General features: G+C 70.4%; 38 protein-coding genes and 1 tRNA gene. 25 read left to right on the top strand and 14 right to left on the bottom strand.

The genetic code is table 11. The annotated features are described in order from the left end of the window. Both groEL and groES read right to left on the bottom strand, forming a co-directional pair. Nucleotides 1–779: chaperonin GroEL (groEL, locus tag VED21_RS32105; protein ID WP_324889822.1), on the bottom strand; the 779-nt coding region annotated here is incomplete at its 3' end. Nucleotides 780–837: 58 nt separating this feature from the next. Next, on the bottom strand, nucleotides 838–1,128 hold the full coding sequence (gene groES / locus VED21_RS32110; RefSeq protein ID WP_324889824.1) for a co-chaperone GroES: 291 nt from the start codon (nucleotides 1,126–1,128) through the stop codon (nucleotides 838–840). Nucleotides 1,129–1,416: 288 nt separating this feature from the next. Here groES and VED21_RS32115 point away from each other — a divergent pair, with 288 nt between their 5' ends. The 3 genes from VED21_RS32115 to VED21_RS32125 all read left to right on the top strand — a co-directional run bounded on the left by VED21_RS32115 (nucleotide 1,417) and on the right by VED21_RS32125 (nucleotide 2,564). Further along, nucleotides 1,417–1,680 carry an usg protein gene (locus VED21_RS32115; protein WP_324889826.1) on the top strand — a complete coding sequence of 88 codons (264 nt, stop codon included), beginning with the start codon at nucleotides 1,417–1,419 and terminating at the stop codon, nucleotides 1,678–1,680. Nucleotides 1,681–1,803: 123 nt separating this feature from the next. Continuing rightward, complete coding sequence (locus VED21_RS32120) at nucleotides 1,804–1,938, top strand: hypothetical protein (RefSeq protein ID WP_324889828.1); 135 nt, start codon at nucleotides 1,804–1,806, stop codon at nucleotides 1,936–1,938. Nucleotides 1,939–2,069: 131 nt separating this feature from the next. Continuing rightward, nucleotides 2,070–2,564, top strand: coding sequence for a lysozyme (locus VED21_RS32125; RefSeq protein ID WP_324889830.1), 495 nt, complete (start codon nucleotides 2,070–2,072; stop codon nucleotides 2,562–2,564). 9 nt (nucleotides 2,565–2,573) lie between these two features. On the opposite strand, the gene VED21_RS32130 is transcribed toward VED21_RS32125, so the two are convergent. Continuing rightward, a complete protein-coding gene (locus VED21_RS32130; RefSeq protein WP_324889832.1) occupies nucleotides 2,574–6,038 on the bottom strand; it encodes an FAD-dependent oxidoreductase in 3,465 nt (1,154 codons plus the stop codon). A gap of 160 nt (nucleotides 6,039–6,198) precedes the next feature. Here VED21_RS32130 and VED21_RS32135 point away from each other — a divergent pair, with 160 nt between their 5' ends. Continuing rightward, nucleotides 6,199–7,284 carry a COX15/CtaA family protein gene (locus VED21_RS32135; RefSeq protein WP_324889891.1) on the top strand — a complete coding sequence of 362 codons (1,086 nt, stop codon included), beginning with the start codon at nucleotides 6,199–6,201 and terminating at the stop codon, nucleotides 7,282–7,284. Between the two features lie 33 nt (nucleotides 7,285–7,317). After that, nucleotides 7,318–7,509 (top strand): hypothetical protein, encoded by a 192-nt coding sequence (locus VED21_RS32140; protein ID WP_324889834.1) that lies wholly within the window; start codon nucleotides 7,318–7,320, stop codon nucleotides 7,507–7,509. 146 nt (nucleotides 7,510–7,655) lie between these two features. On the opposite strand, the gene VED21_RS32145 is transcribed toward VED21_RS32140, so the two are convergent. Together VED21_RS32145 and VED21_RS32150 are read right to left on the bottom strand one after the other, a co-directional pair. Further along, nucleotides 7,656–8,468 (bottom strand): endonuclease/exonuclease/phosphatase family protein, encoded by an 813-nt coding sequence (locus VED21_RS32145; RefSeq protein ID WP_324889836.1) that lies wholly within the window; start codon nucleotides 8,466–8,468, stop codon nucleotides 7,656–7,658. A 22-nt stretch (nucleotides 8,469–8,490) separates the two neighbouring features. After that, a complete protein-coding gene (locus VED21_RS32150) occupies nucleotides 8,491–10,644 on the bottom strand; it encodes a VTT domain-containing protein (RefSeq protein WP_324889838.1) in 2,154 nt (717 codons plus the stop codon). A 270-nt stretch (nucleotides 10,645–10,914) separates the two neighbouring features. On the opposite strand from VED21_RS32150, the gene VED21_RS32155 reads away from it, so the two are divergent. From VED21_RS32155 to VED21_RS32175, 5 genes are all read left to right on the top strand, one after another. Further along, the gene (locus VED21_RS32155) at nucleotides 10,915–11,625 is read left to right on the top strand and encodes an ABC transporter permease subunit (RefSeq protein WP_324889840.1); all 711 of its coding nucleotides are present in this window, start codon (nucleotides 10,915–10,917) and stop codon (nucleotides 11,623–11,625) included. A gap of 15 nt (nucleotides 11,626–11,640) precedes the next feature. Next, complete coding sequence (locus VED21_RS32160) at nucleotides 11,641–12,426, top strand: ABC transporter permease subunit (RefSeq protein WP_324889842.1); 786 nt, start codon at nucleotides 11,641–11,643, stop codon at nucleotides 12,424–12,426. After that, nucleotides 12,423–14,060 (top strand): oligopeptide/dipeptide ABC transporter ATP-binding protein, encoded by a 1,638-nt coding sequence (locus tag VED21_RS32165; RefSeq protein WP_324889844.1) that lies wholly within the window; start codon nucleotides 12,423–12,425, stop codon nucleotides 14,058–14,060. The genes VED21_RS32160 and VED21_RS32165 overlap by 4 nt, the downstream gene beginning before the upstream one ends. Nucleotides 14,061–14,444: 384 nt before the next feature. After that, the gene (locus VED21_RS32170; protein ID WP_324889846.1) at nucleotides 14,445–16,313 is read left to right on the top strand and encodes a sensor histidine kinase; all 1,869 of its coding nucleotides are present in this window, start codon (nucleotides 14,445–14,447) and stop codon (nucleotides 16,311–16,313) included. 62 nt (nucleotides 16,314–16,375) lie between these two features. After that, nucleotides 16,376–16,720, top strand: coding sequence for an endonuclease domain-containing protein (locus VED21_RS32175; RefSeq protein WP_324889848.1), 345 nt, complete (start codon nucleotides 16,376–16,378; stop codon nucleotides 16,718–16,720). A gap of 135 nt (nucleotides 16,721–16,855) precedes the next feature. Here VED21_RS32175 and VED21_RS32180 read toward each other — a convergent pair whose 3' ends face one another. Continuing rightward, complete coding sequence (locus VED21_RS32180; protein WP_324889850.1) at nucleotides 16,856–17,419, bottom strand: DJ-1/PfpI family protein; 564 nt, start codon at nucleotides 17,417–17,419, stop codon at nucleotides 16,856–16,858. A gap of 540 nt (nucleotides 17,420–17,959) precedes the next feature. Continuing rightward, nucleotides 17,960–19,237: an isocitrate lyase gene (aceA, locus tag VED21_RS32185; protein ID WP_324889852.1), complete on the bottom strand. Its 1,278-nt coding sequence runs from the start codon at nucleotides 19,235–19,237 to the stop codon at nucleotides 17,960–17,962. 244 nt (nucleotides 19,238–19,481) lie between these two features. Between aceA and VED21_RS32190 the strand changes: the two genes are divergently transcribed. The 5 genes from VED21_RS32190 to VED21_RS32210 all read left to right on the top strand — a co-directional run bounded on the left by VED21_RS32190 (nucleotide 19,482) and on the right by VED21_RS32210 (nucleotide 24,680). Beyond that, a complete protein-coding gene (locus VED21_RS32190) occupies nucleotides 19,482–20,930 on the top strand; it encodes a helix-turn-helix domain-containing protein (protein WP_324889854.1) in 1,449 nt (482 codons plus the stop codon). A gap of 137 nt (nucleotides 20,931–21,067) precedes the next feature. After that, complete coding sequence (locus tag VED21_RS32195; RefSeq protein ID WP_324889856.1) at nucleotides 21,068–21,841, top strand: ferredoxin--NADP reductase; 774 nt, start codon at nucleotides 21,068–21,070, stop codon at nucleotides 21,839–21,841. 176 nt (nucleotides 21,842–22,017) lie between these two features. Continuing rightward, nucleotides 22,018–23,811 carry a glycosyl hydrolase family 17 protein gene (locus tag VED21_RS32200; protein WP_324889857.1) on the top strand — a complete coding sequence of 598 codons (1,794 nt, stop codon included), beginning with the start codon at nucleotides 22,018–22,020 and terminating at the stop codon, nucleotides 23,809–23,811. Further along, the gene (locus tag VED21_RS32205) at nucleotides 23,808–24,113 is read left to right on the top strand and encodes a hypothetical protein (RefSeq protein ID WP_324889859.1); all 306 of its coding nucleotides are present in this window, start codon (nucleotides 23,808–23,810) and stop codon (nucleotides 24,111–24,113) included. Before VED21_RS32200 ends, VED21_RS32205 begins: the two co-directional genes overlap by 4 nt. A 12-nt stretch (nucleotides 24,114–24,125) precedes the next feature. Then, entirely contained in the window at nucleotides 24,126–24,680 is a 555-nt protein-coding gene (locus VED21_RS32210; protein WP_324889861.1) for a hypothetical protein, read from the top strand. Nucleotides 24,681–24,684: 4 nt separating this feature from the next. On the opposite strand, the gene VED21_RS32215 is transcribed toward VED21_RS32210, so the two are convergent. Next, nucleotides 24,685–25,413 (bottom strand): orotate phosphoribosyltransferase, encoded by a 729-nt coding sequence (locus tag VED21_RS32215; RefSeq protein ID WP_324889863.1) that lies wholly within the window; start codon nucleotides 25,411–25,413, stop codon nucleotides 24,685–24,687. A 181-nt stretch (nucleotides 25,414–25,594) separates the two neighbouring features. Here VED21_RS32215 and VED21_RS32220 point away from each other — a divergent pair, with 181 nt between their 5' ends. Beyond that, nucleotides 25,595–27,187 (top strand): DUF3369 domain-containing protein, encoded by a 1,593-nt coding sequence (locus VED21_RS32220; protein ID WP_324889892.1) that lies wholly within the window; start codon nucleotides 25,595–25,597, stop codon nucleotides 27,185–27,187. Between the two features lie 43 nt (nucleotides 27,188–27,230). Here the strand turns inward: VED21_RS32220 and VED21_RS32225 are convergent, their stop codons facing one another. Both VED21_RS32225 and VED21_RS32230 read right to left on the bottom strand, forming a co-directional pair. After that, nucleotides 27,231–29,597: a mechanosensitive ion channel domain-containing protein gene (locus tag VED21_RS32225; protein ID WP_324889865.1), complete on the bottom strand. Its 2,367-nt coding sequence runs from the start codon at nucleotides 29,595–29,597 to the stop codon at nucleotides 27,231–27,233. 159 nt (nucleotides 29,598–29,756) lie between these two features. Next, the gene (locus VED21_RS32230) at nucleotides 29,757–30,416 is read right to left on the bottom strand and encodes an FMN-binding negative transcriptional regulator (protein ID WP_324889866.1); all 660 of its coding nucleotides are present in this window, start codon (nucleotides 30,414–30,416) and stop codon (nucleotides 29,757–29,759) included. An 86-nt stretch (nucleotides 30,417–30,502) separates the two neighbouring features. Between VED21_RS32230 and VED21_RS32235 the strand changes: the two genes are divergently transcribed. The 5 genes from VED21_RS32235 to VED21_RS32255 all read left to right on the top strand — a co-directional run bounded on the left by VED21_RS32235 (nucleotide 30,503) and on the right by VED21_RS32255 (nucleotide 34,839). Then, nucleotides 30,503–31,183, top strand: coding sequence for a sulfite oxidase-like oxidoreductase (locus tag VED21_RS32235; protein WP_324889868.1), 681 nt, complete (start codon nucleotides 30,503–30,505; stop codon nucleotides 31,181–31,183). Between the two features lie 234 nt (nucleotides 31,184–31,417). Further along, on the top strand, nucleotides 31,418–33,139 hold the full coding sequence (locus tag VED21_RS32240) for a 2-oxoacid:acceptor oxidoreductase subunit alpha (protein WP_324889870.1): 1,722 nt from the start codon (nucleotides 31,418–31,420) through the stop codon (nucleotides 33,137–33,139). A gap of 19 nt (nucleotides 33,140–33,158) precedes the next feature. Beyond that, nucleotides 33,159–34,001 carry a 2-oxoacid:ferredoxin oxidoreductase subunit beta gene (locus VED21_RS32245; RefSeq protein ID WP_324889872.1) on the top strand — a complete coding sequence of 281 codons (843 nt, stop codon included), beginning with the start codon at nucleotides 33,159–33,161 and terminating at the stop codon, nucleotides 33,999–34,001. Beyond that, nucleotides 33,998–34,531, top strand: coding sequence for a ferritin family protein (locus VED21_RS32250; protein WP_324889874.1), 534 nt, complete (start codon nucleotides 33,998–34,000; stop codon nucleotides 34,529–34,531). Before VED21_RS32245 ends, VED21_RS32250 begins: the two co-directional genes overlap by 4 nt. 89 nt (nucleotides 34,532–34,620) lie before the next feature. Next, entirely contained in the window at nucleotides 34,621–34,839 is a 219-nt protein-coding gene (locus VED21_RS32255; RefSeq protein WP_324889875.1) for a DUF1289 domain-containing protein, read from the top strand. On the opposite strand, the gene VED21_RS32260 is transcribed toward VED21_RS32255, so the two are convergent. Both VED21_RS32260 and VED21_RS32265 read right to left on the bottom strand, forming a co-directional pair. Then, complete coding sequence (locus tag VED21_RS32260; RefSeq protein ID WP_324889877.1) at nucleotides 34,823–35,029, bottom strand: hypothetical protein; 207 nt, start codon at nucleotides 35,027–35,029, stop codon at nucleotides 34,823–34,825. The two genes, VED21_RS32255 and VED21_RS32260, sit on opposite strands and share 17 nt — an antisense overlap. 219 nt (nucleotides 35,030–35,248) lie before the next feature. Further along, the gene (locus tag VED21_RS32265; protein WP_324889879.1) at nucleotides 35,249–35,695 is read right to left on the bottom strand and encodes a PA2169 family four-helix-bundle protein; all 447 of its coding nucleotides are present in this window, start codon (nucleotides 35,693–35,695) and stop codon (nucleotides 35,249–35,251) included. Nucleotides 35,696–35,883: 188 nt separating this feature from the next. On the opposite strand from VED21_RS32265, the gene VED21_RS32270 reads away from it, so the two are divergent. Together VED21_RS32270 and VED21_RS32275 are read left to right on the top strand one after the other, a co-directional pair. Continuing rightward, nucleotides 35,884–36,396 (top strand): ferritin-like domain-containing protein, encoded by a 513-nt coding sequence (locus VED21_RS32270; RefSeq protein WP_324889881.1) that lies wholly within the window; start codon nucleotides 35,884–35,886, stop codon nucleotides 36,394–36,396. 357 nt (nucleotides 36,397–36,753) lie between these two features. Beyond that, on the top strand, nucleotides 36,754–38,784 hold the full coding sequence (locus VED21_RS32275; RefSeq protein ID WP_324889883.1) for a protoglobin domain-containing protein: 2,031 nt from the start codon (nucleotides 36,754–36,756) through the stop codon (nucleotides 38,782–38,784). A 7-nt stretch (nucleotides 38,785–38,791) separates the two neighbouring features. Here VED21_RS32275 and VED21_RS32280 read toward each other — a convergent pair whose 3' ends face one another. Next, nucleotides 38,792–39,352, bottom strand: coding sequence for a YgjV family protein (locus tag VED21_RS32280; RefSeq protein ID WP_324889885.1), 561 nt, complete (start codon nucleotides 39,350–39,352; stop codon nucleotides 38,792–38,794). A 206-nt stretch (nucleotides 39,353–39,558) separates the two neighbouring features. Then, a tRNA-Arg gene (locus VED21_RS32285) sits at nucleotides 39,559–39,635 on the bottom strand. Nucleotides 39,636–39,809: 174 nt separating this feature from the next. Between VED21_RS32285 and gpt the strand changes: the two genes are divergently transcribed. Both gpt and VED21_RS32295 read left to right on the top strand, forming a co-directional pair. Continuing rightward, complete coding sequence (gene gpt, locus VED21_RS32290) at nucleotides 39,810–40,298, top strand: xanthine phosphoribosyltransferase (RefSeq protein ID WP_324889887.1); 489 nt, start codon at nucleotides 39,810–39,812, stop codon at nucleotides 40,296–40,298. 136 nt (nucleotides 40,299–40,434) lie between these two features. Further along, nucleotides 40,435–42,039, top strand: coding sequence for a hypothetical protein (locus VED21_RS32295; RefSeq protein WP_324889889.1), 1,605 nt, complete (start codon nucleotides 40,435–40,437; stop codon nucleotides 42,037–42,039). Nucleotides 42,040–42,188 lie beyond the last annotated feature (149 nt).

Consider the following 42,188-nt stretch of genomic DNA (forward strand, 5'->3'; position numbering starts at 1 on the left):
GCCAGGGCCTCGCCCTCGACGTCCTCGGCGATGATCAGCAGCGGGCGCGACGACTGCACGACCGACTCGAGAACCGGCAGCAGGGCCTGGAGACCCGACAGCTTCTTCTCGTGGAGCAGGATGAACGGGTTGTCCAGCTCGCAGGTCATCTTGTCGGCGTTGGTGATGAAGTACGGCGACAGGTAACCGCGGTCGAACTGCATGCCCTCGACGACGTCCAGCTCGGTCTCGAGGCTCTTCGACTCCTCGACCGTGATGACGCCCTCGTTGCCGACCTTGCCCATGGCTTCGGCGATCTTCTGACCGATCTCGAGCTCGCCGTTGGCGGAGATGGTGCCGACCTGGGCGATCTCGGCGTTCGTGGTGACCTTCTTGGCGCGGGCCTTGATGTCGGCCACGACGGTCTCGACCGCCAGGTCGATGCCGCGCTTCAGGTCCATCGGGTTCAGGCCGGCGGCCACCGACTTCACGCCCTCGCGGACGATCGCCTGGGCGAGAACGGTCGCCGTGGTGGTGCCGTCGCCGGCCAGGTCGTTCGTCTTCGACGCGACCTCACGCACCATCTGGGCGCCCATGTTCTCGAACTTGTCGGCCAGCTCGATCTCCTTGGCGACGGTCACGCCGTCCTTGGTGATCCGCGGGGCGCCGAACGACTTCTCGATGACGACGTTGCGGCCCTTCGGACCCAGGGTGACCTTCACCGCATCGGCCAGGATGTCCACGCCGCGCAGCATCTTCTCGCGGGCGGAGGCGGAGAACTTGACTTCCTTGGCAGCCATGTCTCGATTCCTTTAATTCTCTATGGTCTTCGTGACGTCAAAAGGCGGCAGAGAGCAATCAGCCCTCGATGACGCCCATGATGTCGCTCTCCTTCATGATCAGGAAATCCTGACCGTCGATCTTGACCTCGGTGCCCGACCACTTGCCGAACAGGACGCGGTCGCCGGCCTTGACGTCGAGCGCGACGATCTTGCCGCTCTCGTCACGGGCACCGGCGCCGACGGCGATGATCTCGCCCTCCTGGGGCTTCTCCTTCGCGGTGTCGGGGATGATGATCCCGCCCTTGGTCTTGGTGTCGGACTCCAGACGCTTGACGACGACCCGGTCGTGCAGCGGACGGAACTTCATGATGCGTGCCTCCTGAGATCTAAGGCTCATTAAGGAATGCGGTTGCGGGAGCGGCGCTGTTAGCACTCACCCCCGGTGAGTGCCAGACAGCTAATCGAGTGGCGCGCGGGATTCAAGAGGGTCGTTTTTGGATTTGTGCGAAATCCTGGCAGCACTCGCCGCAACATGCTGCTAACGAATTGATTTGGAACGGAATTTCCCGTTGCGCGTTGTTCAGGGGAACGGCACGCTGGCGGACGATGGCACAACCGGGAACGCCGCCAGGATCCACCACGACGGAGGTTCCGCATGACCGGACTGGCCCTTCAGCTGCGCGATTACCGCCTGACCACCGCCGAGATCCTGTACCACCTGCCGGACCATCCGGCGCTGCTGCAAAGCTATGTCTGGCAGGACCTCGACCTTGCGCCCGAATACCCCGTGCTGCGCCGGTTCCTGACTTTCTGGGAGAAGAACCTGGAGGGCAAGCTGCACTCCGTGAAGCTGGCCACCACGCGCCTGATCACCCCCGGCGAGCTGCGGCACGTGAACGCGGAGTTCCGCTGGCAGTAGGGATACGGGTCGATCCGGAGTGATTTTCGCGGGGCTGTGACCGCCGTCACAGCCCGCCCCCTCGTGTTCGTATAAAATTTTAGGCAATTGCTTGAGACCGCGACCGCGAGGAGGTTTGCCGTGATGTGCGAGTATGAGAAGGAGCATGACCCCTGGTTCAGCCGGGCCGTGCTGGAGTTCGCCACCATCGCCGGGTTGTTCGCCATGCTGTTCGGCCTGTTCTTCCTGCTGAAGGCGCTGGAGGAACTGCCGCGGTGACGGCTTGGCCGAGTTCCATACTCAGACATGCGTCACATTTTGTCGCACATTTTAAATTTCAGCAGCGCGTGCGATGGACTAGGCTCGGGGCATCATTCGTGTCCCATTCTCGCTTAGGGAGCCCTTACGCCATGCCGACCTCCACCGCCACCAAGCCGGTCTGCCAGGCCGCCGTCGACCTGGTGAAGCACTTCGAAGGCCTGTACCTGAACGCCTACCGCTGCCCGGCCGGCGTGGCGACCATCGGCTACGGCCACACCGCCGGCGTGCAGATGGGCCAGACCATCACGCAGGCGCAGGCCGACGAGTTCCTCCAGCAGGACCTGACGTCGGCCGCCGCGTCGGTGGACCGGCTGACGACCGTGCCGCTGAACGACGACCAGCGCGGCGCGCTGGCCAGCTTCGTGTTCAACCTGGGGGCGGGCAGCCTGCAGTCCTCGACCCTGCTGAAGAAGCTGAACGCCAAGGATTACGAAGGTGCGGCCGGCGAGTTCGGCAAGTGGGTGTACTGCACCGTGGGCGGCGAGAAGAAGCAGTTGCCCGGCCTCGTCGCCCGCCGCGCCGCCGAAGCCGCCCTGTTCCAGAGCGACACCGTCCAGCCGCAGGCCGGCGTGACGGAAGGCTGACGGACGGCGTTACGGCCTGCGCGCCCCCATGGCGCGCAGGCAGCGGTCGATCCATTGCGCGGTCAGCTTTTCCTGCACGGCGTTCTGGGCGAGGCGCTGGCCCAGGCCGGGGAAGTCGACGCGGTCGAGGTCCTGGTCCTGGTTGAAGCAGGAGAAGACCACGCTCTCCTCGCCCGTCACGGGATCGACGTGGCGCTGCAGGCACTGGGCGCAGATCTCCTTCATCATGCATTGCATGGGCGAGTTGATGGAGCCGATGGCCGTGTGCCCGGGCTTCAGGTACGGCTTCAGCACGCCGTGCCGCGCCGCACCCACCGCCGCCATCATGCGGTCGGAGCCGATGGCGATCAGGCGGTCGACCTCCGGCAGCGGGATGTCGGCGGGGCCGAGCGTGCCGGTGGCGTAGGCGTGCATGGCCTGCACGATGTTGCCGACGAAGGTCCGGTCGCCCGGCCGCGTGGGCGCGAAGCCCGGCGCCTCGTCGCAGCACCAGACCACGCGGTCGGCCGCGGCCTCGATCTGTTCGGTCTTGTAACGATCCTCGATCCGCTTGTAGCCGGCGAAGTAGACGACGCGGCAGCCCCTGGCCCGCGCCGCCTGCCCGATGGAGAACAGCACGGCGTTGCCCAAGCCCCCGCCGACCAGCGCCAGCGTGCCGCCGTTGGGGATCTCGGTCGGCGTGCCGGTCGGGCCCATGACGACGACCGGGTCGCCGGTCTTCAGCACGGCGCACAGGTCGGACGAGCCGCCCATCTCCAGCACGATCAGCGACAGGAGGCCCTTGGCCTTGTCCACCCAGGCGCCGGTCAGCGCCAGCCCTTCCATCGCCAGCGTGGTGTTGCAGGAGCGGTAGGCGAGCGTCTCGTAGTTTTGCAGGCGGTAGAACTGACCGGGTTCGAAACGGCGCGCGGCGGCCGGGGCCTTCACCACCACCTCCACGATGGTGGGGGTGAGGCGGGTGACGCTGTGCACGCAGGGGCGCAGGATGGCGTTCAGCTCCTGCGCCAGCTGCGCCGCCGGCACCGGGGTGGGCGGGCGCTTGGCCAGCGCCCGGCTGACCACCGGATAGCCGCGCTTGGCCCCGCCCATGGCCTTCACCACGTTGCCGGAGAAGGACGGGTGCAGGTCACCGAAGAAGGACACCCAGCGGCCGTCCGGTGACCGGCTCATCAGCACGCGCGCGGCGGCGGGCTTGGCGATGCGTTCGGGGGTGACGGGGGCGCCGTCCTCGTCCAGCGCGCGGAAGGTGCGGCCGTCCAGCTCCACCCAGTCCGGCTCCTCGCGCGCCAGCACGGTGTTGGGCTGGGTCCCGGCGGCGACCAGGATGGTGCGCGCGGGCAGCGCGGCGTCCGTCCCGTCGGCGCGGGTCAGGCGCAGGGCCGTTGCGGAACCGGAATGGTCGATGTCGACGGCCGTCGGGGTGACGGATTCGACGAAGCGGATGCCCTCCTCCAGGCCCTTCGCCACCTCCTCGTGGTTCAGGGTGTAGCTGGGGGCGTCGATCAGGCGGCGGCGGTAGGCGATGGTGGCGCCGCCCCAGCCGTCCAGCAACGCGCCGATCCGCGGCGGCCGGTTCTCCGCCACGGCGGCGGCGCGTTCGGCGCGGATGGCGCGGGCGTGGGTAAGGAACTCGTCGGCGGTGGCGGCCTCCTCGGCCGTCCAGCGGGCGCGCACGGCGTCCTCCCCGCGTTCGGCCGCCAGGGTTTCGTACCGGGTCAGGAACTTTTCGACCTGGACGGGGTAGTAGGCCAGCGCCTCGGTCGCCGTGTCGATGGCGGTGAGGCCGCCGCCGATGACGACGATGGGCAGGCGCACCTGCAGGTTGGCGACGGACTCCGTCTTGGCCGCACCGGTCAGCTGCAGCGCCATCAGGAAATCCGACGCCTGCCGCACGCCGCGCGCCAAGCCGTTCTTCATCGGCACCACGGTGGGCTTGCCGGCCCCCATGCACAGCGCCACGTGGTCGAAGCCCAGCGCGAAGGCGTCGTCCAGGGTGAGCGTGCCGCCGAAGCGCACGCCGCCGACGATGGTTATGCGCCGGCGCCGCTCCAGCAGCAGCCGCACCACCTTCAGGAAGTTCTTGTTCCAGCGCACGGTGATGCCGTACTCGGCCACGCCGCCGAAGCCGGCCATGACGCGCTCGTCCAGCCGGTCGAACAGGTCGCGCACGTCGCGCACCGGGCGGAACCCCACCCGCTTGCCGCTGGGCAGCACGCCGGACAGGTCGGCCGGCAGCGGCTCGATCTTCAGCCCGTCGATGCCGACCACCGCGTGCCCGTCGTTCATCAAATGGTGCGCCAGCGTGAAGCCGGCCGGCCCCAGCCCGACGACCAGCACCTTGTACCCGCTGTCCGCCTTCATCACCGGGCGGCGCAGGTCGAGCGGGTTCCAGCGGGTGAGCAGGCCGTAGACCTCGAACCCCCAGGGCAGCTCCAGCACGTCCTTCAGCGTGCGTGTTTCCGCCTGCGGAATGTCTACGGGCTCCTGCTTCTGGTAGATGCACGACTTCATGCAGTCGTTGCAGATGCGGTGCCCGGTGGCGGCGCACAGCGGGTTGTCCACCGCCACCATGGCCAGCGCGCCGATGGGCACGCCCTGCGCCTTCAGCGCGTGCATCTCCGAGATCTTCTCGTCGAGTGGGCAGCCGTGCAGCGTCACGCCGAAGACGCTCTTCGCATAGCCGCCGGCCTTCTTGTCGGGGAGGCCGTGGGAGCAGCTGTCCTTGCCCTGCTCGTGGCACCAGATGCAGTAGTTCGCCTCGTCCAGCGCGCCTTCCAGGTCGGTGCCGGGGTCGGTCAGGTGGAAGCCCTGGCGGGCGCGCCGCTTTCCTTCCGGCAGCGCAATGGCCGGCAGGCCGTGCAGGTCGACCGTGTCGGCGGGAACGAGGTGGAAGGGGTCGGTCCGGTGCGGCAACTGGAACAGCACGCCGGAGCCGTGGCGGGCGCGGCCGGCGGCGCTGAACAACGCCCAGGCGGCGTAGCGGGCGGCGCCCTCCAGCCGGTCGGCGTGGTCCGATTCGGCGTCCATCCAGGCCAGCACCTGCCGGGCGAAGCCGATCTCGCTCAGCGGTTCGCCCAGCCAGTCCTCCATCAGCGCGGTCAGTTCGGCACCGTCCAGGGCGGCCGCCTGCTCCACCGGCACCGTCTTGGCGGCGCGGCGCTGGACGAACAGGCGCTTGGCGGCGTAGAGCGGCGCCAGCTCGTGGTGGCGGGCGCGCAGCTCGTTCAACTCGTTCCGGATACCGAACAGTTCGCCCAGGAAGTCGTCCAGGTGCGGGGCCAGCGTGATCAGCAGCGCGCTCTCGGCGGCGCGGTCCAGCGCGTCCGGCGCCGTGCGGGCGGCGGTCAGGCGGTCGGCCAGTACAGCGTCGGCCGCCGCCAGATGCTCCAGAAAAGCGCGGTCGAGCGCCAGAAGGCCGTCGCGCTCGTAAAGGTCAGCAAAGCCGAGGCCGAAGCCCAGAACCAGGTCCGCCATGCCGCAACCGTCCGCTGCCGGGGGTGCCGATCATTTCACGCCAACACGCCCGCCGATGCACGAGGTTTCTTCACGCGCCAAGTGTTTGACGTGTGGGGGAGGCACGCACCATATCTTTCGCCAACAAAGAGAAACAGGCGAGGGGCCCCCTTTGACCACCGTGACTTACGACGCGCCCGCGCGCGTCGCCCCCGACACGCGGCCGGTCGCCGTCTGGCTGCTGGCGTGCTGTGCCATGGTCCTGGCGATGGCGGTGATCGGCGCCATCACGCGGCTGACCGAATCCGGGCTGTCGATGGTGGAATGGAAGCCGCTGATCGGCTTCATCCCGCCGCTGGGCGAGGCGGAGTGGCAGCGCGTCTTCGACCTGTACAAACAGACGCCGGAATACCGCATCTTCAACGCCGGCATGGACCTGGACGGCTTCCGCCGGATCTTCTGGTGGGAGTGGTTCCACCGCCTGTGGGGCCGGCTGATCGGCGTGGCCTTCCTGCTGCCGTTCCTGTGGTTCCTGGCGCGCGGCATGATCCCGCGCACGCTGGCGCCGAAGCTGGCGGGGCTGTTCGTGCTGGGCGGGCTGCAGGGCGCCATCGGCTGGTTCATGGTGATGAGCGGCCTGTCGGACGCGCCGAACGTCAGCCATTACCGGCTGGCGCTGCACCTGGGGGCGGCGATCCTGATCTACGCGCTGATGCTGCGCGTGGCGCTGGGCCTGCTGGACCCGCTGCCGCTGGCCGGCTGGCGGCCGGAGGCGGCACCCTTGCGCCGGCACGCGCGCTGGGCGCTGGCGGCGGTGGCGGCGACCATCGCCTGGGGCGCCTTCGTGGCGGGCATCCGCGCCGGATACGCCTACAACACCTTCCCGGACATGGCGGGGCACTGGATCCCGCCGGAGATCGGCACGCTGACGCCCTGGTGGCTGAACGCGTTCGAGAACACAGCGGCGGTGCAGTTGATCCACCGCGTGCTGGCGCTGGTCACCACCGCGGTCGTGCTGGCGCTGGTCGGGCGGGTGCACATGGCCCGCCTGCCGGGACAGGCGCGCCGGGTGGCGTCGCTGCTGGGGGTGATGATCCTGGCGCAGGTCGCGCTGGGTATCGCCACGCTGCTGACGGTGGTGTGGATCCCGGTGGCGGCGGCGCACCAGGCCGGGGCCATCCTGGTGGTGACGCTGCTGGTTTGGCTGCTGCACGCGCTACGGCCGGTGGCATATCGGGCGGGAACCGGGGCGGCGGCGCGCGGTTGAGTCGTTCCGGACCGACAACTGTATGGCGCCGCCATGTCCGTCGATGATTTCACGCCGCCGGGTGACCCGCGCCGCCCGGAAGACCACGGCCCCCGGACCGATGCCTCCACCGCCACCGGCCACATCGTCACCGGCAAGGCCGGCGAGTCGGAACGCGCCTGGGTGTGGGGTGCCGCCGTGATGGCGATCCTGGTGCTGGGCGTGATCTTCGTGACGACGGGGTAAGGGCGCTCGCCGCGCCGACTCGTGCCCCCACCCGGCCTGCGCTTCGCTCGGCCACCCTCCCCCGCTCTCAGCGGATCCAGAGGATCCGCTTGTCGCGTCAGCCGGATCGAAGATCCGGCGAGAGCTGCGCAGGGGAGGGTATTTTATTACGGCACTGCAACGACCGCGCGCAGGGGTAGGTGATCCGAGGCGCGGCGGGTCACCGTGGTGCGCACGGCCTCGAAGGCGCAGAGCTTCAGGCCGCCGCGGACGTAGAGTCGGTCCAGGCGCAGGGTCGGCAGGCGGGCGTGGAAGCTGCGCGGGCTGGCCCAGTCGTCGAACGCCTCGGCCAGGCGGCGCAGGCGCGGCGAGGTCGGCGTCCATTCGTTGAAGTCGCCCATGAACACCGTGGGCAGGTCCGGCCGCTCGTCCACCACCGCCAGGATGCGGGCGATCTGGTTGGCGCGCTCCCACGGGTCGAGGCCGAGGTGGGCGGCGATGACGCGCACGGGGTTCCCATTCACCGCCAGCACCGCCTCGATCCCGCCGCGCGGCTCGCGCCGGCCGACGCAGAGGTCGAGCGGGCGCACGGAGAGCACCGGCAGGCGGGTGAGCAGCGCGTTGCCGTAATGCGCGCGGGCGTGATGCTTGGTGGGGGCGGCGTAGGGGGTGAGGCCGGTGGCCTTGCCGAGGTATTCGAACTGGTCCAGCCCGACCTCGCCCCGGTGGTGCCAGCCGACCTCCTGAAGGCCGATCACGTCCACGTCCAGGCTGCGGATCACTTCGGCGATGCGGTCGGGGGCGAAGCGGGCGTCCAGGCCGACGCAGGAATGGATGTTCCAGCTGGCGATGCCCAACGCGGCCATGCCTTCCGGCACGGGCGCGCGGCGCACGTCGGGCGGCCGGCCGCGGCGGCGCGCGCGGCGCGCCTTGAGCGCCGACGCGAACCGCTCGATGCGCTCTCGACTGAATCGGATCACGGTCGCACGTCCCCCTGATTTGTCACTTTTCCGAGGCCCGGACCAGCAGCCGGTTGGCCGCCCACCCCAGCCCGATCGCCACGGCCGCCACCCCGGCCAGCAGCGCCACGTCCGTCCCCGTCGGGCTTTCCAGCGTGCGCGCCAGTTGGTGGCCCAGCAGGCTGAACGCCAGGATTCCCGGCGCCATGCCGACGACGGTGCCGACGATATAGTCCGTGAACCGCAGGCGCGAAGCCCCGGCCACGAGATTGATTACGGTGAAGGGGGCGGCGGGGACAACCCGCATCGTGGCGACCGCGACGATTCCCTTCTCCGCCAGCCGGCTGCCGACCTTGGCCAGCGTGCGGCCGCCGACGTGCTCCAGATGCTTGCGCCCCAGCTTGCGTCCGACCCAGAACAGCACGCTGGCCGAGGCCAGCGACCCGGCCATGGCGGTGAGAAACCCCTCCACCGGGCCCAGCAGGATGGCGGTGGCGGCGATCAGCACCACCACCGGGAACACCACGAACCCGGCCAGCACATAGAGCCCCACCAGCAGCACCGGGCCGAAGGCCATGGCGCGCACCTGCTGCACCATCGCCAGCACGCGGTCCAGCCGCGCCCATTCGGCCAGCCCCGGAATGCGCCACAGCGCGAACACCCCGCCCAGCACCAGCAGCGCCGCCAGCGCCACCATCCAGGCGCGGCGCCGCGGGATGAGGGAGGGCAGGACGCGCCCCACCAGCTCCGTCGCAGGGACCGGGCGTTCGGGATCGAACAGGCGCGCCTCCACCAGCGTGGCGGCGAGCGCGCTCGGTTCCGGCGTTTCCAGGTCGATCAGCGTGCGCCCGCCGGGCCGGCGCAGCCCGTCGATGGCGCGGATGAGGGAGCCGGTGCGCGCCACCTCCTGCGCCACCACGGCGGGGGAGGTCGCCAGATGCTCCGCCAGCAGGTCATTGCGCACGCCTTCCACCGTGGCGCGGGCCTGAGCGGCCTGGGGGTCGCCGGGGCGCACCTCGATCGCCAGGTCGCATTCGGTGTCCAACCCCATGGAACGGTTGTTGAGGTTGGCGGAGCCGACGCGCAGCAGCCAGTCGTCCACCACCATCACCTTGGCGTGCACGGTGATGCAGGTGCCGCCGTCGGTGAGCGCCGCGTACAGGCGGAAGCGGCCGTGCCGGTCGGCGGCGCGCAGCTTCTGCGCCAGATGGGCGCGGGCGCCCAGCATCACCTCGTTCTCCAGCCAGCTGGTGGTGCGCACGGGGTTGACCAGCACCACCTCCGGCCCGTCCGGCTCGGCTAGGCGGGCGGCCAGCGCGTCGGCGATGGCGTGGGCGGCGAAGTACTGGCTTTCCAGGTAGATGCAGCGCCGGGCGGCGGCGATCGCCTCCAGGTACAGCGCCTCCACCTCCCGCACCTCGTCGCGGCCGCCGCAGGCGGGATCGGTGCGGGCGATGGCGACGTCGCGGTCGCGGAACAGCGGCTCCAGCCCGTCCGGCCAAGGGTCGTAACCGGGGGGCGCCGGCAGGATCGTCTGGCCGGTGGCGCGATGCCAGCGCTCGCGGAATAGGTCGCCCAGCGCGCGGGCGGCGTCGCCGTCCACCGCCATCATGACGTCGTGGAAGGGTTCGTACGGCTTGCCGTCGGGCTGGCGGCGCACCGGCTCCCACCGGGCGTGGGCGCGGGTGTCCCAGCGATTGGCGGTCAGGTCGATGCCGCCGCAGAAGGCCATCGCGTCGTCGACCACCAGCAACTTCTGGTGGTGGCACGCCCCGGTCGGATGGTCGCTGTCCAGCCGGTAGTCGAGGCGCGGGTGGGTGAACCAGCGGCGCACCGCCAGCGGCCGCTGCCAGCGCGTGAGGTCGAAGATCTCGGCGTAGTCCCACTTCAGCACGCGGATGTGCAGGTCGGGCCGCGTCGCCGCCAGCCAGTTCAGGAAGTGGCCGAGCCGGTCGGGCCGGCCGGGATGCTGGCGCTGCGGCGTGAGGCGCACGCGCGTGTCGAGATCCCAGGCGGTGAGCAGGATGGAGCGCCTGGCCCGCCGCATCGCCGCCTTGGCGTAGGTGAAGTAATCGGCGGCGTCGATGGCGAGGCCGACGCGCTGCGCCCGCTCGATCCGCCAGCAGGTGCGGCCGGGGACGAGCAAGGGGGCGGCGCACGGTGCGGCCTGCGGCTCACGGATGGGCATGTCGTTCATGGCGATGGGCTGCCGTCACCTGTGTTTGCCGGATCCCCTGGCTGTGTCAACACGCGCGGCGGCCACGTCTCCCCGGCTTCGGCGGCGGTACTGCCTTGGCACCGCGTTGCTTTCCCGTTGCCGATGTAAGGGATTCGCGCTTACCGTCGCACAAAACCGATCCGCAGCAGGACGAACGGCCAGCTTGTCCATGTCTTCCCGGTCCATGCTTTCCCGGCCCATGCCTTCCCGCCTGCGCCGCCCGGCCGGCGCGCCCTCTTGCGATACGCCATGCTGAGTTTCGCCGCACGGCGCCTGATCGGCGCGCTGCCGGGGCTGGCCCTGCTCGCCGCGCTGGCGGTGCTGGCGGCGGGGGACGGGGCCGCGCGCGCGCTGGCGGCGCTGCCGGTGACGCTGGGGCTGGTGGCGGGGGCGCTGGCGCTGGGCCTGCTGGCGGGGGTGCCGCTGGGGCTGGCGGCCGGGCGCTTCCGGCGCGGGCCGCTGGGCGCGCCGGGGGCGGCGCTGGCCGCGCTGGGGCCGGCGGTGCCGGCCTTCCTGGCGGTGGCGGTGGCCTTCGCCGTCGGGCGGGGCGGATCGCCGGGGCTGCTGCTGGCCGCACTGGCCGTGGCGCCGGCGGCGGACGGGGCGCGCATCGCGCGGGCCGCGCTGGCGGCGGCGCTGGAGGGCGGGTTCGTGCTGGCGGCGCGCGGGCGCGGCGTGCCGGCCGGGCGGGTGCTGCGCCGGCACGCGCTGCCGGCGGCGCTGGCCCCGGTGGCGGGGGCGCTGGGCGGCATGGCCGCCGCGCTGACGGCCGGCGCGGTGCTGGGCGAGGGGCTGTTCGACCTGCCCGGCACCGGGGCGCTGTTCCTGGAAGAGGCGCGGGCCGGGGCCGCGGGGCCGGCGGTCGCGGCGGCGGCGGCGCTGGGGGGCATGGTGCTGGCGCTGCATGTGGCCGGGCGGATCGTCGGCGGCTGGCTCGACCCGCGTGAGCGGGCGGCGTGAGGCATGGGACAGGATATGGACGCAGGCCGCTTCGACCCGGTGATGGAGACGCCCGCGCAGGCGGCGCGGCGGCGCTTCGCCGCGCACCGGCCGGCGGTGCACGGGGTGGGGGCGCTGGCCGTGCTCGCCCTGCTGGGGTTCGTGGAATCGATGCTGGCCGGCCCGTCCGGCGACCCGGTCGTGCGCGCGCTGGACGCCGGGCACACGACGCTGGCGATGGCGCTGGTCGGCGGCACGCTGGCGGCGCTGGTGGGGGCCGGCTGGGGCGCCCTGGCCGTTGCGGCGGGGGGACGGCTGGAGCGCCGGCTGACGCAGGCGGCACGGGGGCTGGCGGCGCTGCCGCTGGCGCTGCTGCCGGTGCTGGCGGGCGGGCTGCTGGGGCGCGGGGTCGACCTGCTGATCCTCGCCGTCGCGGCGGCGGCGGTGCCGGCGGCGGCGCTGGCCGCGCGCGCCACGCTGCGCGCCCGTGCCCGGCGCGAATACGCCATGGCGGCGCGCGCCGCCGGGCTGACGCCGGCCATGGTGCTGTGGCGGCACACCATTCCCACCGTCGCCGGGCCGCTGCTGGCGGCGGTGTGGCCGGTGCTGGCGCGCGCGCTGGCGGTGGAGAGCTTCGCCGGCGCCGTCGGCCTGGGCGCGCCGGCACCGGTGGATACGTGGGGGACGCTGATCGGCGAGGCGCTGGCGGCGCAGGCCCCCATGGGGCTGCTGGCCCCGGCGCTGCTGCTGGCGGCGGCGCTGGCGGCGCTGAACGCGGTGGGCGACGGCGTGGCCGCCGCCTTCCCGGAGGAGCGGCCGTGAGCGCGCCCGAACCGCTGTTGCAGGCCGAGGGGCTGGCGATCCACTCCGCCGCCGCCATCATCGTGCGCGACGCCCACATCGCCGTGCGCCCGGCCGAGGTGCTGGCCATCACCGGGGCGGACGGGGCGGGCAAGAGCCTGCTGCTGCGGGCACTGGCCGGGCTGATGCCGGACGGCGTGCGGATGGAGGGCGGCGTGCGGCGGCCCGAGGGGCGCGTCGTGCTGCTGCCGCAGGGCGGGCCGCTGACGCCGCACCAGACGTTGGCCGCGCAGTTCGCCGAGGTGACCGGGACCAAGGTAACCGGGGCGCGCGAGGCCGTGCGGTGGCTGGAGCGGCTGCACGTATCGCAGGCGGCGCGGCGGCTGGAGCTGTACCCGCACCAGCTGTCCGACGGGGTGCGCTGGCGCGCGGCGCTGGCGCTGGCGCTGGCGGCGGAGCCGAAGGTGCTGCTGGCCGACGCGCCGGCCGCCGGGCTGGACCCCACGGTGCGCGCCCGGCTGCTGGCGCAGCTGGCCGACTGGGCGCGGGAGACGGGGGCGGCGCTGGTCCTGGCCGGGCACACGCGCGACGGCGTGGCCGGCCCGGCCGACCGGTTGCTGGTGCTGGAGAACGGCCGCCTCAACCCGCCGCCCGAGGCGGCCGAGCCGGTCGCCGCCGGGCCGGCGCCGGGCGGGGCGCCGGTGCTGTCGGTGCGCGACCTGCGCGTGACCTTCCCGCTGGGCGGCGGGCTGTTCGGCGCCCGTGCGTCGACGCTGGTGGCGGTGGACGGCGTCAGCTTCGACGTGGCGGCGGGGGAGACGGTGGCCCTGCTGGGCGAGAGCGGCAGCGGCAAGTCGGTGCTGGCGCGCGCCATCCTGCGCCTGCTGCCGGGCGCCACGGGCCGCGTGCTGTGGCTGGGCCGCGACCTGCTGTCCATGGGGGAGGAGGAGCTGCGCCACCGGCGCCACGCGCTGCAGGCGCTGTTCCCGCACCCGCGCGCCACCTTCGACCCGCGCCACACCATCGGCGCCCAGGTGGCCGAGGCGCTGGCGGCGCTGGCGCCCGAGGTGGAGGAGGACAAGCGCCGCGCCCGCGTGGCCGAGGCCCTGGCCGACGCCGGCCTGCCGGCCGCCGCCGCCGATCGTTGCCCGGCCGGACTGACCGACGGGGAGGCGGCGCGCGCCGGCTTCGCCCGCGCGCTGGCCCCGGCGCCGCGCCTGCTGGTGTGCGACGAGCCGCTGGCGACGCTGGACGCCACCGACCGCGAGGAGCTGCTGGCCCATCTGCTGCACCACCAGCGCGCCGACGGCCTGTCCATCGTCTTCGCCACCGAGGACGCCGACGCCGCCTGCCGCATCGGCCACCGCGTGCTGGTCCTGCTGGCCGGCCGCGTGGTGGAGGAGGCGCCGGCCGGGGTGCTGGCGCACGACGCCCGGCATCCTTACACGCGCGGGCTGCTGGCGGCGGCGGAGGGCGGCCGTCCCGCGCTGGAGGGCGACCCGCCGCCGGCCCTGCGCGTGCCCACCGGCTGCCCGGCGCGGCTGCGCTGCCCGCGCGCGCGGGACCACTGCGCCCAGGAGGTGCCGCACCTGGAAACCGTCCGCCCCGGCCACCGCGTCGCCTGCCACTACTGGGACGCGGCCAACGAGGACTGAATATTTCCGGACGGCATTTCCGCCGGCAATGGTCGGCATGCACATGGCAATATTTTTGCCACAGATGCACACAGACCAGCACAGATGCGGCGATAATTTTCCATCGCCAAATTCTCGCGCCACTGCTGCCGAATACCGCGACAGCAATCCGCGTTTATCTGTGCCCATCTATGGCGGGATTCGCTTGCCCATTGCCGGATTGCTCAGGAAGCGGCGGCAACTCTGCTTCCAATACCTCAAGCGAACTTTAACGCAGCGTTTCCAAGGGGGCTCGCGCGGGGGTTTAATCCGCATCGGCGCTGTGGTAATTTTTGGTGAAGACAGCTTTTACCGCCGCCGCCGACGATGAGTGTGGTCCAGACCGTGGATGCCGGCCTTGCCCTGATGGACCGCTTGTCGGTGCCCTTGTGGCTGGCCGGGGCCGACGGGATCGTGGTCTGGCTGAACCGCGCCGCGCGCGACCTGATGGACCTCCCCCCCGACGCGCCCGCCGCCACCGTGCGCGCCAGCGTGCCGCCCGAGGCGCTGACCGCGCTGCTGGTCGCCGAGACGCCGCCGGCCGCGCGCGTGACCTTCCAGGTGGGGGAGCGGACGCTGACCGTCGACGGGCGGCTGAGCGGCATGCCGGAGGCGCCGCACCTCGTGCTGGTCGAGGCGCCGGACGAGAGCGCCGCGGGGCGCGAGGCGCTGCGCCTGACCGAGCAGATGGTGGCGCTGTCCTACGCCTATCCCGACATGCGGTTCGAGCTGCAGCGCGACGGCACCATCCTGGACTTCGCCACCGCCAGCCCGTCGGAGCTGAACGTGCCGGCCGGGCGCTTCCTGATGAACCGGGTGCAGGACGTGCTGCCGGATCCGGCCGGCGCCCGCATTGCCGCGGCCTTGGCCCGCGTCGCCGCGGGCGAGGCGGTGGCGTCAGCCGACTTCACCCTGCCCGGCCCGCACGGCGAGCGCAGCTTCGAGGCGCGGCTGGTGGCGCTGGCCGAAGGGGCGATGGCCGAGGGGGCGACGGCCGAGGGGGCGACGGCCGAGGGGGCGATGGCCGGCGGGCGCATCCTGTGCAGCATCCGCAACGTCACCGAACGCACCCGCGCCGAGCAGGCGGCGCTGCGCGCCCACGACCTGCTGGCCGACGCGGTGGAGAACGTGCCGGGCGGCTTCGTGCTGTTCGATCCCGACGACCGGCTGGTGGTGTGCAACAGCCGCTTCCGCGAGATCTACGCCAAGGCCGCCGACATCATCGCCCCCGGCGTGACCTTCGAGGAGATCGTGCGCACCGGTGCGGCGCGCGGCCAGTACGTGGTGCCGCCGGAGCGGCTGGACGCCTGGATCGCGGACTATCTGGAGCGGCACCGCACGCCCGGCCCGCCGTTCGAGCAGCGGCTGGCCGACGGCCGCTGGATCCGGGTGGAGGAGCGGAGGACCCGCGACGGATCGACCGTGGGCGTGCGCACGGACATCACCGACCTGAAGGAGCGCGAGGCCGAGCTGAAGGCCGCCCGCGACGAGGCGCAGCGCGCCAACCGCAGCAAGTCCGACTACGTCCACCACCTGAGCCACGAACTGCGCACGCCGCTGAACGCCGTCATGGGCTTCGCGCAGATCATCGCCGGCGAGATCATGGGGCCGCTGGGCAACGAGCGCTACCGCAGCTATGCCCAGGAGATCGGCGCGGCCGGCATCTACATGCTGGATCTGGTCAGCAACCTGCTCGACCTCGCCCGCGTCGAGGCCGGGCGCATGCCGCTCAACGAGGAGGCCTGCGACCTCAGCCTGCTGGTGGACGCCACCTTCGCCATGGTGTACCCGCGCGCCGTCACCGCCGGGGTGACCCTGGTGAACGAGGCGGCGCGGGACGGCGTGCCGGCCGTGCAGGGCGACCCGACGCTGATCCGCCAGATGCTGACCAACCTGATCGGCAACGCCGTCAAGTTCGCCCGCCCGCCGCTGGGCCGCGTGGTCGTGCGCGCGCGGCGCCTGGATGGCGGCGAACTGGTGCTGAGCGTGGAGGACAACGGCATCGGCATGACGGCGGAGCAGCTGCCGCGCGCGCTGGACGCCTTCGGCCAGGTGCACGAGCGCAGCCTGTCGGCCGAGCGCGGCTCCGGCCTGGGGCTGCCGCTGACACGCGCGCTGATCGAGCTGCACGGCGGCCGTTTGGAGATCGACAGCGCCGCCGGCATCGGCACCACCGTGCGGCTGGTGTTCCCGGAATGGCGCGTCTGCGTCCACGCGGACGGCGCGGGGATTTGAGGGGGCCGTATAGTCCCTCTCCCCTGGCGGGAGAGGGGTTGGGGAGAGGGGGCCAAACCGGAATGTCCCTGGGATACGCAAAAGCCCAACGGCAGAACGCCACGGACGCCGAGCGGCGATTGTGGAGCGCCTTACGGGGGCATCGCCTTGCCGGCCTGAAGTTCAAACGCCAGCAGCCGGTCGACCGCTACATCGTCGATTTCATCTGCTTCGAGCACCGGCTGATCGTCGAAGTGGACGGCGGCCAGCATGGCCCGCACACCGACGCCGAACGCACCGCATACCTGGAGGCGCAGGGTTTCCGCGTGCTGCGCTTCTGGAACCCGGAAGTGCTGACGCGGCTTGACGACGTCCTGGCGACCATCGTGGCTGCGGTGGACGATCCGGGTTTCAGGAGAGAGCCGTAGAGTTCGGAAGTTTTTCCCCTCTCCCCAACCCCTCTCCCGCAAGGGGAGAGGGGCTAAAAAAATAAGGGGCTATAAAATAAAAAGGGGCGACCGCGCGGGTGCGCGGCCGCCCTTTACGCAGGAAAGCGGGGTGGATCAGGCCGCCTTCTTGACCGTCGCGGCGTCGCCGAAGACCTTCAGGACCTGCTCGACGAAGGCCGGCAGCTCGTCAAGGCCGCGCGCGGTGATGGTCAGGCCGTCGATCACCAGCGTGTCTTCGGTCATCACGCCGCCGGCGGCTTCCAGCTCTTCCTTGAAGGCTTCGATGGAGGCCAGCTTGCGGCCCTTCAGCTTGCCGGGGATGGCCAGCAGCTGCAGGCCGCCATCGATCGCGGCGATCGGCTTGCCGGCGTCCAGGAAGTGGCCGACGATGCGGCGGGTGTGGGCGTTCTGCTGCAGCTTGGCGACGCTGCGCTCGCCGCCCGGCAGCACCAGCATGTCGAAGTCGGCGCCGAGCACGTCGCCCAGCTGCTGGTCGACCGGGAAGTAGTGGCCCCAGCTGCGGCCGTGCCAGCCGTTCACCAGGCCCTGTTCGGTGGAAATCGTGCGCAGCGTCGCACCGGCCTTGAGGAGGGGGCGCTGCAGCTCGGTCATCTCGGTTTCCTCGAAGCCGTTGGCGACGAGGATGGCAATGGACTTTCCTGCGAGGGGCTGATCCATACGGTAGGGTCCTTTCTTGGTTCAATCGATGGTGGACGGCGCGCCGCCCGGTGGCAGCTCGCGTCCGACGACCGGGCACACCCCGCCCGCCGCCCGTACCCGATTGCGGAACACGGCACGGCGACCGCCGCCCGGCGCGCAAGGCGTGGGAACCACGGAGGTGCGCGCGGGAGCAGCGAGGAGACCCGCTACCGGTCCTGTCATGCGGGGCCGGTGCAGGGGCGATGGCGCCCCGGTCGTATTGTTTTGAGCATGGCACACAAGTGGCCTCAACAGGCCCTCGAGTCAATGGTTGTTTCCGCGCCGCAGCGAAGCGGTCACAGCCCTGTCACGGGGGTCGTTTCCCAGCCGGAAAGCTTGTGCTTGAGCCATATGACCGGGCTGGAGAGCCGGCCCGGGGCGCCGCCGCGCAAGGCCGCCATGCCGCGCGCGCAACGCTTGGAAGGAGCGGGGTAGAACCGACGCCCCACGCTGTACCACAAAAAAAGCGGCCGGGGTTGCCCCCGGCCGCAGTCTGTAAGCGTCAGCCTGAATGGACGATCAATGGAACTGATCGGCCTCGGTCGAGTCCTTGTACGCGGTGGTCGAGGACTGACCGCCCGACACGGCGGTGGCAACGGCGTCGAAGTAGCCGGTGCCGACCTCGCGCTGGTGCTTGGTCGCGGTGTAGCCGAGAGCTTCCGCCGCGAATTCGGCCTGCTGGAGCTCGGAGTAGGCGGCCATGCCGCGCTCCGCGTAGCCCTTGGCCAGCATGAAGGCCGAGTAGTTCAGCGAGTGGAAGCCGGCCAGCGTGACGAACTGGAACTTGTAGCCCATGGCGCCCAGCTCGCGCTGGTACTTCGCGATGGTCGCGTCGTCCAGGTTGGCCTTCCAGTTGAAGGACGGCGAGCAGTTGTAGGCGAGCAGCTTGCCCGGGAACTCCTTCTGGATCGCCTCGGCGAACTTGCGGGCGTCGTCCAGGTTCGGCTTGGAGGTCTCCCACCACAGCAGGTCGGAGTACGGCGCGTAGGACAGGCCGCGGGCGATGCAGTGCTCGACGCCCACGCCGGTCTTCAGGCGGTAGAAGCCCTCCGTGGTGCGGCCGGCGTCGAAGTCGATGAACGGATGGTCACGCTCATCGATGTCCGAGGTGATGAGCTGCGCCGACTCGGCGTCGGTGCGGGCGATCACCAGGGTCGAGGTGCCGCAGACGTCGGCGCCCATGCGGGCGGCGTTCAGCGTGCGGATGTGCTGCTGCGTCGGGATCAGAACCTTGCCGCCCAGGTGGCCGCACTTCTTCTCGGACGCCAGCTGGTCTTCCCAGTGCACGCCGGCCGCACCGGCCTTGATCATGGCTTTCATCAGCTCGAAGGCGTTCAGCGGGCCGCCGAAGCCGGCCTCGGCGTCGGCGATGATCGGCGCGAACCAGTAGGTGTCGCCCTTGCCTTCCTGGGTCTGGATCTCGTCGGCGCGCTTGAAGGCGTTGTTGATGCGCTCAACCACCGCCGGGACCGAGTTGGCCGGGTACAGGCTCTGGTCCGGGTACATCTGGCCGGCCAGGTTGGCGTCGCCGGCGACCTGCCAGCCCGACAGGTAGATGGCCTTCAGGCCGGCCTTCACCGCCTGCATGGCCTGGTTGCCGGTCAAAGCACCCAGGGTGTTGATGTACGGCTCGGTGTTCAGCAGCTCCCACAGGCGCTGGGCGCCCAGCTCGGCGAGCGTGTACTCGATCTTGATCGAACCGCTGAGACGCTTGACGTCCTCCATGGTGTAGTCGCGCTTGATGCCTTCATAGCGCTTGGCGCGGAGGGCGGCCTTGGTCTTCTCGTCGAGAGCCATCGTGGGTATCCTTCTATCCTCGAATGTGCGACCGGAAGTCTTGTAAAGCCTGAACCGGTCCGTCGGGGTCGCGCTTCGCAGCGCAGCACTTGCACCGACAATTATGACCAATGCCGCGGATTGGCAATAACCGCTTGTCTGTAAAGTGGTAAGCTTGTAAACCGCAGCGCAGCATATCATGTAAAACTGTAAACCTTGTAACAGTCCGGGTGCCGGACGAAGCGGTGCGGGCGGGACGGGCGCCATGGAAAAGAAGGCGATGCTGGGGCCGAAGGTGCGGCGGCTGCGCCGCGAGCACGGCCTGACCCAGTCGCAGATGGCCGACCAGCTGGGCATCTCGCCCAGCTACCTGAACCTGATCGAACACAACCAGCGACCCGTCACGGTGCCGCTGCTGCTGAAGCTGGGGCAGAGCTTCGGCGTCGACCTGCAGTCCTTCGCCGAGGACGAGGAGAGCCGGCTGGTGGCCGGCCTGCGCGAGGTGTTCGCCGACCCGCTGTTCGACAGCTCCGGCATCAAGAACCAGGACCTGAAGGAGCTGGTCGCCGTCGCCCCGGTGCTGGGACAGGCGGTGGTGACGCTGTACCGGGCGTTCCGCGAGCAGCGCGACGACATGCAGAACCTGGCCGAGAAGCTGGCCGACCAGGACAAGCTGCAGCTGGCGCACAGCGCCTCCTTCCCGCTGGAGGAGGTGCGCGACTTCTTCCACGCCCAGCACAACCACTTCCCCGAACTGGAAGCCGCCGCCGAGGCGCTGTGCCAGGAGGCGAACCCGGAACGCGGCGACCTGTACCGCGGGCTGGTGGACTGGCTGGCGGCGCAGCAGGGCGTGCGCGTCAAGATCATGCCGGGCGACGTCATGGGATACGCCGTGCGCCGCTTCGACCGGCACGGGCGGCGCGTCCTGATCTCCGAGATGCTGGCGCCCAGCGGGCGCAACTTCCAGCTGGCCGGGCAGATCGCCCTGCTGCTGCACCGCGACCTGATCAACCGCATCGTCGACGCCGGCAACCTGTCGGGCGACGAGGCGCGGCGGCTGGCCCGCATCGGGTTGACCAACTACTTCGCCGGCGCGGTGCTGATGCCCTACAACCGCTTCCTGGAGGCGGCCAAGCAGGTGCGCTACGACGTGGACGTGCTGCGGCGGCGCTTCGACGCCTCGTTCGAGCAGGTCTGCCACCGGCTGACCACGCTGCAAAGGCCCGGGGCCAAGGGCATCCCGTTCTTCCTGATCCGGGTGGACAGCGCCGGCAACGTGTCCAAGCGCTTCTCCGGCGCCGGGTTCCACTTCGCGCGCTTCGGCGGCGGCTGCCCGCGCTGGATCGTCTACGAGGCGTTCCGCACGCCCGGCAAGATCCACACCCAGGTGGCGCAGATGCCGGACGGCACCACCTACTTCTCCGTCGCGCGGACGACGGTGAAGGCCAGCGGCGGCTACCGCAGCCCGCCGCAGCAGTTCGCCATGGCGCTGGGCTGCGACATTGCACATGCGGCCCAGGTGGTTTACGCCGACGGCATCGACCTGGAGAACACGGAAGCCGCCACGCCCATCGGCGTGAACTGCCGCCTGTGCCCGCGGGTGGACTGCTCCCAGCGGGCCTTCCCGCCGCTGAACCACCGGCTGATCGTCGACGAGAACCTTCGCGGCGTTACGCCGTTCCTGTTCGCGCCGCCGGCCGGCGACGGGCGGTAGGTTCCACGTCAATATTACGTTTTTCTGATGCGATCACACACAAACCGTAGGGGCATTTTTCGCTGGCGCGAAAAGCCCCCGTTCGGTTATGGAAACCCCGCGCACGGCATGGCGCGGGGCAGCGGAGCAAAGGAAGAATGAGCAATCTGATCCACGAACGCGTTCTGAAGGTTCATCATTGGACCGACAACCTGTTCAGCTTCCAGACCACGCGCGACCCGTCGTTCCGGTTCGAGAACGGCCAGTTCACCATGATCGGGCTGGAGGTGAACGGCCGTCCGCTGCTGCGCGCCTACAGCATGGTCAGCGCGAATTACGAGGACACGCTGGAGTTCTTCTCGATCAAGGTTCCGGACGGCCCGCTGACCTCGCGCCTGCAGCACCTGAAGGAAGGCGACACGCTGATCGTCAACCGCAAGGCGACCGGCACCCTGCTGGTCGACAACCTGCTGCCCGGCCGCAACCTGTACATGCTGAGCACCGGCACCGGCCTCGCCCCGTTCATGAGCATCATCAAGGATCCGACGGTGTACGAGCAGTACGACCGCGTGATCCTGACGCACACCTGCCGCCGCGTGGCCGAGCTGGCCTATCAGGAGCTGATCCGCGAGGCGCTGCCGCAGAACGAGTTCTTCGGCGAGGCGGTGGCGGCGAAGCTGATCTACTACCCGACCGTGACGCGCGAGCCGTACGAGAACCAGGGCCGCATCACCGACCTGATCCAGTCGGGCAAGCTGTTCAGCGACATCGGCCTGCAGCCCTTCGACAAGGAGGTCGACCGCGTGATGCTGTGCGGCAGCCCGCAGATGCTGACCGACACGCAGAAGCTGCTGGAAGGCATGGGCTTCCACATGGGCCACAACGGCGAGCCCGGCCATTTCGTGATCGAAAAGGCGTTCGTGGAGAAGTGAGCGTGCCCCGCGGCGACGGCCGGGAATAATTCCGGACCGGCCGCGTTCATCCCTGTGACGATGGCACGTCCCTTCGACTTCGACCGAACTGGGGTGGGCCGGATCCGCGAATGTCGCGGCATCCGGGCCACCCTTCTCTTTTGGAGGGACGCCAGATTCGTGTAGACATGGGGCCCATGCGTATCCTGACGATCCTCGCCGTGCTCGCGGTGGCCGGCCTCGCCAACATCGCCGCCTGGTACCTGCCCAACCGGCCGGTGCCGCTGGAGCCGCTTCCGGGCGGCAAGCTGTCCAGCGTGTCCTTCGCGCCCTTCCGCGACGGGCAAAGCCCGCTGACCCAGGTCTTCCCCACCCGCGACCAGATCGAGGAGGATCTGCGCGTGCTCTCCGCCCAGGTGGCGGGGGTGCGCACCTACACCTCGCTGGAAGGGCTGGAGGTGGTGCCGGAACTGGCCCGCAAGTACGGGCTGAAGGTCACCATGGGCGCCTGGCTGTCCAGCAAGCTGTCGAAGAACGAGGCCGAGGTCGCCTCCCTCATCGAACTCGCCAACCGCTATCCGGACGTCATCACCCGCGTCATCGTCGGCAACGAGGTGCTGCTGCGCGGCGAGCTGACGGCGGAACAGATCTCCGGCTACATCCGCAAGGTGAAGGGCGCCATCAAGCAGCCGGTGTCCTACGCCGACGTCTGGGAATGGTGGCTGAAGTACCCGCAGATGGCGGCGGAGGTGGACTACATCACCATCCACCTGCTGCCCTACTGGGAAGACATCCCGGCCAGCGTGGAAAAGGGGGCCGAGCACATCGCGTGGTCCTACCGCGAGATCTCCCACCGCTTCCCCGGCAAGCCGATCCTGATCGGCGAGACCGGCTGGCCGACGTCGGGCCGTTCGCGCGGGGCCGCCGCGCCGGGGCTGGTGGCCAAGGCGCAGTTCATCAACCAGATCGTCCGGCTGGCGCAGGCCGAGGGCTTCGACGTCAACATCATCGAGGCGTTCGACCAGAACTGGAAGCAGAAGCTGGAAGGCACGGTCGGCGGCCACTGGGGCCTGTACACCAAGGACCGCGAGGCGAAGTTCGCGCTGTCCGGCCCGGTGGTGGAGAACGCCGACTGGCCGTTCCAGGCCGGCCTGACCACCGTGGCGGGCGGTGCCCTGGCCGCCGCGCTGATCCTCACCGCGCCCGCCCTGACGACGGGCGGCATGGCGGTGCTGGCGGTGCTGTCCCTGGCCTTCGTCAGCGCGTGGCTGCGCGCCGCCGACGTGGCGATGCACTGGGCCTACTACATGCACGACCGCGCCTTCGCGCTGGTCATGCTGGCGCTGTGCGCCGCGCTGATCGCCGCCGTGCTGACGGCGGTGCGCCGCCTGCTGACCGGCGGCCCGCTGCCCGGTGAGCCGGTGCAGCCGATCAAGCGGGAGTTCGGCCTGTCCTCGCTGGAGCAGATCGGCAACACCATGGCCGCCGCACTCGCCTTCTTCGGCGTGCTGTGGAGCTTCCTCATCGTCTTCGACGGCCGCTACCGCAACTTCCCGGTGCCCTATGAGGTGATCCCGGCGGTCGGCCTGCTGGCGCTGGGCGCGGTGCGGGCGGCGAAGCGGCCGGCGGGCACCGGCTGGGCCTCGGCGCTGGCGGCGGGCAACCTGTTCCGCCCGGCGGTGGCCCTGCCCGGCGCCGTCACCCCGCGCCCGAAGCTGGAGATCTGGCTGGGCCGCTTCCTGCTGACCGGGGCCGTGCTGACGGTGATCGCCGAGGGCATCCTGCCGGTGGACGCGCCGTTGCGCGGCTACCTCGCCGGGACCAGCGCCATGCCGCTGAGCGCCATCGACTGGAGCCACCCGAACTGGGAGGCCCTGATTTGGGCGGCGGTGCAGGCGCTGCTGGCCGTGCCCTTCCTGGCGAGCGGCCGTCTGGTCCGCGCCGAGGCGCCCCAGGCGGCGGCCCGTCCGGTGCGGGTGACCGGGTCGTGAGCCGCGACACCGAACTGGCCGAGGCGCAGCGGGAGCTGGCCTACCACCAGCGCCACAAGCGCCTGTGGCGTGCCCTGCGGCTGGCGGCGGTCGTCGTGCTGCTGCTGTTCCTGGCGCTGGTCGGCGCCTACGGCGGGATGGCGCTGGCACGCCCGGCGGACGCCTGGATGCTGCCCTATCTGGCCGGCGGCGTGGTGTTCCTGGCCTTCCTGCTGGTCCTGGTGGCGCGCCACCGCGCCACCGACCGCATGCTGGACGAGGAAATCGCCAAGGCGGCGCGCCGGGTGCGGGAATTGAGCTGAGAGCGCTAGCCGATGGTCGCTCAAACCAACGCCGCGTGGTGGGCCGGATGGCGGCTGACCGGGGTGCTGCTTGCCGCCGGGGTCGTTTATGCGACCATGCTGACGGTCACCCTGCCGGAGCTGACGGCCCGCAGCGGCGGTCTGCCCATGTTCGACCTGAGCCCGCTGGGGTACGACGCCGCGTACGCCCACGCGGTCCTTGAACGGCTGGGGAGCGAGGGGCGGCAGTTCTACCTTTTCCGCCAGTTGCCGCTGGATGCGGCGTATCCGGCCCTGCTCGCCCTATCGCTGGCCGGCCTCTGGCGCTTCCTTCTGCGCTGGTCGGGCCTGGAAACGCCCGGCCGGTGCGCGCTGGCGTGGTGCGCGGTCGCGGTGGCCGGCCTGGATTACGCGGAGAACGCCGCCGTCGCCGCCATGCTGCTGAGCTTTCCTGACGAAAGCGCGGCGCTGGTCGGGCTCGCGTCGGCGGCGACGGTGGCGAAGTCCATGACGGCGACGGTCTGCTTCGTGGCGGTCGCCGGCCTTGGCGTCGCGGCCACCGTGCGCCGCCTCGCGTGGCGGAGCTGATCATTCACGCCACCTTCGCCTGCCCGCCCCCGTGCGCCTCGGTCCAGCGGCGGGGGTCGTGCAGGTAGGCCTGGATCTCGCCCAGCACGTGTTCGTCCAGGTAGTTGCCGGTGTTGGCGACCTCCAGCAGGTCCCACCAGGTGGCCAGCGCGTGCAGCGTGATGCCCAGCGGCGCCAGATGCTCGTGGATCTGGTCGAAGATGCCGTACTGGAACAGCACGAAGACGTCGCAGACCTCGCACCCCGCCTGCCGCAGCGGCTCGCAGAAGCGGACCTTGCGGTGCCCATCGGTGGCCAGCTGCTCGACCAGCAGGATGCGCCAGCCGGGCTCCACCACGCCTTCGATGCGGTGCTTGTAGGCGCAGCCCTCCGGCACCTCCTTGCGCACGAAGACCAGCGGCAGGTCCAGGCGGTCGGCGATCAGCGCGGCGAAGGGCACGCCCGCCCCCTCCGCCGCCGCGATGGCGTCCAGCCTGTGCCGACCATGCGGCGCCTCCCCATAGGCATTGGGGATTTCCTGGTCGATCATGCGCAGTGCCAGCCCCAGCACCTCCTCGCGCACGTCGGGGTAGGAGAGCAGGCGCCGCCCCTCCACGTGCACCGGGCTGACCAGCCCGGGGCCGAGGCGGAAGGGGTTCTCCGGATCGAAGCGGATGGCCCCGGTTTCCAGGAGGCAGCGCGCCATGCGCAGCGCCCCCTCGCGCAATTCCAAGTCCCATGCCTGCGGTATCATGGCGAATGTCCCCCGCGCCGTTTGGCCCCGCACCGTTTGGCTGTCAACACACAGGGTGCAACCCGCGCGCCCATCTTGTGGACCAGGGATCCGGGGTACCCCCAAGGGGGTGGCGGGGCGTTGACAAGCCTCGCGTGCAGGTCGAAAAAGGGTGCGGGGCAGCGGCGGAAGGACGGTGGCGATGGTGGGCGGCGACGACGATGACGACCTGCTGTTCGCCGATGAGGACGAGACGGACGAGGCCGGCGAGGACCGCGCCGGCTCCGGCCTGCCGCCCTGGAAGGTGCTGATCGTCGACGACGACCCGGAGGTGCACGCGATCACCCGCGTGGTGCTGGGCGACACCGTGTTCGAGGACCGCGCGCTGAACTTCCTCAGCGCCCACACGGCGGCCGAGGCGCGCGCCGTGCTGGCCCGGCACGCCGACATCGCGGTCATCCTGCTGGACGTGGTGATGGAGACGGACGACGCCGGGCTGCGCCTCGTCCACTTCATCCGCGAGGAGCTGGGCAACCGGCAGATCCGCATCATCCTGCGCACCGGCCAGCCGGGACAGGCGCCGGAGCGGCAGGTGATCGTCGCCTACGACATCAACGACTACAAGGCCAAGAGCGAGCTGACGGCGCAGACGCTGTTCACCGCCACGGTGTCGGCGCTGCGCTCCTACCAGCACATCTCGACCATCGAGCAGAGCCGGCGCGGGCTGGAGAAGATCGTCGACGCGGCGTCGGCGCTGTTCGAGCGGCGCTCGCTGTCCAGCTTCGTCGAAGGGGTGGTGGTCCAGATGGGCTCGCTGCTGCACAAGGCGCAGGGGTCCTTCCTGTGCACCGTGCGCCGCCTGCCCGACGGCACCCCGGCGGAGGAGGCGGAGGTGCTGGCCGGGTCCGGCCCCTTCGAAGGGGCGGCCGGGCGCCGCGTGCGCGACGTGGTGCCGGAGCCGGTGGAGGCCGACATCCGCGCAGCACTGGAGGCGGAGGAGAACGTCTACCGCCGCGACCATTGCGTGGTCGCCTTCCGCTCGCGCGGGCACGCGGCCAGCGTGCTGTACATCCACGGCCAGGGGCCGCTGTCCGACATCGACCGGCGGCTGGTGGAGATCTTCTGCTCCAAGGTGGCGATCGGCTTCGACAACGTCTTCCTGTACGAACAGCTGCGCAACGCCCAGCGCGCCACCGTGCACGCGCTCGGCAAGCTGGCCGAGTTCAAGGACGAGGTGACGGGCGAGCACGTCCGCCGCATCGAGCGCTGGACCACCCTGATCGCGCGCGAGCTGCAGCGCCGCGGCGCTTATCCCGGCATCGTCGACGAAGCCTTCTGCGAGCAGATCGGCATGGCCAGCATGCTGCACGACGTCGGCAAGGTCGGCATCCCCGACGCCATCCTGGGCAAGCCCGGCAAGCTGGACCCCGACGAGCTGCGCGTGATGCGCGAGCACGCCGCCATCGGCGGCCGCATCCTGCGCGAGGCGGCCGGGATGGTGCACGGGCAGAGCTACCTGACGCTGGGCGCGGAGATCGCCGAGGGCCACCACGAGAAGTGGGACGGCACCGGCTACCCCCGCGGCCTGAAGGGCGAGGCGATCCCGCTGTCCGGCCGCATCGTGGCGGTGGCCGACGTGTACGACGCCCTGCTGCACCGCCGCCCCTACAAGGAGGCGTGGGACCACGGCGCGGTGATGGAACTGATCCGCCGCGAGACCGGCACCCACTTCGACCCGCGCGTGGTGGATGCCTTCGTGCAGGTGCTGGTGGACGAGGGGGTGTTGGCGGGGTGATTTTCTCCCTCCCCCGGCCGGGCCGGGGGAGGGGCTTTAAACGCTACGACCCCTGGCTCAGCACCTCGCCCAGGCTGCGGTCCTGGGCGCCGCCGGGCATGACCAGCTGCATGTGCGGGTAGGGGATGGAGATGTTCAGCTCGTCGAAGCGCTTCTTCAGGCGCTTGTTGAACTCGCGCCCGACGTTCCACTGCTTCAGCGGCCGCGTCTTGAAGCGCGCCTTCAGGATGATGCCGGAATCGGCCAGACGGTCGACGCCCATCACCTCCAGCGGCGCCAGGATGTCCGGCGCGAACTGCGGGTCGGCCTGGATGCCGGCGCCGATGTCGCGCAGCACGTCGCACACCCGGTCGGTGTCCTCGCTGTAGCCGACGCTGACGTCGAAGACGGCGAAGGAGAAGTCCTTGGTCAGGTTCTTCACCGTCGTCACCGCGCTGAACGGCACGGAGTGCACCGCACCCGCCGTGTCGCGCAGGCGGATGGTGCGGATCGAGATGGCCTCCACCACGCCGGAATGGCCGCCGCCCACGTCCACCACGTCGCCCACCGAGATGGTGTCCTCGAACAGGATGAACAGGCCGGTGATGACGTCCTTGACCAGCGTCTGCGAGCCGAAGCCGACCGCCAGGCCGACGACGCCGGCGCCGGCCAGCAGCGGGGCGATGTTCACGCCCAGCTCGGCCAGCGTGATCAGCGACACCATGGTGACCAGCACCACCATGAAGGCGTTGCGCAGCAGCGGCAGCAGCGTGCGCATGCGGGCCGAGCGCTCGATGCGGGTGCCGTGCCGGTCGGTGGTGGTGAGGAATCGCTCGATCAGCGCGCTGACCACCTCCCACGCCAGGATCGACAGGCCGAAGATGAGCAGGATGGTGAACACGCTGCGCAGCGCGCGGCGGCCGATCGGCGTCTCGGTCCAGGCCAGGGAATCGATGCCCCAGGCGTTCAGGATGAACAGCACCGCCGCCGTCCAGATGACGATCTTCGACAGCCGGTGCACCACCGGCACGTAGAGCCGCGCGCGTTCCTCCACGTTCGGCAGCTGGCCGCGCATCCGCGCCGACAGGCGCAGGCCGCGGTGCAGCACCCGGTTGATGCCGTTGACCAGCAGGCGGGCGCCGACGAACAGCAGCATGCTGATGACGGTGGCGCGCGCCAGATACTCGAACCCCTCGTAGACGTTCAGCATCCACGCCGCGAACGCCACCGCCACGTAGACGATGGCCAGCACGTGCCAGACGTCGGCGAAGCGGCGCCGGGCGGAGCGCAGCACGGCGCCCTGCCCCTCCGCCTCGCGCTCGTCGGTGGTGACGGGGTCGCCGTCGCCGGACAGCGGGTTGCCGCGCAGCCATTCCGCCACCGAGGCGCGGTTCTGCAGGATCAGCGCCACCAGCATGCCGGCGATCAGCACGCCCAGCAGCTTCAGCACGGCGCCATAGGCGCCCAGCGGCAGGCCCAGCACATAAGCACCCTCGGCGATGAAGTAGCCGAAGACGCCGGCGGCGGCCAGCCGGCGCACCCACTGGCAGGCGCGCACCGCCGTCTCGTCGCGGATGCGCAGCAGGCGCAGGCCGGGTGCGGTGGGCGCGAACAGGAAGTCGGCGACGACCATCACCGCCTGCACGATGACCGAGGCGTTGATGATGGCGATCGCCACCAGCCGCACGCGCGGCCCCGGCTGCGCCAGCGTCAGCACGCCGTAGCCGACCAGCGCGAAGGCGGCGATGGGCACCAGCGCCAGCGCCGCGCGCAGCAGCAGGAAGGGCAGGCATTGCAGGACGCGCGGGTAGCGCCGCACCTCGATGGCCCGGCGCGGGCGGGTGAGCAGCCAGCGCACGAAGCGCGACACCACCACGCCGGCCACCAGGATCATCGCCAGCGAGATGCCGAGCTGCGACCAGCGCTCGCGCGCCGTGGAATCCTCCATCTGGCGCTGCGCCCATTCGCCGATGCGCGGCAGGTCTGTGAAGGCCTCGCCCATGCGCGCGAACAGCTGGTTCACCCCCGCCACGCGGTCGGACAGGAAGGCCAGCGTGCGGGCGCCCAGCGTTTCCGGGATGACGTCGGCCAGCACGCCCTTGTCCTCGGCGGGCGGGGCGGCGGGGGCCAGGCCCTTCTGCGCGGCGACCAGCGTCTTCAGCTGCTCCACCAGCTTGGCGCGCGCCGCCGCGTCCTCCAGCGTCGAGACCATGGCCTCCAGCTGCGCGGCCGTGGGGGCGGCCGGCGCGGAGGCGTCCCCGGCGGGCGCCGCCGGGGTGGCGGCCGGGGTTGCCGGTGTGGTGGCCGGTGTGGTGGCCGGTGCTGCGGAGGACGCCGGCGGGGAGTCCGCGGCGACGGCCGGGATGCCGGTCAGGCACAGCAGGGACAGGAGGAGAGCGGCGAAACCGCAGGTCCAACGGGTTCGGGACATCGGCAGGAACGTCCGGAGGGCGTGTCTTTTGATGGGATCTGTCATGGGCGCGCGAGACTACCCCGCCCCCGCCGCCTTGCCAACCCGCGGGGGCCGTGACCATAAGGGGGAGCCAATCGCGCACAGGCAGACGTAGGCTGGGTCGAGAGCCAGCGAAACCTACGGCGCCTTTGCCATCAGGCGCGCCGTGGCGACGCTGTCAGGGTCGCCCGCCGCTTCCAATCCCGCGATCACGCCAGCCTGATCCTCGGCGTTGCGGTTCTGGCTAAGCTTCCACTTGCCCTCGATGCGGGCCACGGGCAGCTCGAAGGCGACGATGCCGCGGCGCATCGCCTCCCGCGCCTTGGGGTCCAGTTCGGCGAGGCTCCAGGCATCGGGGCGGCCGGCCTCGTATTTGGCGGAGAGCGCGTCCAGCAGGCCGTCGACCTGCTCGCGGTCGTCGATGACGGTGGGGCGGCCATAGACGTGGACCGCCGCGTAGTTCCACGTCGGCACGGCACCGGCGCGCTTGGCGTACCACGTGGGCGAGACGTAGGCGTGCGGACCCTGGAAGACGGCCAGCGCGTCACCGCCGTCGGCGTTGGCCCCGGCGAAATGCTTCCACTGCGGGTTGGCGCGCGCGATGTGGCCGCGCAGGCGGGCCGGGCGCCCCTCCCCCGCATCCAGCAGGAACGGCAGGTGCGTGGCGAAGGGGCCGTCCGGCGTCTGCGTCACCAGCAGGCCGAAGCCGTGTGCGCGGATCAGCGCGTGCAGCGTCTCGGGATCGTCTTCGTTGAAATGCGCGGGGACGTACACGGCGCGACCCATCCGATTGTGCATCAGTTCCGGTATCCTATCGGCTTCCGGCGCTTGAGGAAACCGCTGCGCACACTATTGTCGGTGCGCGGCACGCACGGGAGGCTTGCATGACGGACGATCCGGCGGACGAGGTCGAGCGGGACGGCAAGGTCAAGGAGAAGCTGGTCGCCACCAAGGAGGCCTGGGCGCGCGCCGGGCGCGGCCTGACCGGGGAGACCGCCGACCCGGTGCTGGACCGCCTGCCGCCGGGACAGCACCTGACCGCCGACTGGCCGGTGCTGGACCTGGGCGTGGTGCCGCGCGTGGACAAGGGCAACTGGCAACTGGCCGTCGACGGGCTGGTCGAGAACCCGGTCAACTGGCGCTGGGACGACCTGATGGCGCAGCCCCTGTTCCGCTCGCTGTCCGACATCCACTGCGTCACCACATGGTCGCGCTACGACAACCATTGGGAAGGGGTGAGCGCCAAGCACCTGCTGTCCGTCGTGCGGCCGAAGGCGGAGGCGGCGCACGTCGTCTTCCACTCCTTCGACGGCTACACCACCAACATCCCGCTCGGCGCCTTCGACGACGAGGACGTGCTGCTCGCCACCACCTGGGAGGGGGAGCCGATCAGCCGCGACCACGGCGGGCCGGTGCGGGTGATCGTGCCCAAGCTGTACTTCTGGAAGAGTGCGAAGTGGGTGAAGCGAATCGAGTTCGTGGCCGAGGACCGCAGGGGCTACTGGGAGGTTCGCGGCTACCACAACGAGGCCGATCCCTGGAAGGAGGAGCGCTACAGCGAGTAGCGCAGACCGTCCGCTTCCGCGACAATTCGTCCCAGCGCACGTCCGGCGCGACGTGATACAGCCGCGCCCGCGGTGCGACGCAAAACTGCGTCAATTCGCGACGTTGCGTCGCATCGTTGCGCCAGATCATTCCCTTTCCTGCATCCCCGCGGCTAAGACCCGCCCGAACGTATCGGGCGGGGTCCTGGCCGCTTGGTCAGGCCCGGCAATCTGATGTGCGGAAGGGAAGCGTTGATGACAGTGGATTCAGTCACGATCGCCTTCGTGGGGAGCGGCGGCGCCGGCGTTATGACGGCCGGGCAGATGCTGCTGGACGCCGCGGCCAACGTCGGATGGTACGGTTTGATGTCGCGGTCTTCCGGCCCGCAGATCCGCGGCGGCGAGGCGGCGGCGTTCGTGCGCCTGTCGCCGCAGCCGGTGCTGGCGCCGGGCGACCGCTTCGACGTCATCGTCGCCTTCGACTGGCAGAACGTGGAGCGCTTTGCCGCCGAGCTGCCGCTGAACGCCGACAGCGTCATCGTCACCGATCCGTCGCAGGGCGAGGTGCCGGCCGTGCTGGCGGCCAGCGGGGCCAAGCAGATCGCCATGCCGATCAAGGAACTGGCCGGCGCCATCCCCGGCGGGCGCGTCAACATGGTGGGCCTGGGCGCCGTCGCCGCCGCCATCGGCCTGCCGCGCGCGGGCATCGACGCGGTGATCGAGAAGGCGCTGGGCAAGAAGGGCGAAGGCGCGCTCGCCGCGTCCGCCGCCGGCATCGACGCCGGCGCCAAGGAGGCCAAGGGCTGGAACCTGGGGCTGGAGCTGGCAGCACCGCAACGCAACGGCGAGGCGCGCTGGAACATCTCCGGCAACGAGGCGGCGGGGCTGGGTGCCCTGAGGGGCGGGGTGAAGTTCTGCGCCGCCTACCCGATCACCCCGGCCACCGAGATCCTGGAGTGGCTGGCCCCCAACCTCGCCAAGACCGGCGGGGCGCTGGTGCAGGCGGAGGACGAACTGGCCTCCATCACCATGTGCCTGGGCGCCTCCTTCGGCGGGGTGCCGTCGATCACCGCCACCGCCGGGCCGGGCCTGTCGCTGATGACCGAGGCGATCGGCCTGGGCGTGGCGTCCGAGACGCCGGTCGTCATCGTCGACGTGCAGCGCGGCGGCCCGTCCACCGGCATCCCGACCAAGTCGGAGCAGTCGGACCTGAACATCGCCGTCTACGGCCTGCACGGCGACGCGCCGCACTTGGTCGTCGGCCCCACCTCCATCGCCGACTGCCTGTTCACCACCCAGTGGGCGGTGCATCTGGCCGAGGCGCTGCAGACGCCGGCCATCGTGCTGTCCGATCAGGCCATGGGCCAGTCACGCGCCGTGGTCGACAAGCCGGCCGAGGCGCCGTACGTCGCCAAGCGCCTGCTGGCCGAGGATCTGGGCGGCGAGGCGAAGTACAAGCGCTACCTGGACACGCCGTCGGGCGTCTCCCCCGCCGCCATCCCCGGCATGCCGGGCGGCGAGCACACCGCCGACGGGCTGGAGCACGCGGAGAACGCCCTGCCCTCCTCGCAGGCGGCCGACCACCAGAAGCAGCTGGACAAGCGGCTGCGCAAGCTGACCGGCCACGACTTCGGCGACGCCTGGGCGGAGGTCGAGGGCGAGGGCACGGTGGCCGTGGTCACCTGGGGCTCCTCAACCGGCCCGGCGCGGGAGGCCGTGCGGCGGCTGGCGGCGGAGGGGAAGAAGGCGCGGCTGGTCGCCATCCGCCTGATCTCCCCGGTGCAGCCGGCCAAGCTGGCCGAGGCGCTGAAGGGCGTGGAGACGGTGCTGGTGGTCGAGCAGACGCACGGCGCCCAGTTCCACAAGTTCCTGCGCGCGCACTACGACCTGCCGGACACGGTGTCGGTGTTCAGCCGGCCCGGCCCGCTGCCGATCCGTGCTCGCGAGGTGCGCGACACGCTGGCTTCCCTCCTCTGACCGGCCGGAGACGAACGACATGGACACGCATCTGACCGAGACCGCCGCCGGTCCGGAGCCGCACGACTACAAATCCGACGTGAAGCCCATCTGGTGCCCCGGCTGCGGCGACTATTCCGTGCTGGCCGGCATCACCCGCGCCATGGCCACCATGGGGCTGGAACGCCACAACACCGCCGTGGTGTCGGGCATCGGCTGTTCGTCCCGCATTCCCGCCTACACCAGTTGCTACGGCTACCACGCCGTGCACGGCCGCGCGCTGGCCGTGGCGTCGGGGCTGAAGCTGGCCCGGCCGGACCTGTCCGTGCTGGTGTTCGGCGGCGACGGCGACGGCTTCTCCATCGGCGGCAACCACTTCCTGCACGCCTGCCGGCGCAACGTCGACATGACCTACATCGTCATGGACAACCAGGTCTACGGCATGACCAAGGGCCAGGCGTCGCCCACCACCGAGTCCGATTGGTGCGAGAGCAAGCTGACGCCGGAAGGGCCGGGCGTGAACCCGATCCAGCCGGTGCAGCTGGCGCTGGCCTGCGGCGCCAACTTCGTGGCCCGCGGCTTCTCCGGCAACCCGAACGAGGTGGCGCGCCTGATCGTGGAGGGGGTGAAGCATCCGGGCTTCTCCGTCATCCACGTGCTCTCTCCGTGCGTCACCTTCCGCCCGGAGCAGCGGGGGTGGAAGAGCAGCGTGCATCCCTACGGCCGCGAGCCGACCGACGACCCGAACGAGGCGATGCGCGCCGTTCTGGAAGACGACGGGTTCGGCCTGGGCATCTTCCTCGCCGGCAACCGCCGGCCGTTCCAACCGGCGTCGGCGGCCACCCGGACCATCGCGCAGATCGAGGAGGGCTTCGCGGTATGAAGACCAAGGTCCTGAACGGGGCGGCCAACGTCGGCCTGTTCCTCGCCCACGCGCTGGAACTGGAGAACGAGGCGGCCGAGCGGTACGAGGAACTGGCCGACAGCATGGAGGCCCACAACAACCCGGAGGTCGCCAAGCTGTTCCGCGACCTCGCCGGCTATTCGCGCAAGCACGCCGCCGAGGTGAAGCAGGTGGCGGCCGAGCATGGCCCCGTGCCCAAGGTGGCGCCGTGGGAGTTCCAGTGGGATTCGACCACGGAGTCGCCGGAAGCCGCGAGCTTCGAGCACGCGCACTACCTGATGAAGCCGCACCACGCGCTGAAGATGGCGCTGCTGTCGGAGACGCAGGGCAACAAGTACTACGCCTCCGTCGCCGCCGAGACGAAGGACCCGGAGGTCGCCCGCCTCGCCCGCGAGTTCGCGGAGGAGGAGGCCGAGCACGTGGCCCTGGTGCGCAAGTGGCTGGAGCGCTACCCGCTGCCGAAGGAAGGCTGGGACGACGACCCCGACCCGCCGAATATCTCGGATTAGGGCATCTCGGATTGATGCGGCACCTTGGGTGGTGCTAAACGCGAGGGGGCCTGCGGGCCCCCTTGTCGTGTCCAGATCCCGGAAATCCCATGACCATCGCCGCCGAAGACGACGTGCCGTCCCCCTGCGTGCGGCTGTGCACGCTGGACCCGGCGACCGACGCCTGCGTCGGGTGCCTGCGCACGCGGGCCGAGATCAAGGCGTGGCGGGGATTGGAGCCGGCCGAGAAACGCGCGCTCCTGGCGGAGCTGGACGGGCGCCGGAGCCGGCGTTCCGGCGCCCTGTCCTTCGTCACGCCGCGCGGGTGACGGTGAGGCCGAGCGCCTCGAGGCTCTCGCGGACGTCCTGGAACTTGCGGACGTAGCGGCTCTTGTACAGCTCGAAGTCGGCGGCGATGGCCTGCTCGGCGTTCTCCGACTTGGAGAACTCTTCCACGCGGTGCGGGTTCTCCGCCCGGTAGAGAGCGAAGGCACCCTTGTTCAGCAGATCGTCAGTCATTGGTTGCTTTCCCGAAACGGAGGGGATGGTTTGGTACCCTCACTAACCGATGCAACGGCGGCGCTCAAGTTAAAATATTGCATCGCAGCATGACGAACACGGATACCCCGGGTGGTATTCCCTGCCGCACGCGATTTCGGTGACGATTTTTGCCGATCGGATTAGCGTCTCGGGATTGTTTCCATTGCGGATTGGTTCGCATCGACACCGAATGAGTCGCTACGCCACGGCGTTGCGCAGTTGGGCCATGCGGTCGTGGTCGACGCGGATGCGGTCCAGGTGCGGGCTGACGGCGGCGATCACGTCGGGGGGCAGGTCCTTTGCCAGCGCCTCCTCATAGCGGCGCACGCACTCGCTCTCGCCGCGCTGCACCTCGGCCAGCATGGCGTCGCGGTCGTGGCCCAGCACGCTCGACTTCAGTTCGAGGAAGAAACGATGCGCGCTGCCGACCACGGTGCCGCCCATGTCCGGCGCGCCGCCCTGCTCGGCCACGGTGCGCTGCAGCTCGCGCACGATGGCGCCGCGCTGGTCGGCGAGGTCGCCGAAGAGCGCCTTGAGGTCGGGATCCTCGCTGCTCTCCGCCGCCTGACGGTAGCCTTCGTGGCTGTCCTCGACGATGCGAATGAGATCGTTGAGCGTGTCCACGATCTCGTTCTTGCCCATCATGGCGGCACTCCCTCCCACGGAAACGTCCGGCGGAATCAACCGCCGATGCACGGCAAAGGTTCCGTTTCGCCCCCGCACGACGGAGCCCGCACGCGACGATGCGCCATCGGCGCTGTTGAACGGCAAACCGGCGCACCACGCGTGCGCCCCCCTGAACGTCAACACGAACGCCAATACGGAGGAATGCGGTGGCCGAGATCAAGGACACCCTGGCGGACTGGCTGCGCGACGCCTACGCCATGGAGAACCAGGCCGTCGAGATGCTGGAGCGTCAGACCGAGCGCCTGGAGCACTACCCCGACATGCTCGCCAAGGTGCGCGAGCACGTCGCCGTCACCCGCCGGCAGGCGGACCGCGTGCGCGAGTGCCTGCAGCGGCTGGGCACCGACACCTCGTCGATCAAGACCGGCATCGGCATGCTGATCGGCAACGCGCAGTCGCTGTCCGGCATCTTCGCCTCGGACGAGGTGGTGAAGGCCGGCATCTTCAACTACGCCTTCGAGCAGTTCGAGATCGCCAACTACCGCGTCCTGGTCGCGACGGCCCGGCAGATCGGCGACGCCGAGGTCGCCCGCCTGCTGGAGGAAAACCTGCGCGAGGAAGAGGAGATGGCGGCCTGGATCGAAAGCAACCTGCCGCAGCTGACGCAGACCTACCTGCAGCGCAAGATGGCCGGCCAGCACGCCGAAGCGAAGCGCTGATCGTACCCTGACCGAAACCATCGGCACGCGGCACCGCCCGCGTGACCGGGCAAGAGACCGGCCGCCGAAATCCCTTCGGCGGCCGTTTCGCGTCGTGATGGGCCAAGACGACGCCAAGGCCCGGACTGCAAGCGGTTCGCAACGGACTTCCGCGATCCCTGATGATTTTCTGCACCGGACCTGCGTGCCGGCCGCGGCTTCATGCTCGAAATGTCATATTCCCTTTGCTAGTATGTCAATTCGGTTACAAAGCCCAAAAGCAAAAAGAAAACCGCCACCAGCGAACCCAGGTCGTTGGCGCCGCACGCGGATTCCCGCCCGGCGCCGCGTCGGGGCGAGGCACGAGGATCACCCACCATGAGCGACGCGACCACCGACATCGAACGCAGGCGCCGTGTCTGCGCCTATTTCGGCCTGGACGACCTGACCATCGCCACGCTGCGCCAGCTGCAGCCGGTCATCGACAAGGCGGTTCCCGGAATCCTGGAACGCTTCTACGAGCGCACGCTGCGGCAGCCGGAACTGGCTCCCCTGTTCCAGGGGCCGCAGAGCGTGGAGAAGGCCAAGCGGGCGCAGGCCGCGCACTGGCGCCGGCTGTTCGAGGCGCGCTTCGACGAGACCTACTGGTCCTCCGTGCGGGCCAGCGCCGCCGCGCACCACCGCGCCGGGCTGGCGCCGGACTGGTACGTGGGCGGCTATGCCTTCGTCCTGCGCGAGATGGTGGGCGCCGTGGCGCGCGAGCGCGGCGCGCTGCTCACCACCGGCGGCCGGCTGGCCGACATCGCGCGCGCCCAGCAGGCCGTCATCGCCGCCGTCATGTTCGACATGGAGGCGGCGCTGTCGCTCTACTGGGACCGGCTGCAGGAGGACCGCGTCCACGCCGTGGACAACATGGTCGACCACATCGACCACGAATCCTCCGACATGGTGCGCAGCGTGCTGGGCTTCACCGACGACCTGACGCGCACCGTGAAGGACCTGGACCGCGTGTGCGGGTCGGTGGAGAGCACGGTGGTGACCGCCACGGACGCCGCGCAGACCTCGCTGGGTTCGGCGCAGACGGTGGCCTCGGCGGCGGAGGAGCTGAACGCCGCCATCGGCGAGATCGCCCGGCAGGTGAGCGACGCCGCGCAGACCGCCCGCACGGCGGTCGCCGACAGCGATTCCGCCAAGCAGGTCATGCACCAGCTGAGCACCGCCGCGCACGAGATCGGCGGCATCCTGGACATCATCCGCAAGATCGCCGAGCAGACCAACCTGCTGGCGCTGAACGCCACGATCGAGGCGGCGCGCGCCGGCGACGCCGGCAAGGGATTCGCCGTCGTCGCCAACGAGGTGAAGCATCTGGCCAACCAGTCGGGGCAGTCGGCCGACGAGATCGCCGGCAAGGTCGCGGCCATCCAGGAGGTGACGCAGTCCGCCATCGCCGGGATCGAGCGCGTCGCCGCCACCGTGCACCACATGGAGGAGATCAACGCCTCCATCTCCACCGCGATCGAGGAACAGTCGGCGGCCACGCAGGAGATCGCCCGCAACGTCGCCGAGGTGGCCGAGAACGCCCAGAACGTCGGCCGCATGATGGAGACGGTGAAGGGCGACACCCGCACCGCCACCGGCGTCGCCCACACCGTGGGCGGCAGCGCCGAACGCATGCGCGAGGCGCTGGTGCACATGCCCAAGCTGCTGGCGCGGGCCATCCGCAACTCCTCCGACATGGCGAACCGGCGCAAGTCGCGCCGCCGCCCGGCCCTGCACGAAACCACCGTGCACGCCGGCACCGCCAGCGCGCCGGGCATGGTGCGCGACCTGTCGGAGCAGGGCTGCTACGTCGAGACCGCGCTGAACGTCGGCCAGGGCGCCACCATCGAGGTGGGGCTGCCCGGCGGCATCGCCGCGCGCGGCACCGTGGTGGCGCACACCAAGGAGGGCGTGCACGTGCGCTTCAGCGACGGCGTGCTGAGCGCCGCCGACGCCGACCGCATCAGCCTGGAGAGCATGCGCAAGATCGTGGAGTTGGCGAAGAACGACCACCGCGCCTTCGTCGACAAGATCGTCGAGGCGCTGGAGGGCAAGCGGCAGATGATCGCCGCCGACCTGTCGACACACCACTCCTGCCGTCTGGGCCGCTGGTACGACCACGTCAACGACCCGGTCACCATGCGCCTGCACGCCTACCGCGGCATGGCCGACCCGCACCGCGCGGTGCACGAGAAGGGCCGCGAGGCGCTGCTGGCGCTGGAGGCCGGCAACCGCGCGGCGGCGGAGCGCGCCGTCGCCGAGATGAAGGCGCAGTCTTTGGAGATCCTGCGCCTGCTCGACGGCCTGGGCAGCGAGTACACCGGATCCGTCAAGGACCAGCCGGCGCCGATGCTGCGCGCGGCGGAGTAGGCGGCGTTCAGGCGCGGGCGCTGGCGCGGGTGCGCGCCGGTGCCGGTGCCGCGCCCTGGTCGCGGCGCAGGCTCCACAGGAGGCCGGACAGCGCCAGCGCGTCGGCGCACAGGCCGAAGGCCGAACCGGCCAGCCCGTTGTGCCCGGCGCCGCTGAGCGTGCCGGCCAGGAAGCAGCGGCGCATGGCGTCGCGGTCGGTCTGCCAGCGGCCCAGGCTGGCCAGCGCGAAGCCCACCGCCGAGAAGGCCGACATGACGCCCAGCCACGTGGCCGCGGCGACGGCGAAGCCGCCCGCCACGGTGGCCAGGAACAGCGCCCCGGCCCAGCGCGGCCGTTCCGCCGGCAGGGCGGTCGCCATCTGCACGAGGCCGAGCACGCACATCAGCGTGCCGGTGTACGCCCCCAGCGCGTGGTAGTGCAGCGCGAAGGCCAGGCACCCGGCCGCCTGCGCGCCGAGGATGGCGCGGCGGTCGCGCAGCAGGGTCGACGCGGTTCCGAAAAGCAGTCCGACGGCACCGGTCAGGGTCACGACCGTGAGCGCCGGAAGATGGTTCAGCAGAAACACCATGATCGGTCGCCTTTGGTTCCGTTTGCTGCACCGCAGCAAGGACGGCGGACCCTAGGAGCGACCGGTTAAGCGGATATGAACGGGGCCGTGACGAAAACCGGGCGGGACGGCTGGCAGGAGAACCGGCAAGTCGGTGGGCAAGTCAGCGGCCAGAAACGACAAAGCCCGGCGCGAAGGCCGGGCTTGTGGTCGATGTAGAGCGGAAGTGGCGCGCCCGAGAAGATTCGAACTCCTAACCCTCAGATCCGTAGTCTGATGCTCTATCCAGTTGAGCTACGGGCGCTTACCGCTTCGTTTTCTCACCGGAGGTGCTCCCCGGCGAGGCCCGAAACCTACTCAAAACCCCGGAGGCGTGCAAGCCCTTTTTTGCAAAATTTTTTCAGGAAAAAATGCCCAGAGTGGACGGCGGCCGCCGGCCTGATATATAAGGCGCCGCAGTCCTATCAGGAGTTCCGCCGTGTCCGACAACAGCGCCTTCAACCGCCATTTCCCGGTGTCCTGGGAAGAGCTGCACCGCAACGCCAAGGCGCTGTCCTGGCGGCTGATCGACAAGGGGCCGTGGAAGGGCATCGTCGCGGTGACGCGCGGCGGCCTGGTGCCGGCCGCCATCATCGCCCGCGAGCTGAACATCCGCCTGATCGACACCGTCTGCGTGTCCAGCTACGACCACCAGAACCAGCGCGAGGCCCGCGTGCTGAAGGGCGTGGACGGCGACGGCGAGGGCATGCTGATCATCGACGACCTCGTCGACACCGGCAAGACCGCCGTGCTGGTGCGCAAGATGCTGCCCAAGGCGCACTTCGCCACCATCTTCGCCAAACCCGCCGGCCGGCCGCTGGTCGACACCTTCGTCACCGAGGTGAGCCAGGACACCTGGATCCACTTCCCCTGGGACATCGAGCTGCAGTACGCCAAGCCGATCGTCGACCGGCACAAGAACGGCTGAGCCCGCAACAAATGCGTGCCGCGCATCCCGGACCGGCGGTTTCGGCCGGTCCGGCGGGGGCGGCGCTGGAAGAATATTAACCTTTAAGCGCATTAATCGCGGATTGCGAGTATCTCTCCAGACAGCCGCGGTCCGCATGCGCGACGAGCCCGACAACGACCTCCGGGACAGGATCAACGATCTGGTCACCCGGCTTCCCGCCACCCTCGTCTACAATCTCCTCAGCGAGATCGAGGGCATGGACGAGGAGCCGGCCGACCGCGTGCGCCTGGTGCGCCAGTACGTCATCGAATACCTGAACCGCCAGCGCACCAACCGTGCGCGGCGCCTGTTCACCACGCTGTTCGAGGCGTTCCTGGTGGACGACGACGTGCTCTACCACGCCGGCACGCCCATTCCCGGCGTGGTGCAGCGCATCGACACCGGCGCGGTGTGGGAGGTGCTGGCCCGCGACGCCTTCCCGCTGCTGGCCGTCGAGGCGCAGGAGGCGCTGGACGCCGCGGCGCAGGGCGAGATCATCGACCGCGCCATCCGCACGCCCGAGGCGCTGGCCCTGCGCGAGCGCATGCGAGTCAGCGCCGTGCGCTACCTGACCGGCGTTCTGGGCAACCGCAAGGCGCTGGACGCGCTGCTCACCGCCCTGTCGCGCCACCGGCCGCGCCGCACCAAGCTGCTGTCCGCCAACCTGGACAAGGCGCCACCGGTCGCCGCCGAAACGATCCGCCTGTTGCGCGACATCCTGGCCCACGGCGACGGTGCCGTGGAGCGCATCGCCGACCGGCTGACCGCCATTCCAACGGCCTGCGCGTCCGAGCGCGAGCGGGAACGGCAGGCCGAGGCGCTGGCCGGCGCCACCGCCGCCCTGCGCGACGGCGCCGAGGACGTGGCGGCGCTGCTGCCGCTGTCCGTGCTGAACGTGAAGCGCAACTACGCCGTGGTGGCGCTGTACATCCGCGAGAACGGTATCGACGACCCGGTGGCGGCGGCCCTGACCGCGCACTTCACCGCGTCGTGCCGGGCGCTGGCCGCCGTGCTGACCGGCGTGCTGAAGCTCAACGAACGGGTGCCGGGCTCGCCGATCCGGCCCAGCGCCAAGGACAAGGCGCGCATCGAGGGGCTGGTGACGCGCATCGTCGAGCTGCTGGAGGCGGCGATCGCGTCCGGCCTGATGGAGGACCGGCGCACGGCGCCGACCTACCGCCTGGCCTGGGAAGGCACGGCCAAGCTGATCGCCACGCGCGTCACCGCCATCGCCATGGAGCGCGCCACCGTCGCCGCCTCGGCCCGGCGCAACGCGTCGGTGGACCACGCGGACGTCGCGTGGCTCATCCGCTTCCTGTCGAACTGGCAGACCACGGCACGTGATTTCGACCTCGAAATGTTTGAGCTGCACAGCTGGCGCGAGACGCTGCTGGAGGAGCTGCGGGCGAACCTGGACAAGGCCATGAAGTTCGGCGAAGCCGATCCGCTGGACGAGCGCATGGAGCACCTGCTGCGCATCAACACGCTGTGCAAGGTGTTCGGCCAGCGCGTCAGCGCCTGGATCCCGCCGTCCAGCCACAACATGACGCGCCTCGTCGCCCACCGGCTGGAGACCGGCGCCACCGCGACGGCGGACGAGCGGGAGTTGATCGACGACGTGGTCGCCGCCGCGCGGGCCGAAGTCGGCAAGTCGCGCTATTGGAAGAGCGACGAGCTGATGGGCCTGATCGAGCTGTCGGAGAAGGCGGCGGAGCGGTAGGGTGACGAACGTTGGGTTTGCGCCTGCGGTGTATAGACCGGAGACATCCTTTACAGGTGTTCGGGGACATCATTGACACATATGGGCGTGGACGAAGCTTAGCGAGGGCTTGGCCATGCCATTCCAGGAGGTGTCGAAGATGTCCCTGC

The organism is Azospirillum sp., from assembly GCF_035627195.1.
In the GTDB taxonomy this organism is placed as follows: domain Bacteria; phylum Pseudomonadota; class Alphaproteobacteria; order Azospirillales; family Azospirillaceae; genus Azospirillum.

What these genes read in the sequence shown, in the direction of transcription:
- groES (WP_324889824.1), bottom strand. Translation starts at nt 1,128, where the DNA reads ATGAAGTTCCGTCCGCTGCACGACCGGGTCGTCGTCAAGCGTCTGGAG.
- VED21_RS32115 (WP_324889826.1), top strand. Translation starts at nt 1,417, where the DNA reads ATGACCGGACTGGCCCTTCAGCTGCGCGATTACCGCCTGACCACCGCC.
- VED21_RS32120 (WP_324889828.1), top strand. Translation starts at nt 1,804, where the DNA reads ATGTGCGAGTATGAGAAGGAGCATGACCCCTGGTTCAGCCGGGCCGTG.
- VED21_RS32125 (WP_324889830.1), top strand. Translation starts at nt 2,070, where the DNA reads ATGCCGACCTCCACCGCCACCAAGCCGGTCTGCCAGGCCGCCGTCGAC.
- VED21_RS32130 (WP_324889832.1), bottom strand. Translation starts at nt 6,038, where the DNA reads ATGGCGGACCTGGTTCTGGGCTTCGGCCTCGGCTTTGCTGACCTTTAC.
- VED21_RS32140 (WP_324889834.1), top strand. Translation starts at nt 7,318, where the DNA reads ATGTCCGTCGATGATTTCACGCCGCCGGGTGACCCGCGCCGCCCGGAA.
- VED21_RS32150 (WP_324889838.1), bottom strand. Translation starts at nt 10,644, where the DNA reads ATGAACGACATGCCCATCCGTGAGCCGCAGGCCGCACCGTGCGCCGCC.
- VED21_RS32155 (WP_324889840.1), top strand. Translation starts at nt 10,915, where the DNA reads ATGCTGAGTTTCGCCGCACGGCGCCTGATCGGCGCGCTGCCGGGGCTG.
- VED21_RS32160 (WP_324889842.1), top strand. Translation starts at nt 11,641, where the DNA reads ATGGACGCAGGCCGCTTCGACCCGGTGATGGAGACGCCCGCGCAGGCG.
- VED21_RS32170 (WP_324889846.1), top strand. Translation starts at nt 14,445, where the DNA reads ATGGACCGCTTGTCGGTGCCCTTGTGGCTGGCCGGGGCCGACGGGATC.
- VED21_RS32175 (WP_324889848.1), top strand. Translation starts at nt 16,376, where the DNA reads ATGTCCCTGGGATACGCAAAAGCCCAACGGCAGAACGCCACGGACGCC.
- VED21_RS32180 (WP_324889850.1), bottom strand. Translation starts at nt 17,419, where the DNA reads ATGGATCAGCCCCTCGCAGGAAAGTCCATTGCCATCCTCGTCGCCAAC.
- aceA (WP_324889852.1), bottom strand. Translation starts at nt 19,237, where the DNA reads ATGGCTCTCGACGAGAAGACCAAGGCCGCCCTCCGCGCCAAGCGCTAT.
- VED21_RS32190 (WP_324889854.1), top strand. Translation starts at nt 19,482, where the DNA reads ATGGAAAAGAAGGCGATGCTGGGGCCGAAGGTGCGGCGGCTGCGCCGC.
- VED21_RS32195 (WP_324889856.1), top strand. Translation starts at nt 21,068, where the DNA reads ATGAGCAATCTGATCCACGAACGCGTTCTGAAGGTTCATCATTGGACC.
- VED21_RS32200 (WP_324889857.1), top strand. Translation starts at nt 22,018, where the DNA reads ATGCGTATCCTGACGATCCTCGCCGTGCTCGCGGTGGCCGGCCTCGCC.
- VED21_RS32210 (WP_324889861.1), top strand. Translation starts at nt 24,126, where the DNA reads ATGGTCGCTCAAACCAACGCCGCGTGGTGGGCCGGATGGCGGCTGACC.
- VED21_RS32215 (WP_324889863.1), bottom strand. Translation starts at nt 25,413, where the DNA reads ATGATACCGCAGGCATGGGACTTGGAATTGCGCGAGGGGGCGCTGCGC.
- VED21_RS32220 (WP_324889892.1), top strand. Translation starts at nt 25,595, where the DNA reads ATGGTGGGCGGCGACGACGATGACGACCTGCTGTTCGCCGATGAGGAC.
- VED21_RS32225 (WP_324889865.1), bottom strand. Translation starts at nt 29,597, where the DNA reads ATGTCCCGAACCCGTTGGACCTGCGGTTTCGCCGCTCTCCTCCTGTCC.
- VED21_RS32230 (WP_324889866.1), bottom strand. Translation starts at nt 30,416, where the DNA reads ATGCACAATCGGATGGGTCGCGCCGTGTACGTCCCCGCGCATTTCAAC.
- VED21_RS32235 (WP_324889868.1), top strand. Translation starts at nt 30,503, where the DNA reads ATGACGGACGATCCGGCGGACGAGGTCGAGCGGGACGGCAAGGTCAAG.
- VED21_RS32240 (WP_324889870.1), top strand. Translation starts at nt 31,418, where the DNA reads ATGACAGTGGATTCAGTCACGATCGCCTTCGTGGGGAGCGGCGGCGCC.
- VED21_RS32245 (WP_324889872.1), top strand. Translation starts at nt 33,159, where the DNA reads ATGGACACGCATCTGACCGAGACCGCCGCCGGTCCGGAGCCGCACGAC.
- VED21_RS32250 (WP_324889874.1), top strand. Translation starts at nt 33,998, where the DNA reads ATGAAGACCAAGGTCCTGAACGGGGCGGCCAACGTCGGCCTGTTCCTC.
- VED21_RS32255 (WP_324889875.1), top strand. Translation starts at nt 34,621, where the DNA reads ATGACCATCGCCGCCGAAGACGACGTGCCGTCCCCCTGCGTGCGGCTG.
- VED21_RS32260 (WP_324889877.1), bottom strand. Translation starts at nt 35,029, where the DNA reads ATGACTGACGATCTGCTGAACAAGGGTGCCTTCGCTCTCTACCGGGCG.
- VED21_RS32265 (WP_324889879.1), bottom strand. Translation starts at nt 35,695, where the DNA reads ATGATGGGCAAGAACGAGATCGTGGACACGCTCAACGATCTCATTCGC.
- VED21_RS32275 (WP_324889883.1), top strand. Translation starts at nt 36,754, where the DNA reads ATGAGCGACGCGACCACCGACATCGAACGCAGGCGCCGTGTCTGCGCC.
- VED21_RS32280 (WP_324889885.1), bottom strand. Translation starts at nt 39,352, where the DNA reads ATGGTGTTTCTGCTGAACCATCTTCCGGCGCTCACGGTCGTGACCCTG.
- VED21_RS32295 (WP_324889889.1), top strand. Translation starts at nt 40,435, where the DNA reads ATGCGCGACGAGCCCGACAACGACCTCCGGGACAGGATCAACGATCTG.